The organism is Pseudomonas fulva NBRC 16637 = DSM 17717, from assembly GCF_000730565.1.
GTDB classification, from domain to species: domain Bacteria; phylum Pseudomonadota; class Gammaproteobacteria; order Pseudomonadales; family Pseudomonadaceae; genus Aquipseudomonas; species Aquipseudomonas fulva.
On the sequence record NZ_BBIQ01000018.1, the window covers coordinates 57672 to 108934 of the forward strand.

Consider the following 51263-nt stretch of genomic DNA (forward strand, 5'->3'; position numbering starts at 1 on the left):
CTGATCGGCGGGGGCGCGATCAATGGCTGCAACTGGTCAAGCGGGTTCACGAGGCGCTGCCCATGCGCTGGGCACTCAGGTAATCGCGCAATTGCTCGATCATCTCGCTTTGCGTGGTCAGTGGCATCAGCAGCACCCTGAGCTTTTGCGCCATCAATTCCCAGCGCTCGATGCGCGCCTCGGCTTGGTGCCGGTAGGCCTGGCGCAGCCCTTCGTCCAGCGTGTCCAGCTCCAGCTGCGCGCCCCGTTGCGCAAACCTCAGCAAGCCGGCCGCTGGCAGAGCGTGGTCCAGCGGGTCCGATACCGGCATCAGCAACAGGTCGCAGTGTCGCGAGAGCATGGCCAGGTGTTGTTCGCACTGGGGCGTCAGCGAGCGCTCATCGCAAATCACGATGGCCAGACTGCCTGGCCTCAATACTTCACGCGCCCTGCGCAGCGCAAGGCCAAGGCTATCGGCCTGGGCGACGCCTTCGGTGTGCAGCGACTGGTTGACCTTGGCCAGACGATTGAGCAGTTGCAGCAGGCTTTGCTTGCTGCGCCTGGGTTTGATCTCGTGGGGATCGTTGTCACCGAACACCAGCCCCCCGATCCGGTCGTTGTGCCCCAGCGCGGCCCAGCCGAACAGGGCCGCCGCCTGAGCCGCCAGTACCGACTTGAACACCAGCCCGGAGCCGAAGAACAGCCGCTGGCTCTGCTCCACGAGAATGAAGATCGGCCGCTCGCGTTCTTCGTGAAATAGCTTGGTGTGAGGCTCCTGGGTGCGGGCAGTGACCCGCCAGTCGATGTTGCGCACATCGTCACCGGCCTGGTACACCCGAACCTGATCGAAGTCCACACCCCGGCCCCGCAGCTTGGAATGGTGCAGGCCCACCAGCGGGCTACGTTGGCCGGGGTTGGAGAACAGCTGGATTTCGCGCACGCGGTGGCGCATGTCGATGAGTTCGGCAAGGGTGATACGAATGCCGGGCTCGATCAGCGGGGTGCTGGACATGGGGTCAGGCAACGGCCACGACGTCGAGGATACGCTGCACGACCCGGTCCTGGTCGACCCCCGCCGCCTCGGCTTCGAACGACAGGATGATGCGGTGGCGCAACACGTCGAACAGTACCGCCTGAATGTCCTCGGGGCTGACGAAATCGCGCCCGGCAAGCCACGCATGGGCCCGTGCGCAGCGGTCCAGGGAAATCGAGCCGCGCGGGCTGGCGCCATAGGCAATCCAGTCGGCCAGTTCGTTGTCGAATTTGGCCGGCGTACGCGTGGCCATGACCAGTTGCACCAGGTACTCCTCCACCGCGTCTGCCATGTACAGGCCGAGGATTTCCTTGCGAGCTGCGAAGATCGCCTGCTGGCTGACCCGCCGCTCGGGCTTGGTCTCACCGCCCAGCGCCTCGCCGCGAGCCTGGGCCAGGATGCGGCGCTCCACGGCAGCGTCGGGGAAGCCGATCTTGACATGCATCAGGAAACGGTCGAGTTGCGCCTCGGGCAGGGGATAGGTGCCTTCCTGCTCGATCGGGTTCTGCGTGGCCATGACCAAGAACAGCGGCGACAGGTCGTAGGTGCTTCGCCCCACACTGACCTGGCGCTCGGCCATGGCTTCGAGCAGCGCCGATTGCACCTTCGCCGGCGCCCGGTTGATTTCGTCCGCCAGCACCAGGTTATGAAAGATCGGCCCCTGCTGGAACACGAAGCTCCCGGTCTCGGGCCGATAGATCTCGGTGCCGGTGATGTCGGCGGGCAGCAGGTCGGGGGTGAACTGGATACGGTGAAATTGCGCCTCGATGCCCTCGGCCAGTTCCTTGATGGCCTTGGTCTTTGCCAGGCCCGGCGCACCTTCCACCAGCATGTGGCCATCGGCCAACAGCACGATCAGCAGCCGCTCGACCAGCTTTTCCTGGCCAAGGATCTGGGAAGAGAGAAAGGTGCGCAGCGCGATCAGCGCCTCACGGTGTTCCATCGGCGACGGTTCCTGATAGAGGACCAGGCGGCTGATGGCAGCGGCCCGGCAAGGGTTGATACTTTAATCCATCCGAGGGGGTGGCGACCAATGGCGGCTTGGAAATTTATCTGAAGGGCGGCCTATCAGAAGATCAGCGCGGTCCTCGGGATAAGTGCCGTAGCGTTGAAATCCTGGGTTTGCTGCGCTGCCCATCACAGCCCATCGCGGCCAGTCCGGCGCCCCGGCCAAGCCGTTCCAAGTCCCGCGTAACCCTGAGCCCTGCGCTCTATCGATCACAGCGATAACCACTATCGAGCGGCCGGCCTCTCGCCTGGCGGCCCGTGCTCTTTATACTCGCGGCCTGATTTAGCCTCTCGTGCGCCTCGTTTAGGCGCCATGTCATGGAATTGTGCACAATGCCAAGCGTCAGTCCGGCCCCTCGTGGTCTGCCCGAACACCAACAGCAAAGCCTGCTCCAGCAGTGGCTGGCCATTCTCTCCGTGGCCGTGGGCGCGTTCGCCTTGGTGACCAGCGAGTTTCTTCCAGTCGGCGTGCTGAACGACGTCGCCAACGATCTGGGCATCAGTGCAGGCCTTGCCGGGCTGATGGTCACCTTGCCCGGCATCATGGCAGCCCTGGCGGCGCCGACCATTTCTGTCGGTGTCGGCAACCTGGACCGGCGCTACCTGCTGATCGGCCTGACCTTGATCATGATCCTGGCCAACGCCATCGTCGCGTTTGCCGGTAATTTTCACCTGTTGCTGCTGGGGCGCGGGCTGCTGGGGGTGAGTATCGGTGGCTTCTGGGCGACCGCTATTGCCTTGAGCAGCCGCCTGGCGCCCGATGGCGTCGGGGTGGCCAAGGCCAACTCGATCATCATGGCCGGCGTTACCCTGGCCACGGTCATCGGTGTGCCGGTGGGTACCTGGCTCAGCGGGCTGATGGGCTGGCGGATGACGTTCCTGGTCACTGCCGTGGTAGGGGTGCCGGTACTGTTGGCGCAGGTCATGCTCCTGCCCCGGTTGATGCCGGAGAAGGCCATTCGCATCAGCGACCTGCCGGCGTTGTTCATCAATCCACAGGCGCGCGTGGGCCTGATTGCCGTGTTGCTGATCGGGCTGGCGCATTTTGCCGCCTACACCTACGTGGCCCCTTTCTTCAAGCAAAACGCCGGCTTCGATGGCCCAACCATTGGCTCATTGCTGCTGCTCTACGGGGTGGCGGGGTTCATGGGCAATATCTTCGCAGGCTTTGCGGCCAACCGCAGCGTGCGGCATACCTTGCTGCTGGTGGCGCTGCTGATTGCCGTGAGCACGGCGCTGTTCCCGCACTTTGCCACTGGCATGACAGGCGCTGCGATGCTGATCGCGTTATGGGGCTTTGCCTTCGGGGCGTTTCCTGCCTGCGCGAACATCTGGATGTTCGTGGTCGCGCCCAAGGATGTGGAGCGGGGCATGCCGCTGTTCGTGGCCATGTTCCAGGTCATCATCGCCGTAGGGTCGTTCTTTGGTGGGCAGGTGGTCGATCACCTGGGCACCGGCGTGCTGCTGAGCATGGCCACGGCACTGGTAGGTTGCGGTTTCGTGACGGTGCTGGTGCTCGGGCGCAGTGTCAGTAATGCACTGGTCAGCCAGCCGGGTTGAGGGCGCTGAGCCACTCGCGTCCGTGCGGCACTGGGAGGATTGGAATGAACGCGGCGTACCGACTGTCGGTCGCATGTTCACACCCTCCAAGAAGGAAACCTGCAATGAAAGCGATGACTCGACTGTTCACTGGCCTGGCCCTGGTTGGCGCGATGGGCGCTTCTGTTGCCTGGGCCGATCAGCCCGGCGCCGACTGGAAAGTGAACAAGGATCAGGCCGAAGCTGCCCTCAAAGGCGCCGGCTACACCCAGATCACCAAGATCGAAGCCGATGACGGTCATTGGGAAGGCGAGGGGATGAAAGCTGACGGCAAGCAGTACGAGTTCAAGGTCGACCCGCGAGATGGCCGTATCGTCAAGGATGAACTGGATAACTGAGTTCAGCCTGCATTGAAGCCCATCAGGCCCACGCACCCGCGTGGGCCTGATGCATTCGGTCAGCGGCGCAGCAGACGCGACACCACCATGGCCAGCGCGGCACCGATGGCCACGGCAGCAAACGGCTTTTCCTTGACGAAGGACGAGACGCAGTTCACGGCATCGCCGTAAGTCTTGGTCACCTGGCCAGCAGCCTGACGGCCTTCACCTTCGGCTTCTAGGGCCGGATCGTCGATCAGACGGCCTACAGCGCTCTGGGCTTTACCCGCAATGTTCTCTGCTACACCTTCGATCTGTTCGCGTTTCATGGTTCGGTCATCCTTTCGCTAACGGGATTGGTTAAATAGCAAAAGGTTAGGGCGTTAGCGCCGCCGATTGGTTCCAACCAAAGCGGCGCCAGATACTACCGCGCCGTGCACCTGCTGCGGTTACGTGCCCTCACGCACGTGCCGTTCCAAGATCCTGGGCCCGCTGCCTTCCTCGCCCAGTACATCCTGTGGGTTGCGTAGCGGGCATTGCTCCAGCGACAGGCAGCCGCAGCCGATGCAGTTGTCCAGGTTGTCGCGCAACGCCTGGAGCAGGCGAATGCGCTGGTTCAGGTCTTCTCGCCACGCACTGGACATTTCGCCCCACTGGGCTGCCGTGAGCTTGCTGTTGGGCGGGTAGCGCCCCAGCGCCTGCTTGATTTCATCCAGGGCAATACCGGTGCGCTGGGCCACCTTGATGATCGCCAGGGTGCGCAGCACCAGCGACGGATAGCGGCGTTGGTTGCCAGCCGTGCGCGTGCTGGCGATCAAACCCTTGCTTTCGTAGAAATGCAGTGCCGATACCGCGATACCGCTGCGGCGAGCCACCTCACCTACGGTAAGCATCCGTGTCGATTCTGCTGCCATGCGAGTGGATCTCCAATGGGTGTACTGGGGGGCGTCAGAACGCTGGGGGGACAGCCGCGGCGCTTGCGGGCATGCGGTCGCGACGTAACTGGTTGACCAGGCTGTAGCGATCAGCGGGGTAGAGGTTTTCGCAGACCGCCATCAGGTCGCCGTTTTCCTCGCGGTAGTGGCGCACCACGCACAGCGCCGGTGCCCCCGGCTCGGCACTTAATACACGGGCCTGGTCAAGGGTCAGTGACTGTGCCTGAGCGTGCTGGTCGATCACGGCGATCACCCGCTCGTAGTGCTGCTCGATCAGGCGGGCGATCAACTGCTCGGGATGTGCCTGGGCCAGTTCGATCACCTGCGCGTAGTCGGATTGGGCATAGACGGCGCTTGCACACACCACCAAGGGGTGGCCCGCAGAGGTACTGTGCAACGCCTCGATGCAGAAGTACTGTTCCCCTGGCACCAGCCCCAGTCGCTCGGCCTCGTCAGGGGCAGCCACGAATTGGCGAACAGCGCGAATCTGACGCACGGGTGCCTGAAGATGATGCGAGAGCTCTGCCAGGCTCGCTATCGACTGCCGGTAGCCGATCTGAGGGTGGCGCGCCTCGACGCGTGTCCCAATGCGCTTGCGCCGCGACACCAGGCCCAGGCTCTGCAACTGCTCGACCGCCGCGCGAACCGTATGCCGGCTCACACCGTAGAGCGCGCACAGTTCGATTTCAGTGGGCAACAAGCCCCCGACCGGATAGCGGCTGCTGGCGATTGCCTCGATCAAGTCCTTGGCCACAGTGGCATAGCGGGCTTGGTGCATGGGTAGAACCTGTCTGGACGTTGTACAAAGGCGCCAGTGTACCAGCCGTTCGTCGCTCCCGAGCCAAGCGCCCGCCATCGCCTCATTACCCCTTGTGCGACCTCAGCAGCAATGCTGCCACCGCACAGCCGAGCAACGCCAGGCAAGCCAGGTAGAAGGCATCGCTGTAGGCCATCAGGTAGGCTTCGCGGCGGATGGAGCCCGACAACCCTTCGAGCCACTGCTGCGAATGCCAGAGCCATGTCTGCACGGTCGGATCCAGGCGTGTGTGCAGTTGCGGCTCGAACACGGTCACATGCTCATGGATGCGCGCACTGTGCAGGCGTTCGCGCGTGGCCACCAGTTGGGTCAGGCCAGCCGTGCCGATGGCGCCACCCAGGTTGCGCAGCATCGAGAACACCGCCGAGGCCGACCCGGCCTCGCGCTTGTCCAGCCCGGCCACTGCCAGCACGGACAACGCAACCATGATGAACGGCTGGCCGATACCCCGTACCACGGTGGAGGGGATGATCACATTGTCGGCACTGTCGGCCGTCAGGCTGGCGCCCATCCAGCAGCCCAGCGCCATGATCAGGAACCCGCTGGCCACCATGAACTTGGCGCTGGTCCACCGCATCAGGCGCGGCATCAAGGGCGCCAGCAGCAACTGCACGAGCCCGTAGGCGATCAACGCCACACCTACGTCCCGTGCACTGAAGCCTTGCAGTTGCGAGAGGTAGTTGGGTACCAGAAACACCAGCCCGAAGGTGGCCGCCCCGAAGATGAACATCGCCAGGCTGGCCACGCCGAAGTTGTAACGGCCCAGCAACCGCAGATTGATGAACGCGCGCGGGCCGAACAGCTGGGTCGTCACGAACAGCACCAGGGCCAATGCTGACACCACGGTCATGCCCGTAATGAACGAAGACCCGAACCAGTCCAACCGGCCGCCTTCTTCCAGCACGATCTGCAGCCCGCCCAGGCCAATCACCATGGCGGCGATGCCGAGCCAGTCACCGTGGCGCAGCAACTGCAACTTCATCGGCCTGGCCTCGATGGACCAGGCAATGGCGCACAGCAGGGCAATACCAGGAAACAGCTGCAGGTAGAAGATCCAGCGCCAGGAGTACGCATCGGTCAACCAGCCGCCGATCGAAGGGCCCGCTGCCTGCGCCACGCTGTTGGCCAGGCTGAACAACGCCATGCCCATGGCCATTCGGCTGGCCGGCAGTTCGGTGATGATCAGCTGGAACGACAGCGGGATCAGCACGGCGCCGGCGGCGCCCTGGATTACCCGGATCACGATCATGGTTTCAAGGTTCGGCGCCCACGAACAGGCCACCGACGCGATCAGGAAGACCAGCGAGCCCGTCCACATCACCCGGCGCAGGGAGAACACCTCCACCAGCCAGGCCGTCAGGGGGATCATCACGATCTCTGCCACCAGGTAGGCGGTGGATATCCATGACCCTTCCTCGAAGCTGGCGCCCAGCGAGCCGCGTATCTCGGGCAGTGCGGCACTGGTGACGTGCACGTTCATGCCGGCCATGAAACAGCCGAACAGCCCGCCCAGCACAGCCACCCAGGCGCGCAGGGATACCGGTTGTTCAGCGCGCATCGGCAGGCTCCGGCGTGCGCGTGTCGACGGTGGTCACCACCGACATGCCGGGCAGTATCTGCGGCCCGTTTACGGGCAGGTCGAGCAGGATGCGCACCGCAAAACGCTGGACGATCTTGGTGAAGTTGCCTGTGGCATTGTCCGACGGCAGCAACGCGAAAACATTGCCCGAGGCCGGCGAGAAGCTTGCTACGTGACCTTCGAATGCCTGGCCAGGGAAACTGTCCACCTGTACCTGTACAGGCTGCCCTGGGCGCATCCGAGCCAACTGGGTTTCCTTGTAGTTGGCGACGACATAGGCCTGCGCGACCGGCACCACTGCCAACAACGGCTGGCCCGGCACCACGTATTGCCCTGCACGCACGTGGCGCTTGCCCACCACGCCTGCCACCGGTGCGCGCAGCACGGTGTCCTGGGCGTCCTGTTCGGCCAGTCGGCGTTCGGCCCTGGCGCTTTCGAAGGCGGCCAGGTGCTGCTGCAGGTCAGCCTTGGCCTGGGCAGCGCCGGCCTTGGCCATCCGTTGCTGCGCCTGTTGTTCCCGCCATGCTGCCTTCGCCCCTTGCTCGACAGCCTTGGCCTGGTTGGCAGCGGCCAGCGCCTGCTCCAGCCGTTGGGTCGTGGCTGCCTCGTCGCGTACCAGGCCTTGGTAGCGTTGCAGGTCCAGCTGGCTGCGACGACGTTCGGCGCTGGCACTGTGCACGGCGGCCTCGGCCTTGAGGGTGGCCTGCGCCTGCTGCTCGATGCGCTGCACGGCCAGCTCGCGGCGAGCCCGCGCCGCGTCTATGGCCGCCTGCGCCTGATGTTCGGCAGCGCGCGCGCGATCCCTGCGGGCCTGGTAATCGCGATCCTGCAACCGGACCAGCACAGCGCCGGCTTCAACCGGCTGGTCGTCTTCGACCTCCACCGTTGCCACATAGCCCGCCACGCGCGAACTCAATGCAACCCAATCGGCGCGGATGTAGGCGTCGTCGGTACTTTCCAGGTAGCGCCCGGTGGAGAACCAGTAGCCAGCGAGCGCCAGTAGCGCCAGCACGCCCAGGCATGCGGCTGCGCTATAGAGCAACCGCCGTCGTGTGCGAAGGGTCGCCTGCTCGGCAGTCGGGGTTGAGGGGTGCGTTTGTGCAGCAGCGTTCATGGTGGGGTTCCATTGTCCAGTGGAGGCGGTTGCGCTTTGCAAGCGTCGGCGGAGCCTTGGGCGTGGCGGCTTCACCACCCGCCGCCCAGTGCGCGGAACAGGTCGATCTGGGCACTGGCCACCTTGCCGCGCGCCTCGAGGAGCTGGTCATGCAGGGCGATCAGCTCGCGTTCGCTGTCAAGCAGGGCCAGCCCGTCCTGGGTGCCCGCACGGTAGCTGGCCTGTGCCAGGGCGAAGCCGCGCTGGCTGTGCTCGAGCGCAGCCTGCAGCGAAGACAGGTGCTGCTGCTCGCCGGCATGGCGGGCCAAAGCCTGGCGCACATCCTTCAGGGCCTTGAGCGCCACGCTGCGGTAGTGAGCGCGCTGGGCCTGCTGCAAAGCCTGGGCCTTGCCCAACCGGGCGCGGTTGGCTTTCAGGTTGGGAAATTCCCAGCTGATCAATGGGCCGACGCCAAAGGTGATGGCGCGGCTAGCCCCCAGGCCACTGATGTGACGGTCAGCGCTAGCCAGTTGGGCGCCAAAAAGAACCTTGGGGTACAGGTCGGCGCGCACGATGTCCGTTTCCAGGCCGGCGGCTTCCAACGCTCGTTCAGCCTGGCGTACGTCGGGGCGCCGTTCGAGCAGGTGCCAGCCATCGCCTGTGGGCAGCGTTGCCGTGAGCGAAGGGATGGCAGCGCAGGGGTGTGTGCGATCAACCGTGGCGTCACCGGCCAGGGTGCTCAGCTCGAACAGCGCCACCTGGCGCCGCGCCTCGAAAACAGGTATCCGGGCGCGCACCTGTTCACGCAGGCCGAGCAGCCGCTCGCCGTCCAGCGCCGTGGCGATGCCGGCCTGACGCTGGCGGTCGCTCAACAGCAGGCTGCGATCAAGGGTGCGCAGGGCTTGCCTGGCCTGGCTCAGGCGGGCGGTGTAGACGCATTGTTCGATGTAGGCACGGCTGGTCTGGGCGGCCACCAGCAGTCTCACGGCATCGTGCGCGGCGTTCGCAGCCTGCGCTTGCGCCTTGGCGCGATCGATTTGGGCTTGCACCTGCCCCCACACGTCCACCTGATACGCCAGCGCCACGCCCGGATTGAAGTGCCAGGAGGCGGAAGCATGGCTGTCACGGGCCTGGGCCAGGGTCTGATCGTCACTGTCCCTGCCGTAGGTTGCAGCAATACCCAGCGAGGTAGCAGGCAGGCGCTGCGCCTCAAACTCGCCGATGCCAGCCAGCAGTGCCCGCACGTTGGCTTCGGCCTGGGCCAGGTCCTGGTTGTTGGCCAATGCGCGCTCCACCCAGCGTCCGAGTTGCGGGTCCTGGTACAACTGCCACCAGCGCTCGGGCAAAGGCTGCGCGCTAACCCCGGCCTGGGTCTCGGCCAAAGGGTTGACCCGCATGGCCGCAGGGGGCTGTTCGGAGGCGACAGGGTGCGTGCAACCTGCCAGCAGGCCGAACGTCAGCACAGCGCAAAGCTGTACGGGGGAGGGGATCATCAACGAAGTGGGCATCATGAACATCGCTTGTCAGTCATGATGCAACGTTAGCGAGACCGGTCAGGTCAAGGCTGCCGCAAGCGGGACAACCGTGCGCGCCAGCGGGACAATTCGGACCGCTTCAGCGGGGGCGTGCGCTCCCGTCCTGCCAGTCGCTGGGCGCGTATCCCAGAATACGCCTGAACATGGCTGCAAAGGCGCTTGGGCTCTGGTAGCCGTGTTCGAGCGCCACGGTGATGATCGGACGGCCTGCCGCCAGGCACTGCTGGCTCAGCATCACCCGCGCCCGAGCGCGCCACTGGCCGTGGGACATGCCCAACTCGCGCTGAAACAGCCGGGCCACATTGCGCGTGCTCATGTTCAGCGCAGTGGCGCACTCTTCAAGCGAATGCGCCTCGGCGGGTGACCGCAGCATGCGCTCGCACCAGGCCCTCAGGCGCGCGTGCGTCGGCATTGCAACGAACGTGTCGATGCGCCTTGCATGGGCGAGCTCGCCGAGAATGAGCGCCCGTACGTGCTCGCCCTCCCGGACACCGAGCATTCGCGAGGCTGCCAGGATCAATTCACGCAGCAACCCCGTCACCACGATCACCTGGCAGTGGCCGACATGGGGCGTCAGCAGCAGGGAGCGCATGCTGACGACGCCTTCCATGACAATGGCATGGCTGACGCCGGCCGGCACCCACAACGCATTACCCCCATGGATCACCCAGCTTCCCGAATCGGTACTCACATGCACAATGCCACTGGCCGCGTAGATCAGTTGGTCGTGGGCGTGGCAGTGGCTGGCGACGTGATCGCCGGGGGCGTAATCCATTTCGAGTGTCTGCATGTGGGGGATCCATCGTTGGAATGGATCCAATTGTAAAGGGGGATCGTGTGTGGAGGTTGCAAAGGGTGGGGTAGTGTGCGGTTTGAATGTGACTGAATTGCTTGATTCTAGGAAAAGATAAGAATTTATTGCGAGCTATTTGGTTTTCACAGTTCACATTCTATTAACGAGCGAAGTGTGTGGGGAGCACTGGGTGGTCTATCCCCGCAATGCCGGCTCGCCATGGCGGTCGGCATGCAGGGAATTGGAAGTTACAAGCCGGCCTCAAGCGCGAGTAGCGCGTCAATGGTCTGCCGACGGCGGATCAAGCGTACGGCTTGGCCTTCGATCATCACCTCTGGCAGCAAAGGCCGGCTGTTGTAGTTGGACGACATGGAGGCGCCGTAGGCACCGGCATCGTGAATCACCAGCAAGTCGCCAACCACGGCCTGGGGCAAGTCCTGAGGGCAGAGCGCCTGTTCATCCTGAGTGAACACGTCCCCCGATTCGCACAGTGGGCCGGCGACCACGGTCGGTTGCCGCGGGCGGTCTACGAGGTGGCCGTCGGCATCGAGCAGGGTCATGGCATGGTAGGCCCCGTACATCGCAGGACGCATCAGGTCGTTGAAGCCAGCATCGACCAGCACGAATGTGTTGCGGCCCACCTGCTTGACGGCACGGACTTCGGTCACCAGATAGCCCGACTCGGCTACCAGAAAACGCCCTGGCTCGATCTCCATGCGCACCGGGTGGCCGAGCACGGCTTCGATTTCCTGCCGTGCCACTGCCCAGGTTTGCGCATAGCGCTGCAGGTCCACCGGCGTGTCGGTATCGCGGTATGGCGTCGAGAGCCCACCGCCGATCGAGAACGCTTCGATGTCGGTGTCCAGGCGCACGATCAGCTCGATCATGGCACGAGCCACCTGTTCCAGATGGGAGTAGTCAACGCCAGAGCCGATATGCATGTGCACGCCTACCAGGTGCAGGCGATGGGCCCGGATGCAGGCGAGCGCCTGCGGCAGGTCCTCGTGCCAGATGCCATGCTTGCTGTTCTCGCCCCCGGTATTGGTCTTGCGGCTATGGCCATGGCCGAACCCTGGGTTGATGCGCAGCCAGACACGGTGCCCTGGCGAGTGCTCGCCCAACTGGCGCAGCATGTCGATGGAGCCTGCGTTGACTTCGATCTTTTCCGCGACCGCGCGCGCCAGGGTGGCGCGGTCCAGCACGTCGCAAGTCAGCACCACCCCCGCAGGCTCGCCCGCCACACTGGCGCCGGCTGCAAAGGCGCGTTCCATTTCCCCGAGCGACACCGCATCGAGCACCAGCCCGTGCTGGCGCATCAAGCGCAATACCTGCAGGTTGGGGTTGGCCTTCTGGGCGAAGCGTACGGTGTCGAATGGCTTGAGCTGTTCTATCCGGCTGATGATGGTGGCGGCGTCGTAGGCCCACAGGGGTGAACCGTGCTGGCGAACGGCGTCGGCAAGCACAGCGTAAGGATGGTTCATGATCGAAGGACTCGGGACAGGGGGAAGTAGCGAGCATGGCCCATAGACTCGATTCAGAAAAATAGCTATTTTTGCGCCACCCATTCAGACCTGATATGACCTGTGAATACCATCGGTGCTGCCATGAAACTCTCCGCCCGCCACATCGAAGTGTTCCGCGCCATCATGGTCTCGGGCAGCGTGACGGGCGCGGCGCGTCTGCTGTTCACCTCGCAGCCGACTATCAGCCGTGAGCTGGCGCGGCTAGAGCACGTGACCGGCCTGCATCTGTTCGAACGCACGGCCGGTCGCTTGGAAGCCACCGCCCAGGCGTTGCTGCTGATCGATGAAGTAGAGCGGGCGTATGTAGGCCTTGAGCGCATCGACCGTTTTGCCCAGGCCATTCGCAATTTTCAGCAGGGCCAGTTGGCCGTCACCTGCCTGCCGTTGTTTTCGCAGACGCTACTGCCCAAGGTCTGCCAGCGTTTCCACAAACAGCACCCTGGGGTGAGCGTGAGCATCGTGGCCCAGGAGTCACCACTGCTGGAAGAGTCCCTGGCCACCCAGCAGCACGACCTGGGCCTGACGGAGGTCGCGCAGATACCCCGCGGGGCGAGCGGGGAATTGCTGTTCAGCGCCAACATGGTCTGCGTGCTGCCTGAGCACCATCCGTTGCAGGCCAGGTCACGGCTGAGCCTGGCGGACTTCCATGAGATCGATTTCATCAACCTGGCCAGCCTGGACACCTATCGCCAGCGTCTGGACCACCAGTTTCGCGCGGCCGGGGTGAACCGTCGCACGGTCATCGAGACCACCAGCGCCGCCTCGGTGTGCGCCATGGTCAGGCAGGGCCTGGGCGTCGCCATCATCAACCCCCTGAGCGGGCTGGAGGCGGCCCAGAGTGGTTTGCCCATCAGGCCGCTGGAGATCTCGATCGCCTACCAGGTGATGCTGGTCAGGCCAGACCACCGGCCGGCCTCGGCGGCGGTCGAGCCGTTCTGTCAGACACTGCGCGAGCAGGCGCAGGCGATGCAGCGCGCACTGGCCTAGCCCCTGCGGCCTGTGGCAAGCCTGCGCAGTGATCGGTGGATTAGAGTTCGCAGATGAACGTGCCGGTGCCGCTCAGGATGTTTTCCAAGGTTTGCCTGATCTCGTCCAGATCGCTCAGCGTGCTGGTCAGGTTGATCTGAAGCACCTCATCACCGCGCAAGGCGTCCCGGTCACCTGCCGCCACTTCGATCAACAGGCCAGTTGCGCTCAAGGTCACTTTCAAGCCGTCCAGGGTCGAGGGCTCATCATCCAGGGTCAGGTCGACCGTGTCTTCGTCGGGGTAGCGGGTCAGCAGGAACATCTGGCCTTTGTCGCTGTGGCAGCACAGGGTGGCCATGTTGTCCTCCTCTTCATCGCAGGGGGTGGCGAACAGCACGGCGGTGTCGATTTGCATGGCGGGCTCGGATCAAAGGAAACGGAAGGGAATTCTGACAGTCTTGCTTACATGCATAAACGTAAAGTTACCGCCCCTTGAACGAAATTGTCGCAGCGCTGCAAGCCTTGATGACCGGTCAGTCGTTAAGCTTCGCCCAGTCCTGGGCGTGCATGCGCACGCTCAACGCCTGGTTTTCATCGTTCGCCCTGCCTGCAATCGTCTATCGTTGATCCCGGCACGGCGCACGCAGCGACGCTTCAACTATTACAAAGCCCAAGCGGAGTACCACAGATGGCGTTCTTCACCGCGGCCAGCAAAGCCGACTTCCAGCATCAACTGCAAGCGGCCCTGGCGCAGCACATCAGCGAACAGTCCCTGCCACAAGTGGCGCTGTTCGCCGAACAGTTCTTCGGCATCATCTCTCTGGACGAACTCACCCAGCGCAGGCTTTCCGACCTGGCCGGCTGCACCCTGTCGGCCTGGCGCATCGTCGAGCGTTTCGACCCCGAGCACCCGCAGGTGCGCGTGTACAACCCCGATTACGAACGCAACGGTTGGCAGTCGACCCACACGGTCGTCGAGGTGCTGCACCATGACCTGCCGTTTCTGGTGGACTCGGTCCGCACCGAGCTGAACCGCCGTGGCTACAGCATTCATACGCTGCAGACCACGGTATTGAGCGTGCGCCGCAACGCCAAGGGCGAATTGCTGGAGCTGCTGCCCAAGGGTACCCACGGTGAAGGGGTTGGGCACGAGTCGCTGATGTACCTGGAGATCGATCGCTGCGCCAACGCTGCGGAGCTGAGCGTGCTGGCTCGGGAAATCGAGCAGGTGCTGGCCGAGGTCCGCGTGGCGGTCGATGATTTCGAGCCGATGAAGGACAAGCTGCGTGAAGTCGTGGCGCTGGTCGAGCAGACCCCGTACGGGCCGGCCCAGCACGAAAAGGGCGAGGTCAAGGCGTTCCTGGAGTGGTTGCTGGACAACCACTTCACCTTCCTGGGATACGAAGAGTTCACCGTCCAGGCCGATCAGGCCGGTGGCCAGATGGTTTACGACGCGCAGTCGTTCCTTGGGCTGCCGCGTCGCCTGCGCGTTGGCTTGACCCCCGAAGAGCTGCGCATCGAAGACTACGCCGTGGCCTACCTGGCCGAGCCGCTGCTGCTCTCCTTCGCCAAGGCTGCGCTGCCAAGCCGGGTACACCGCCCGGGCTACCCTGACTACGTGTCCATCCGTCAGCTCGATGCCTCGGGTAACGTGCTCAAGGAACACCGCTTCATGGGCCTTTACACCTCCACGGTGTATGGCGAAAGCGTGCACGCCATCCCCTACATCCGGGTCAAGGTCGCCGAAGTGGAGCGCCGTTCCGGCTTCGATACCAAGGCTCACCTGGGCAAGGAACTGGCGCAGGTGCTCGAGGTGCTGCCGCGCGACGATCTGTTCCAGACGCCGGTCGATGAGCTGTTCAGCACGGTCATGTCCATCGTGCAGATCCAGGAGCGCAACAAGATTCGCGTCTTCCTGCGCAAAGACCCGTACGGGCGCTTCTGCTATTGCCTGGCCTATGTACCGCGTGAAATCTATTCCACCGAGGTTCGGCAGAAAATCCAGCAGGTGTTGATGGAACGCCTGAAGGCCAGCGATTGCGAGTTCTGGACCTTCTTCTCCGAGTCGGTACTGGCCCGTGTGCAGCTGATCCTGCGCGTGGACCCGAAGAACCGTATCGACATCGACCCGCAGCAGCTCGAGCGTGAAGTCATCCAGGCCTGCCGTTCCTGGCAGGACGATTTCTCGGCGCTGGTCGTGGAGAACTTCGGCGAAGCCCAAGGCACCAACATCCTGGCCGATTTCCCCAAAGGCTTCCCGGCTGGCTACCGCGAGCGCTTCGCCGCCCATTCGGCGGTGGTGGACCTGCAGCATGTGCTGGCCCTGTCGGAAAGCAAGCCACTGGCCATGAGTTTCTACCAGCCGCTCACGCGGGTTGGCGAGCGCACCCTGCACTGCAAGCTGTACCACGCCGACACCCCTCTGGCGCTGTCGGACGTACTGCCGATTCTGGAAAACCTCGGCCTGCGCGTGCTGGGAGAGTTCCCCTATCGACTGCGCCACGCCAATGGCCGCGAATACTGGATTCACGACTTCGCCTTCACCTACAGCGAAGGCCTGAGCCTGAACATCCAGGAGCTCAATGACACCTTCCAGGATGCATTCATCCACATCGTCGGCGGCGATGCCGAAAACGATGCCTTCAACCGCCTGGTGCTGACCGCGGGCCTGCCGTGGCGCGACGTGGCATTGCTGCGTGCCTATGCACGCTACCTGAAACAAATCCGTCTGGGCTTCGACCTGGGCTACATTGCCAGCACGCTAAACAACCACACCGACATCGCGCGCGAGCTTACCCGCCTGTTCAAGACGCGTTTCTACCTGGCCCGCAAGCTGACCCAGGACGACCTCGAGGATAAGCAGCAGCGCCTTGAGCAAGCGATCCTCAATGCGCTGGACGAGGTGCAGGTGCTCAACGAGGACCGCATCCTGCGTCGCTACCTGGACCTGATCAAGGCCACCCTGCGCACCAACTTCTATCAGCTCGATGCCAACGGCCAAAACAAGTCGTATTTCAGCTTCAAGTTCAACCCCAAGCTTGTGCCCGAACTGCCCAAGCCGGTGCCCAAGTTCGAGATCTTCGTCTATTCCCCTCGGGTCGAGGGTGTGCACCTGCGCTTTGGCAACGTTGCGCGCGGCGGCCTGCGCTGGTCGGACCGCGAGGAAGACTATCGCACTGAGGTGCTGGGCCTGGTCAAGGCGCAGCAGGTGAAGAACTCGGTAATCGTACCTGTCGGCGCCAAGGGTGGTTTCCTGCCACGTCGTCTGCCACTGGGTGGCACGCGTGACGAGATCGCGGCAGAGGGCGTGGCGTGCTACCGCATCTTCATCTCGGGGTTGCTCGACATTACCGACAACCTCAAGGACGGTGGCGTCGTGCCGCCGGTCGGCGTGGTGCGTCACGACGATGACGACCCGTACCTGGTCGTGGCGGCCGATAAAGGCACCGCCACGTTCTCGGACATCGCCAACGGCATCGCCATCGACTATGGCTTCTGGCTGGGTGACGCCTTCGCATCGGGTGGCTCGGCAGGCTACGACCACAAGAAAATGGGCATCACCGCCCGCGGTGCCTGGGTCGGCGTGCAGCGTCACTTCCGTGAGCGCGGCATCAACGTGCAGGAAGATCCGATCACGGTGATCGGTGTGGGCGACATGGCCGGCGACGTCTTCGGTAATGGCTTGTTGATGTCCGACAAGCTGCAACTGGTAGCGGCCTTCAACCACCTGCATATCTTCATCGACCCCAACCCCGAGCCGGCGTCCAGCTTTGCCGAGCGCAAGCGCTTGTTCGACTTGCCGCGTTCGGCGTGGACCGACTACGACACCAGCATCATGTCCGAAGGCGGTGGCATTTTCCCGCGTAGCGCCAAGAGCATCGCCATCACGGCGCAGATGAAGGAACGCTTCGCCATCGAGGCCGACCGCCTGACGCCCACCGAGCTGCTCAATGCACTGCTCAAGGCACCCGTTGACCTGCTCTGGAACGGTGGCATCGGCACCTACGTCAAGGCCAGTGGCGAAAGCCACGCCGACGTTGGCGACAAGGCCAACGACGCCTTGCGTGTCAACGGCAACGAGCTGCGCTGCAAGGTGGTAGGCGAGGGCGGCAACCTGGGCATGACCCAGCTTGGCCGGGTGGAATTCGGCCTGCACGGCGGCGCCACCAACACCGACTTCATCGACAACGCTGGCGGCGTGGATTGCTCCGACCACGAGGTCAACATCAAGATTCTGCTCAACGAGGTTGTGCAGGGTGGTGACATGACCGAGAAGCAGCGCAACCAGCTGCTCGGTAGCATGACCGAGGAAGTGTCCGGCCTGGTGCTGGGCAACAACTACAAGCAGACCCAGGCGCTGTCGCTGGCAGCGCGTCGCGTGCGCGAGCGCATTGCCGAGTACAAGCGCCTGATGGCCGACCTCGAGGCCCGTGGCAAGCTTGACCGGGCCATCGAGTTCCTGCCTTCCGAGGAACAGCTGGCCGAGCGCCTCGCCGCCGGCCAGGGCCTGACCCGTGCAGAGCTCTCGGTACTGATCTCCTACAGCAAGATCGACTTGAAGGAGCAGTTGCTCAAGTCCCAGGTGCCGGACGACGATTACCTGACCCGTGACATGGAAACCGCGTTCCCGCCGTCGCTGGTCAGCAAGTTCGCCGACTCCATGCGCCGCCACCGCCTCAAGCGCGAGATCGTCAGCACCCAGATCGCCAACGACCTGGTCAACAACATGGGCATCACCTTCGTGCAGCGGTTGAAGGAATCGACCGGCATGAGCCCTGCCAACGTGGCCGGGGCTTACGTGATCGTGCGCGACATCTTCCACCTGCCGCACTGGTTCCGTCAGATCGAGGCGCTGGATTACCAGGTCCCCGCCGAGATCCAGCTGACCCTGATGGACGAACTGATGCGCCTGGGTCGTCGAGCCACGCGCTGGTTCCTGCGTAGCCGTCGCAATGAGCAAGACGCTGGCCGTGATTGCGCCCACTTTGGGCCGAAGATCGCCCAGCTTGGGCTCAAGCTCGACGAACTGCTCGAAGGCCCGACCCGCGAACGCTGGATGGTGCGCTACCAGAGCTTCGTCGATGCGGGGGTGCAGGAGCTGTTGGCACGCATGGTGGCCGGTACCAGCCATCTGTACACCTTGCTGCCGATCATCGAGGCGGCTGATGTGACCGGTCACGAGCCGGCGCAGGTGGCTAAGGCGTTCTTCGCCGTGGGCAGCGCGCTTGACCTGACCTGGTACTTGCAGGAAATCAGCAATCTGCCGGTGGAGAACAACTGGCAGGCCCTGGCCCGGGAAGCCTTCCGCGACGACATCGACCTGCAACAACGCGCCATCACCATCTCGGTATTGCAGATGGCCGATGCACCGCAGGACATGGATGCCCGCGTCGCGCTGTGGGCCGAGCAGCATCGGGTGATGGTGGAGCGCTGGCGCGCCATGCTCGATGACCTGCGCAGCGCCTCGGGCCATGACTACGCGATGTATGCAGTGGCCAACCGCGAACTGGTCGATCTGGCCATGAGCGGGCAGGCGACTGTAATGCCGTCCTGAGTCATTGCTGAAATGAAAAAGCCCCGGCCGTAATGCCGGGGCTTTTTTGTGGGTGAGGTGTTGGGCGATTGGTTATGGAATGACGGTCAACGGGGCGCTCAGCGGCCCCAGTGATCTGTGATGCAGAACTCAAGTACCGAGGCCGCTGATGCCCGCCGCCGGCACCGAGCAGCACCCATAAGCCAACGATAGAGACAGGCGTTGCTCACGATGTCTGCGCTCAAACCCTACGACATCACCAGACCAAGCCCGCCACTGCCTTACTTGAACCGCCGCTCCACACCCTTCTCCACCAGGATCTTGGCCGATATTTCTTCCACCGAAAAATGCGTGGAATTGATGTTGGGAATGTTCTCGCGGCGGAACAGGCTCTCGACTTCTCGCACCTCGAATTCGCACTGGGCGAAGCTCGAGTAACGGCTATTGGGCTTGCGCTCGTGGCGAATGGCGGTCAGCCGGTCGGGGTCGATGGTCAGGCCGAACAGCTTGCTGTGGTGCTTTTTCAGCACCGCCGGCAGTTGCAGGCGCTCCATGTCGTCTTCGGTCAGCGGGTAGTTGGCCGCGCGGATGCCGAACTGCATGGCCATGTACAGGCACGTCGGGGTTTTGCCGCAACGGGACACACCCACCAGGATCAGGTCGGCCTTGTCGTAGTAATGGGTGCGAGCGCCGTCATCGTTGTCCAGGGCGAAGTTCACCGCCTCGATGCGCTCCATGTAGTTGGAATTGCCACCAATGGAGTGGGATTTGCCCACCGAATACGAGGAATGGGCGGTCAACTCCTGCTCCAGCGGGGACAGGAACGAGGAGAAGATGTCGATCATGAACCCGTTGGAGGTGGCGAGGATCTCGCGGATGTCCTGGTTGACGATGGTGTCGAAGATGATCGGCCGCATGCCGTCGCGCTCGGCCGCCGCATTGATCTGCTGAACCATGTTGCGCGCTTTTTCGGGGGAGTCGATGTAGGGCCGGGTGAATTTGCTGAAAGGAATGCTCTCGAACTGCGCGAGCAGGCTCTGGCCCAGGGTCTCGGCAGTGATGCCGGTGCCGTCGGAGATGAAGAACGCGGTTCGTTTCATTTGCGATCGGGGCCTTAGTGATGATGACGTTTCTTGATTATGATAAGTTCGCTTTGCCGAATGCGGCTGTCGGCATTCTCACTTATTTTCCAGGTACAGGCCACATGCGTCCGGCCCAGTCAAGAAGACAGGCGGGCGCCGTTGAGCTTTTCCAATACAGCTAGTGGAGAGATCACCTTGGTAGAGTACGTAGTTTCCCTCGAAAAGCTCGGCGTCCATGATGTGGAGCATGTGGGGGGCAAGAACGCATCCCTGGGCGAGATGATCAGCAATCTTGCCGGTGCCGGCGTGTCCGTGCCGGGCGGCTTTGCCACTACGGCTCAGGCGTACCGTGATTTCCTCGAGCAAAGTGGGCTCAACGACCGCATCCATGCGGCGCTCGATGCCCTGGACGTGGACGATGTCAACGCCCTGGCCAAGACCGGCGCGCAGATTCGCCAGTGGGTGATGGAAGCCGAATTCCCGGCGCGTCTGGATGCCGAGATCCGTACCGCCTTCGCCGAAATGGCCAATGGCAACGACAACATGGCCGTGGCCGTGCGCTCCTCGGCCACCGCCGAAGACCTGCCAGACGCCTCGTTCGCCGGCCAGCAGGAAACCTTCCTCAACATCCGCGGCGTGGACAACGTGATCCGTGCTGCGAAGGAAGTGTTCGCCTCGCTGTTCAATGACCGTGCCATCTCCTACCGTGTGCACCAGGGCTTCGACCACAAGCTGGTCGCACTCTCGGCTGGCGTGCAGCGCATGGTCCGTTCCGAAACCGGCACCGCCGGCGTGATGTTCACGCTGGACACCGAGTCGGGATTCCGTGACGTCGTGTTCATCACCGGTGCCTACGGCCTGGGTGAAACCGTGGTCCAGGGCGCGGTCAACCCTGACGAGTTCTACGTACACAAGCACACCCTGCAGGCTGGCCGTCCGGCCATCCTGCGCCGCAACCTGGGCAGCAAGGCGATCAAGATGGTCTATGGCGAAGAAGCCAAGGCCGGTCGTTCGGTCAAGACGGTCGAAGTCGATCGCGCCGAGCGTGCCCGCTTCTGCCTGACCGACGACGAGGTCGTTGAGCTGGCCAAGCAGGCGATGATCATCGAGCAGCATTATCAGCGCCCGATGGACATCGAGTGGGCCAAGGACGGTGACGACGGCAAGCTGTACATCGTCCAGGCCCGCCCTGAGACCGTGAAGAGCCGCGCCAGCGCCAACGTCATGGAACGTTACCTGCTGAAAGAGAAGGGCACCGTGCTGGTCGAAGGCCGCGCCATCGGCCAGCGCATCGGCGCCGGCAAGGTCCGCGTGATCAACGACGTGTCCGAGATGGACAAGGTCCAGCCAGGCGACGTGCTGGTCTCCGACATGACCGACCCGGACTGGGAACCGGTCATGAAGCGTGCCAGTGCCATCGTCACCAACCGTGGCGGGCGTACCTGCCATGCGGCCATCATTGCCCGTGAACTGGGTATTCCGGCGGTCGTCGGTTGCGGCAACGCTACCCAGATTCTCAAAGATGGGCAGGGCGTGACCGTCTCCTGCGCCGAAGGCGATACCGGCTTCATCTTCGAGGGTGAACTGGGCTTCGACATCAAGCAGAACTCAGTGGATGCCATGCCTGAGCTGCCGTTCAAGATCATGATGAACGTCGGCAACCCGGACCGCGCCTTCGACTTCGCCCAGCTGCCCAACGCCGGTGTAGGCCTGGCCCGCCTGGAGTTCATCATCAACCGCATGATCGGCGTGCACCCCAAGGCATTGCTCAACTACGCCGGCCTGCCGGCCGACCTGAAGGACAGCGTCGACAAGCGCATCGCCGGTTATGACGACCCGGTCGGTTTCTATGTGGAGAAGCTGGTCGAAGGCATCAGCACCCTGGCAGCGGCGTTTTATCCCAAGAAAGTGATCGTTCGCCTGTCGGACTTCAAGTCCAACGAGTACGCCAACCTGATCGGCGGCAAGCTGTACGAGCCCGAAGAAGAAAACCCGATGCTGGGCTTCCGTGGGGCCTCGCGCTACATCAGCGAGGCGTTCCGCGATTGCTTCGAACTCGAGTGCCGCGCACTCAAGCGCGTGCGCAACGAAATGGGCCTGACCAACGTCGAGATCATGGTGCCGTTCGTACGTACCCTCGGTGAGGCCAGCCAAGTGGTCGACCTGCTGGCTGAAAATGGCCTGGCCCGTGGCGACAACGGCCTGCGCGTCATCATGATGTGCGAACTGCCGTCCAACGCCATCCTGGCCGACGAGTTCCTCGAATACTTCGACGGTTTCTCCATCGGATCGAACGACCTGACCCAGCTGACGTTGGGTCTGGACCGTGATTCGGGCATCATTGCCCACCTGTTCGATGAGCGAAATCCTGCGGTCAAGAAGCTGCTGGCCAACGCCATCGCGGCGTGCAACAAGGCCGGCAAGTACATCGGCATTTGCGGTCAGGGCCCTTCGGATCACCCAGACCTGGCCAAATGGCTGATGGAGCAGGGCATCGACAGCGTATCGCTGAACCCGGACTCGGTGCTCGAAACCTGGTTCTACCTGGCCGAAGGCCAAAGCGCGACCTGATACCGCAAAACGCGAGGGGCGTCTGGCGTCCCTCGCCTGGTTTTTTCCAGGGCGAGTTCCAGCGATGGATTTCGCCCTTTTTTGTGCGACAAGCAACCGACCTATGCAAAGCAGCAGTACATTATTTCCCGTCGCCTTGCTCAGTGCCGAGCGTCGCGGCGACCTCAGTGAAGACGTCTATCGCATCAAGGCCGGCTTGGGTCCCGATCCCAGCGTGGAGCTGGCCGTGACCCGGCTGGGCTTGGCTGACCAGAACACCGCCCAGGGTATTCCGGTCATCTTGCTGCATGGCAGCTTTTCCAATCGGCGTTTCTGGTATTCACCCAAGGGCGGTGGCCTTGGGGCCTACCTGGCCCGGGCCGGCTTCGATGTATGGATCCCCGAGATGCGTGGTCACGGGCTGTCGCCGCGCAATCGGGATTGGGCACAGAACACGGTGGCCGCCTACGCGCGCGACGACGTACCGGCCATCGGTGCCTTCGTGCATGAGAAAGCGGGCAGGGCGCCCCTGTGGATTGGGCATTCGTTGGGCGGCACTACCTTGGCGGTCGCCCTGGGGAGCGGCGCGTTGGCTGCGCAGCATGTGTCGGGTGTGGCGCTATTCGGTTCCCAGGTAAGCCGCAGCTACTGGCCGTTGAAAGTGCCTCCGGTGGTGTGGGGCATGCGCTGGCTGCTGCGCCGCTGGGGGCATTTGTCTGGCTCGCGCTTTGGGCGCGGGCCAGAGGATGAACCCGTCGGCCTTGCCTTGGAACACATGCGCTGGCACGGATTGTTCGGGCGTTTTGGCGACAAGCAGGGCGACTGGTGGGCAGGCCTTGCTCAAGTCGACGTGCCGACCCTGGCCGTCGCAGCCACGGCCGACCAGCAGAGCCCGCCGTGGGCCTGCCGCACGTTGTTCGAGCAACTCGGTGGCGCGCACAAGCAGTTCCTCTGCCTTGGGCCTGCGGCGGGCTTCGATGCCTTTGGCCATGCGGACATGCTTGCAAGCCAGGCTGCCCACGTGCAGGTATGGCCGCTGGTAGAACGCTGGCTGCGTGAGCCCAGGTTGCCGGTGCATGCGTCCATTGAGGCCTTGGCGCTCGTGCCCGCGCTATGAAAGGCGCTGACCGTGCGGTCTCGGGTGACTGCGGTGTGCTCCAAGGTGTAGCCTTGGCCCTCAATCGCTTTCGTTGTGACTGACAGGAGCTTGCCATGCAGCATTACGTAACGCCCGACCTGTGTGACGCCTATCCGGACCTCGTGCAGGTGCTGGAGCCGATGTTCAGCAACTTTGGTGGCCGCGATTCGTTCGGTGGCCAGATCGTCACCATCAAGTGCTTCGAGGACAACTCGCTCGTGCGTGAGCAGGTCGAACTCGATGGCCGGGGCAAGGTGTTGGTGGTCGACGGCGGCGGCTCGCTGCGTCGCGCCCTGTTGGGCGACATGCTTGCCGAAAAAGCGGCGAAAAACGGCTGGGAAGGCCTGGTGATCTACGGCTGCGTGCGCGACGTCGACGCACTGATCCAGACCAACGTGGGTGTGCAGGCGCTGGCCAGCCACCCGCTCAAAACCGACAAGCGTGGCATTGGCGACCTCAACGTCGTGGTGAGTTTCGCGGGCGTGACCTTCAGGCCCGGTGAATACGTGTACGCCGACAACAACGGCGTACTGGTCTCGCCAAGCCCGTTGCAGATGCCGGAGTGACGCGCCGCTGGCGCTGATGGAGCTTTGATGTTCGAGGAAGACAACGCGCAGTGGGGGCTGGTGCATGCCCTGGTGCTCGATGGCAAGGGCGGGGCACGCGCCATCGCCCGAACCGAGCTGGCCGATTTGCAACTGCAACCTGAGCAAAGCCTCTGGTTGCACTGGGACCGCAGCCACCCCCAAACCCGGTCATGGCTGCTGAGCGAGAGTGGCCTTAGTGAATTCGCCTGCGAGCTGTTGCTGGAAGAGAACACTCGGCCGCGCTTGCTGCCGATGGCCGACGAGCAATTGTTGCTGTTTCTGCGTGGGGTCAACCTCAACCCTGGTGCCGAGCCTGAGGACATGGTTTCGGTGCGAATCTTCGCCCAGGCCCAGCGCGTGATTTCGCTGCGCTTGCGCCCGCTCCGGGCCAGCGACGAAGTCCTGCTGCAACTGGAGCAGGGCAGGGGGCCGAAGACAGCTTCCGAGTTGCTGTTGCTGATGGGCGAACTGCTGACCGAGAAAGTCCAGGGTTTGGTCAGCGATCTGTCCGAATTGGTCGACCTCGAAGAAGAAAAGGTAGAGGTTGACGAGCGACACCTGCCTGATCAGGGCAGCTTGCAGCAGATCCGCCGCCGCGCGGCTGGCCTGCGACGCTTCCTGGCCCCGCAGCGCGACATCTATGCACATCTTTCACGCAGCAAGTGGAGCTGGTTTGCCGAGGTCGATGCCGATTACTGGAACGAGCTGAACAACAGCCTGATCCGCTATCTCGAAGAGCTCGAACTGACCCGCGAACGTGCGGCATTGGTGCTTGAGAGCGAAGACCGCCGCCGCAGCGAACGGATGAACCGCACCATGTACCGGTTTGGCATCATCACCTGCATCTTTCTGCCAATGAGCTTCATCACCGGGCTGTTGGGCATCAACGTGGGTGGCATTCCTGGGGCGCAGAACCCTTACGGGTTTCTCATGGCGTGCCTGGTGGTGGTGGGGCTGGCAGCAGGGCAATGGTGGTTGTTCCGGCGCTTGCAGTGGGTATAGCCGCCAGCGCGCCAGCAGCCTGGTCGACACAAGGTGTGACCCGTCGCCAGGCCGTCTCGTCTCTTGCTGATACTACGCGAGGTGCCCATGCACGATCCGTTCGAACAATCCCTGCGTGACCTGCTCAAGGCATCCCCGTCCGGCAATGACCGCCATGACCAGGATGATGCCGCCTGCCTGGGTCGCGTGCTCAAGACCGCCAACCGTCAGGTTGGCGCCGGTGATCTGTTCAGCTTGCTTGGCCGTTGGAGCCAGGCGCTGATGATCGCCATCAACAATGGCTCGGCGCACGTCGCGCCGGTGCGCAGACATTCTTCCCGCAACGCTGCCGCTGGCAGCAAAGCTGATAAGGCCGACTGAATATGGAACTCGATCTCTGGACCCAGAGCCTGGTCACCGCCATGACCGCCCTATGGACCAAGGTGGCGAACTTCATCCCCAACTTGTTCGGCGCGTTGGTGGTGGTGCTGCTGGGCTTTGTGGTAGCCAAGCTGCTCGATACCTTGCTCTCCAAACTGCTGGCCAAGCTTGGCCTTGATCGCCTGATGGCCGGTACGGGTCTGACCAAGATGCTGGGCCGGGTTGGCATTCAGGTACCGATTTCTACCCTGATCGGCAAGATCGTCTACTGGTTCGTGCTGCTGATCTTCCTCGTATCGGCCGCCGAGTCGCTGGGCCTGGAGCGCGTCTCGGCCACGCTCGACATGCTGGCCTTGTACCTGCCCAAGGTGTTCGGTGCAGCGTTGATATTGCTCGCGGGCGTGCTCCTGGCGCAGGTGGCCAACGGCCTGGTGCGCGGCGCTGCCGAAGGCGTGGGGCTTGAGTACGCCGCGGGGCTTGGACGCATCGTTCAGGGCCTTGTCATCATCATCAGCATCTCAGTGGCTATCAGCCAGCTGGAGGTCAAGACCGACCTGCTCAACCATGTGATCGTTATCGGCCTGATTACCGTTGGTCTGGCCGTTGCGCTGGCCATGGGCCTGGGTAGCCGCGAGATCGCGGGTCAGATCCTGGCGGGCATCTACGTCCGCGAGCTGTTCCAGGTGGGCCAGCAGGTGCGCATTGGCGAGGTAGAAGGGCATATCGAGGAAATCGGCACGGTCAAGACGGTGATCCTCACCGACGATGACGAGCTGGTTTCCCTGTCCAACCGAGAATTGCTTGAGCAGCGGGTCAATAGCCGCTGACCGCACAAAGCTGTTAATGTATGCCGCCGCAAAAACCGACCCTCCTGGGCGTTTGCGGCGACATTGACCTGACTGTCGGCCAGATTCGTTTTGAATAAAGTCCCCACGCCGCCCATGCGCTACGACCCCCGCGAACTCACCGACGAAGAGTTGGTGGCGCGCTCGCATGAGGAGCTGTATCACGTGACCCGCGCGTATGAGGAGCTCATGCGTCGCTATCAGCGAACCCTGTTCAACGTATGTGCACGTTATTTGGGGAACGACCGGGACGCGGATGATGTCTGTCAGGAAGTCATGTTGAAAGTGCTCTATGGTCTCAAGAATTTCGAGGGAAAATCCAAATTCAAGACCTGGCTTTACAGCATCACCTACAATGAATGCATCACCCAGTACCGCAAGGAGCGCCGCAAGCGCAGGTTGATGGATGCCTTGAGCCTGGACCCTGTTGAAGAGGCGTCCGAGGACAAGGCCCCAAAGGCCGAAGAAAAGGGCGGGCTGGACAAGTGGCTGGTCCATGTGAACCCGATCGATCGGGAAATCCTGGTGCTGCGATTCGTCGCCGAGCTGGAGTTCCAGGAGATCGCGGATATCATGCACATGGGGCTCAGCGCGACGAAAATGCGATACAAGCGTGCGCTTGACAAGCTTCGGGAGAAATTTGCCGGTCTGGATGAAACTTAACGACCAGCAAATATCTCTAACGAACCGGCGAGTTCTGCTAGACTCGCCGACGAGTTGTCCCCCCGGTTTTGGTGGGACTGCTTAACTATCACCAGATGGGGATTTAACGGATGAAACTGAAAAACACCTTGGGCTTGGCCATTGGTTCGCTCGTAGCCGCCACCTCGATTGGCGCTATGGCACAAGGCCAAGGCGCCGTCGAAACTGAAATCTTCTACAAGAAAGAATTCTTCGACAGCCAGCGCGACTTCAAAAACGACGGTAACCTGTTCGGCGGCTCCATCGGTTACTTCCTGACCGACGACGTTGAACTGCGTCTGGGCTACGACGAAGTCCACAACGCTCGTGGCGACGACGGCAAGAACATCAAGGGCTCCAACACCGCCCTGGACGCCGTTTACCACTTCAACAACCCGTACGACGCCATCCGTCCGTACGTTTCCGCTGGTTTCTCGCACCAGTCGATCGGCCAGACCGGCCGTGGTGGTCGTAACCACTCCACCTTCGCCAACGTTGGCGCTGGCGCCAAGTGGTACATCACTGACATGTTCTACGCCCGTGCCGGCGTAGAAGCTCAGTACAACATCGACCAGGGCGACACCGAGTGGGCTCCAAGCGTTGGTGTTGGTCTGAACTTCGGCGGTAGCCCGAAGAACCAGGCTGCTCCTGCACCTGCTCCAGTTGCTGAAGTCTGCTCCGACTCCGACAACGACGGCGTTTGCGACAACGTCGACAAGTGCCCAGACACCCCGGCCAACGTCACTGTTGACGCCGACGGCTGCCCGGCTGTTGCCGAAGTCGTTCGCGTTGAGCTGGACGTCAAGTTCGACTTCGACAAGTCGGTCGTCAAGCCTAACAGCTACGGCGACATCAAGAACCTGGCTGACTTCATGAAGCAGTACCCACAGACCACCACCGTGGTTGAAGGTCACACTGACTCCGTAGGTCCAGACGCTTACAACCAGAAGCTGTCCGAGCGTCGTGCCAACGCTGTCAAGCAGGTCCTGACCCAGCAGTACGGCGTAGAATCCAGCCGTGTTGACTCGGTTGGCTACGGCGAAACCCGTCCGGTTGCCGACAACGCCACCGAAGAAGGCCGTGCTATCAACCGTCGCGTTGAAGCTCAGGTAGAAGCCCAGGCCAAGTAATTGGTTTGAAGCTTCATGAAAAACCCGGCCTCGGCCGGGTTTTTCTTTGCCTGCATGACAGCATGTGATGTCTAGCAGGCAAGCACTGGTGTAAGGCCCAGCCAAGGCAGTGCTTGCCTGCTAGACATTTGTCTGTACGTTCATCTGCCCAGGCAGCCCTCCGCAGAAAACCTGCAGGCCAACATCGGGCTGTCCTGTGCCGTTGGTGATAGCTATAATCGCCCCCTCACTCACCCCGAGTCTTGCCTGCCCATGTATACCCTGGCCCGCCAGCTGCTGTTCAAACTGTCACCGGAAACTTCTCATGATCTATCGCTGGACCTGATCGGTGCCGGCGGCCGGCTTGGCTTGAACGGCAAGCTGTGCAAGCGCCCGGCCTCATTGCCTGTCAAGGTCATGGGCCTGGATTTCGCCAACCCGGTAGGTCTGGCGGCTGGCTTGGACAAGAACGGTACGGCCATCGACGGCTTCGCCCAGCTGGGCTTCGGTTTCGTCGAGATCGGCACTGTCACGCCTCGCCCGCAACCTGGCAACCCCAAACCTCGACTGTTCCGCTTGCCAGAGGCAACTGCCATCATCAACCGCATGGGTTTCAATAACCTTGGGGTTGATCATCTGCTGGGCCGTGTACGCGCTGCCCGTTACAAGGGCGTGCTGGGTATCAATATTGGCAAGAACTTCGACACGCCAGTCGAGCGCGCGGTGGACGATTACCTGATCTGCCTGGACAAGGTCTACAGCGCGGCCAGCTACGTCACTGTCAATGTCAGCTCACCCAACACACCGGGGCTGCGCAGCCTGCAGTTCGGGGATTCGCTCAAGCAATTGCTCGATGCCTTGGCGGAACGTCGGGCACAGCTGAGCGCCCGTCATGGCCGGCATGTGCCCTTGGCCATCAAGATTGCCCCTGACATGAGCGATGAAGAAACGGCGCTGGTGGCCGCTGCGCTTGTCGAGTCAGGCATGGACGCGGTCATCGCGACCAATACCACGCTCGGGCGCGAAGGCGTGGAGGCCCTGCCGTATGGCGGTGAAGCAGGCGGGCTCTCAGGTGCCCCCGTACGCCAGAAGAGCACACGTATCGTTCAAGTGTTGGCCGGTGAGATGGGCGGCAAGCTGCCAATCATTGCCGCAGGGGGCATCACGGAAGGAAAACATGCGGCCGAGAAGATCGCCGCCGGTGCGAGCCTGGTGCAGATCTACTCGGGCTTCATCTATAAAGGGCCGGCGCTCATTCGAGAAGCCGTGGACGCCATCGCCGCCATGCCCAAGCGGTAAGCTTGCCCGCAAAAAAAGGGCCCCATGAAGGGGCCCTTGGGCCTCAGCCCGCCGCCCTGGTGGGGCGTGCCTGGTAAATCGCGTGAATGTCCTCTATCAGCCTACGGCGTGATTTTCGTTGAGCCTGTGGATACCGGCGGTGCCAGTCATACCGTCCCAGTTGTCACCACGGCCCTCCCGCCAGCCGTTGATCCAGGCTTGACGAACAGATGGCAGGGTAAAGGGGCAAAGCTCCCGGGATTTGCCGGTGACTCCATATTGGTAGCCACGTGAAAATGCTCTTTCCAACGGATCACGCTTAAGTCTTCTCATAGGGTGTTGCCCTCACTTGTTGACTGTAATGTCCCGTCGGCCTCATGGAGGCCGGGCAGAATCGTTCTGCCGGTATGGGCTCGCTGCCGGCGTCGCGAGCCTGAAGTGCCGCTTCGTTGCGATGCGGCCTGTGCTCAGTTCTAACCAATGCAGGTGACGGTGGGAATGATCGATTTGTCATAAGCACGTAACCTTTCCAAGGGTCAGGGGATAAGTAAATAAATGCGACTCATCCTTATTCCCGCCGCAGCCCCGCAGGATCGGGGGTTAGCCGAAGTTTGACGCCATTTTGCCATCGCCTCTGTGAGGCATTTGAAATACCTCGAAATGCGACGAAGGGTCACCTAGGCCCCGGTATCGCGAGAATGTATGTACTGCTCGATGATCTAAGCTGTTTGTGCCGTCAGGCATGGATGGGTAAGTCGGGCGGCCCGGTCATCGCTCTTGCGTAAGGGGAGCGTGGCCACTTGCACACCTGTCGGAAAAGGGTGCAGGTAAACAGGGCGTCGCGATGCGTCGCAGCGCCAGTCTAATAGCCCTACTGTGCTGGATAACTCATGTCGGACCGTTTCGAACTCTACCTCACTTGTCCCAAAGGCCTTGAAAGCCTGCTTGCAGAAGAGGCCCGCAGCCTTGGCCTGGATGAGGTGCGTGAACACACCTCGGCTATTCGCGGGGCTGCCGACATGGAGACAGCCTACCGTCTGTGCCTGTGGTCCAGGTTGGCAAACCGCGTATTGCTGGTGCTCAAGCGGTTTTCCATGAAAAACGCCGACGACCTGTATGACGGTGTCAATGCCGTGGAGTGGGCTGACCACTTGGCCGCTGATGGCACCCTGGCCGTTGAGTTCAGCGGTCATGGGTCAGGGATCGACAATACTCATTTCGGCGCTCTCAAGGTCAAGGACGCCATTGTCGACAAACTGCGCAACCGTGAAGGCCTACGCCCGTCGGTGGAGAAGATCGACCCGGATGTGCGCGTGCACCTGCGCCTTGACCGGGGTGAGGCGATCCTGTCGCTGGACCTCTCCGGTCACAGCCTTCATCAGCGTGGTTATCGCCTGCAGCAAGGTGCAGCACCGCTCAAGGAAAACCTCGCTGCCGCCGTGTTGATTCGTTCCGGCTGGCCACGCATCGCTGCCCAGGGCGGCGCACTGGCCGACCCCATGTGTGGTGTCGGCACATTCCTGGTCGAGGCGGCAATGATCGCCGCGGACATCGCCCCCAACCTCAAGCGTGAGCGTTGGGGCTTCACGGCGTGGCTGGGCCATGTGCCTGCGCTCTGGCGCAAGGTGCATGATCAGGCGCAGGCGCGGGCTGAAGCTGGCCTGGCCAAACCTGCGTTGTGGATCCGCGGCTATGAAGCCGATCCTCGCTTGATACAACCAGGGCGTAACAACGTCGAACGCGCAGGCCTGAGCGATTGGGTGAAGATCTATCAGGGTGAAGTGAGTACATTCGAGCCGCGCCCGGACCAGAACCAGAAAGGCTTGGTCATCAGCAACCCACCCTACGGGGAGCGTCTGGGTGACGAAGCCAGCCTGCTTTACCTTTACCAGAACCTTGGCGAACGCCTGCGTCAGGCATGCATGGGTTGGGAAGCCGCCGTCTTTACGGGCGCTGCGCAACTGGGCAAGCGCATGGGCCTGCGCAGCCACAAGCAGTACGCATTCTGGAACGGTGCACTGCCCTGCAAGTTGTTGCTGTTCAAGGTCCAGCCGGACCAGTTCGTGACCGGCGAGCGCCGGACCGAACCGGCTGAAGCCCTGCAAGCCCACCAGCCAGCGCAGGTGGCCAGCCAGCCTGCTCGCCTGTCCGAGGGTGCGCAGATGTTCGCCAACCGCCTGCAGAAAAACCTTCGGCAGCTGGGCAAGTGGGCTCGCCGCGAACAGGTCAGCTGCTATCGACTGTACGATGCGGATATGCCCGAGTATGCCCTGGCTGTAGACATGTATCAGGACTGGGTGCACGTGCAGGAATACGCCGCGCCGCGTTCGATCGATCCCGACAAGGCACAAGCGCGCCTGCTCGACGCGCTGGCGGCGATCCCCCAGGCCCTTGGTATTTCGCCACAACGCGTGGTGCTCAAGCGCCGGGAGCGTCAAAGCGGAACCCGCCAGTACGAGCGCCAGGCCACGGAAGGTCGCTTTCAGGAAGTGTCGGAAGCGGGGGTCAAGCTGCTGGTCAACCTGACCGACTACCTCGATACCGGCCTGTTCCTGGACCATCGGCCGATGCGCTTACGCATTCAGCGTGAGGCGGCCGGCAAGCGCTTCCTGAACCTGTTCTGCTATACCGCGACGGCTACCGTGCATGCAGCCAAGGGCGGGGCGCGCAGCACCACCAGCGTCGACCTGTCGAAAACCTACCTGGACTGGGCGCGGCGCAACCTGGCGCTCAACGGCTTTTCAGAGCGCAATCGTCTGGAACAAGGGGATGTCATGACGTGGTTGGAGGCCGAGCGTGAAAGCTACGACCTGATCTTCATCGATCCGCCCACGTTCTCCAACTCCAAGCGCATGGAAGGTGTGTTCGACGTTCAGCGCGACCACGTTCAGTTGCTGGACTTGGCGATGGCGCGGCTGGCCCCGGGTGGTGTGCTGTATTTCTCCAACAACTTCCGCAAGTTCCAGCTCGACGAGCACCTGTCTGCTCGTTACGCCGTGGAAGAGATCACCGCCCAGACGCTTGACCCGGACTTCGCCCGCAACAACCGCATCCATCGCGCCTGGAAGCTGCAGTTGCGGTGATGCGCCGACGCCTGTGCCCTTGCGGGGGCACAGGCCATGCAGGTCACTTGGCGGCTGTACTGGCGTTTGCGCTGGGCTGGCGGTAGAGGTCCAGCAGCACCTGGTCCAGCACCTGCGAGGCGCCCCACGGTTTGGGGTCGTTGAGGATAGCGGCCACTGCCCAGGTATGGCCGTTGCTGTCACGGCTGAAACCCGCGATTGCCCGTACGGTGTTGAGCGTGCCGGTCTTGATGTGGCCCTCACCGGTCATGGCGGTGCGCTTGAGCCGTTTGCGCATGGTCCCATCCATACCCACCAGCGGCAGCGAGCTCATGAACTCGGCCGCGTAGGGGCTTTTCCAGGCCGCTTGCAGCATGGCTGCCATCTCACGCGTGCTCACGCGTTCGGCGCGGGACAGCCCTGAGCCGTTTTCCATCACCAGGTGCGGCGCGGTGATGCCTTTCTTGGCCAGCCACTGACGCACGACACGCTGCGCGGCACGGGCGTCATCGCCATCGGCATCGGTACGGAACTGGGCACCCAGGCTCAGGAACAACTGCTGAGCCATGGTGTTGTTGCTGTACTTGTTGATGTCACGGATGATTTCCACTAGGTCCGGCGAGAAAGCGCGCGCCAGCAACCGTGCGCTTTTAGGCACGTTTTCGATGCGGTCGGTACCTTGGATGGTACCCCCCAGCTCGTTCCAGATGGCACGCACCGCGCCGGCGGCATAGGTCGGATGATCGAGCAGCGAGAGGTAGGTTTGGGAGTTGCAGCCATCGCCCAACTGACCACTGACGGTCACGGTGATGCCGTCGGGCTGTGGCACGGGGTTGTAGCGTACGTCGCCGGCGCAATTCTTGCTGTTGACAGCCTTGACCTGGTTGTCGATGCGAATGCTGGCAATCGGCGGCTCCACGGCAACGCTGACCCTGCCGCCGTCGTTACGCGCCACGAAGCGCAAGGCCTTGAGATTGACCAGCAACGCGTCAGGCTTCACCAGGAACGGCTTGTTCTGATCACCCCCGTCGTCATTGAATTGCGGCAGGTTGGGCTGCACGAAATGGCTGCGGTCGAGCACCAGGTCACCTGTGATGGTGCGCACGCCGTTGGCGCGAAGGTCACGCATCAGCAACCACAGCTTTTCCATGTTCAGCTTCGGATCGCCCCCACCCTTGAGGTAGAGGTTGCCGTTAAGTACACCGTTGCTGAGCGTACCGTCGGTGAAGAACTCGGTTTTCCACTGGTAGGTCGGCCCCAGCAGCTCCAGGGCGGCATAGGTGGTGACCAGTTTCATCGTCGAGGCAGGGTTGACGGACACGTCGGCGTTGAACACCGTGGCTGTACCGGGGCCATCCAAGGGCAGCATCACCAATGACAATGCCGTGTCTTGCAGCTTATTGGCCTTGAGTGCCTGTTGCACCTTGGGTGGAAGGTTTGTATTGACCGCAGCTGCCTGGCTGGTCAGGGCCAAAGGCAGCAACAGGCCGGCGAGTACGATGGGGCGGAGCGTTTTGATCATGATAAACAGATACCCTGCAACGAGGAGAAAGGGCATTGGGGCTATAAATGGATGATGGCCCCAGAACGAATGCACACGCATTATGCCCCAAGCCCCCCGGGGTTGCGCCAGTTCGATGCACATGGGTTTCACATCAGGCCGCCGCGGCGAGTGTGTGTTAAGCAACGCAGCTTTTGCGCAGACCCGAAAGAAAAAAGGCCACCCCTGGGGGTGGCCTTCTGCGAACGAACCCGACAGAGCATTACTCTGCCTTGTTGATCGGCTTTTCCGGGTACCAGGCGTCGAGCAGCGGGCTGACTTCAACCTTGGTCAATTCGCTGCGGCCTTTGAGCCAGCTTTCAACGGCAGCGCGCTGCTCTTCGGTAACCGAGCCACGCTTGACCGAGCACACCAGACCGTAATCGTCACCGCCGACATAGTCGAGGCCGTTGGCATCCATGGCTTCGGCAAGGAACGCGTCGAGGAATGCATCGATTGCCTGGTCATCCAGATCCTCTTTGAATTCCAGGTTCAGCTCGAAGCCCAATTCCTGAAACTCGTCGACACACAGCTTCTTGCGCAGACGACGGGAGCGGTTTGTGGCCATGAAACAATCCTCTTAGGTAATAACGCCGCGCAGTCTATCAGTTAACACGCCCGGTTGCCCGCCTGCGTGCACGTGGTTGTCGACAGGTCCAGCGTCAGCGCTCGGTGCACGCGCCGCATGTGCCGGGCTAGGGCTTGCCGTCGCAGTCGCACTTGGGCAGGTGTGAGTTCGTCACAATCGAGGGCGATGCACGCTCGCATCAGCGCTGCCGCCTCTAGCATGCGTGCTGCGCTCAGGACTTTATGCGCATGAGCGGCGATTGCCTGCTGATCTTTATCAGGCTGCAGCTCCATCAAAAGCGTGAAGTCTGTCTCCAGGCTTTGTAGCAGCGTCTGGAGAAATCGCCTATGGTCAGCCGGGTCATGCCCGACCACCGCGCTGAGCCCATTAAGGCAATACGGCTTGCACCGGTTCTTTTTCCGACGCTGCATGTTCACTGCTGCAAGGCGTTGACTCAGGGTGCTGAGGCTGATGGGCTTGAGCAGGCAATCATCCATGCCCGAGCTCAGGCATTTGCGCCGTACCTCGGGTTGTGCGTTGGCGGTATAGCCCAGGATCGTGCAGCGCCTTCGTCCTGTCCGCTGCTCTTCGGTGCGTACCGCCGTCGCCAACTGGTAGCCGTTCATGTGGGGCATGTTGCAATCGAGCACCAGCACGTCGAAGTCGCCTGCACGCCAGGCCATCAGGCCTTCGCGACCGTCCGTGGCCGTGGCGTGCTGCAGCCCGAGGTAACCGAGCTGCTGTGCCATCAGTTGCAGGTTGGCAGGGTGATCATCGATCACCAGTACGTTGAGGTGGGGGTCAGGTGCCTGCAAACGCTCGACTGCCGGTGTCGATCGCACTACAGGATCAGCTTGTTGCAACGGCATCTTCACCCGGACCTGGGTGCCCAGGCCTTCCAGGCTTTTGATGCTGAGGTCGGCGCCCATCATTTCGCAGAGTGTACGGCAAATGGTAAGGCCCAGGCCCGTACCGGCGCGTGCCCCCTGACTGTGCGGGTTCGCCTGAACGAAAGGATTGAACAGCCGTTGTACGTCGTCCGGGTGGATACCGATGCCGCTGTCACGCACCTCCATGTCCAGCAGCGAGCTGGCGCTGTCTGTGTCTTGTACAAGCCTGGCGTGGATGCGTACCTGGCCGTGCTCGGTGAACTTGATGGCATTGCTCACCAGATTGGACAGCACCTGCTTGAAGCGCAAGGGGTCTAGCAGCACATGGCAACGTGCCGCTGGCTCGATGATGACTTCCAGCGCCAACCCTTTCTGCCGGGCCTGGCCCTCGAAGATACGCCCCACCGACTCGAGCAATGCAGCCAGATCCACCACCTCGGGGACCAGGGTGAGGTGCCCTGACTCTATGCGCACGATGTCCAGTATGTCGCCAATCAAGCCAAGCAGGTCCTTGGCCGAATGGTGAGCCAGCTGAAGGGCGCCGCGATCGACCTGGCCCTGCTCGGCACGCTTGACGGCGAGTTCGAGCATGCCGATGACTGCGTTCATGGGCGTGCGGATTTCATGGCTGATGGTGGCCAGGAAGGTACTCTTGGCTCGGTTGGCGTCATCGGCCTGCTGCTTGGCCTGGCGCAACTCGTTGACCAACTGGCGGCGGTCGCTGATGTCGATCCATCCGCCAATGATGCCCTGGACCTCGCCCAGCGAATCCCGGTAGGGCAGGATCCAGTGGTAGATGGTGATTTCCCGGCCCTTGATGTGCAAGGGCCTGTCCATGATCAAGGGCGACCCGGCCGCCATCACCTTGCGATAGTCGTCCTGGATCTGTCGGGTCTGCTCGCGGTCGGCAAACAGGCTGCTCTCCAGTTGCTTGCCCAGGACCTCCTCGGCACTGGCCTGCACCGCTTCGAGGTAGCTGTAGTTACAGCTCTGCAGGCAACCCTCTCGATCACGAACGTACATCGGGTGTGGCGTACCGTTGAGCAATGCACGCATGAATGCCACCTGATCGTTCAGGGCGCGCTCCGCTTGCTGGCGTTGATGGATCTGCAAACGCAGACGGGCGTTCCACAGCAATGCCAGCAACAGCAATACCGCTGCACCCAGGGCTACAAGTACCGTCAAGCGGCGAAAGCCCTCGCCCTGGGTATCTTCGAACAGGGTGTAGCCTCGCCAGCGGTTGTTGATCACCCCCAGCTCTTCAGGTGAAATGCTCGAAAGCGCCTTGTCCAGAATCGAAATGAGGGTTTTGGAAGGTGTGCTGGTGGCCATGGCATAACTGGCAGGCTCACTGCCCACTGTGGTGCGGATGATCAGGTCAGGATTGCTGGCCAACGCGTGGTTGGCGTCGATCAGCGTTGTGATGACGGCGTCCACTGCTCCGCTGTTGAGCAGGGCCATGGAATAGTACGAGCTTTCCGTTTCGATCCAGCCGAATTGCGGGTGATAGCGCGAGAGCATGGTGTCCAGGGCGCTGTAGCGTGTGATTGCGATCCGCTTGCCGCGCAGTTCGTCCAGCGAAGTGGCTGCCGCGTTGCCCTTGCGATTGACCAGCACATAAGTGCTGTCCAGATACGTCTGGCTGATCTGCAGATCGTTCTGGTCGATGCTGCCGCTTGCCAAGGCGGCGATGACATCGGCGCGGCCGTCCTTGACCCGTGCGATCATGTCCGCGATGCCACTGGCCCGTTGCACCTCGAAGCGCAAGCCCGTACGCAGGCTGATCAGCTCAAGCAGGTCGGCGGTGATGCCACGAAAATAACCCGAGTTGTCGAAGTAGGACAATGGCGCTGCCGTACCGTCGACAACGACACGCATGACCGGATGTCGCTGCAACCACTGCGCTTCGGTACGCGTCAGTCGAAGCTTGCGATCGGTCAGAAGCAGATCGCTGCCTGCGCTCCAGCGTTTGAATATGCTCGACCGCAGGGCGGAGGACTGACTGTCGAGTGTCGCATTGACCAGCGCGAGCAGCACCGTGTCTTGTTCGCGCAGGGCGAAGCCGAAGCCAAACGCTTCATGGTTGCCAAAGCTGGCCATGCGCAGTCTTGGAAGGTGCCCGCGGTTGAGTTGGTAGTGGGTGGAGATCGTATCGCCGATGAAGACGTCCGCCTGGCCGAACGCCACCGCATTCAGGGCTTCGCTGGATGACCCGAAGGCCAGGACCTTGGCATCGGGATAGACGCTGAGTATCTCTTTCCTTGGCAGGTAGTGATACAGCATGCCTAGGCGCATGCCTGACAGGCCAGTATCCAGCGCCCGGTGTTCGTCTTCGCGGGTGACCAGCACGGGTTGGTCGATAGCGTAGGCATGCGACAGCACCACGCCTTCATAGTTGGCGTCATAGCCGTTGGCACTGCCCAGCAGATCGATGTCGCCTTGTTTAAGCGCTTGCAGCGCCGTTTGGCGGCTTGAATAGCGCAGCACGCGGACCGGCAGATCAAGCGCCTTGCCCAATAGGCTGGCGTACTCTGCGGTGAGCCCTTGATAGTCTCGCCCGCCACTGCTGATGTCGAAAGGTGGATAATCCGGAGCAGATGTTCCAATCACCAGTTCGTGACGGGCATTCAACCATTGCTGCTGTTCTGGGGTAATTGCAGGTATGGCGGGTCGCGCAGTGGAGCGGGCGACCAAGGACAACTGGGACGCGCCTTGCTGCCCGGCGTTAGCCAGGTTGCCCAGCAGCATGGCGACCAGGAGCAGGAGGGCGATAGAACGTGCCATGGAGCCCTCAGACCAGTGCGTTGCGCTTGGCCATGTCGATCAGGTCGACCAGCGTGCTGGCTTCGAGTTTGTGCATGAGGCGTTTCTTGTAAGTGCTGACCGTCTTGCTGCTTAGAAACATGCCCTTTGCAATCTCCTTGTTGGTCCGCCCTTGTGCAAAAAGTTGAAGAACCATCAGTTCCCGATCATTGACAGTGCTTAGAAGTTGCAAGTCGTTGTCAACAGGTAGATGAGGCTGCATGGCCTGGCTGGGAAAGTAATTGTACCCAGCCAATACCGCCTTTACCGCGCTGAGCAGTTCGCTCAGGTCTTCCTGCTTGCAGACATAGCCCGCCGCCCCTGATTGCATGCAGCGCACGGCGAACAGCGCCGGCGACTGCGCGGTCAGCACAAGGATTTTCTGTGGCATTGCCAGGGATTGAAACCTTGCCAACACTTCCAGGCCATCGAGCTTGGGGATGCTGATATCCAGGATGATCAAGTCTGGGTTGGTTTCGCGGATCATCTGCATGGCGTCCACGCCGTTGTCCGATTCGCCAGCGATTGTGTAATTCTGATTTTCCAGAAGCATGCGCACTGCCAGCCGGATCACCGGATGGTCGTCGACGATGAATATGGAGTACATGTTTTACTTCCCTGCTATCAATGAGGGTGACAGTTGGCACCTTAACCCAGTTGAAAGCGGCAAGTAATGCGAGGGCGGCTCAATAACCGTATATAGGAAATGGCCTACAAACTTAACCAAAACTACTTACGTACAATTGCATTAATAGCTAAAGTCAAACCTTGTTTGTTAACTGATGTTTAGGGTTTCAACTCAGTGTCCAGCGTTGGTTGAATCTGAAGTAAGGTTTTCCCTACTGGACCGTTTGAAGGCGAAGGTCGGCGACTTTCCAGGCGTGTTTAGGCAGGACCGGAACGACCTGTCATCTCCCGTGCCATTTCGGTGGCGTAACTGTCCGTCATCCCGGCTATGAAATCGATCATGCGCAGGAAGGCCTGATAAAGCGAACCATGGGGGTCGGGGGCATTGTTGCCGAGCAGATCCAACACCCTGCGGCTCTTGAACGAGGGCGTGCGGCCACCCTGTTGTTCCAATGCGGCGCCACAGAAGGTGTTCAACAGGATCTCCAGCGTGGTGTAGGCACCGATCTCGTGAAGCGTTTTGCGCTTGTCCTGGAAAATCTTGTTCCGCGCCATCGCCTTGGCGTGCAGTACACAGCGTTTGGCGGGGCCGTGCATGTGCTCGACAAGATCGCCGGTCAACTGGCCGGCAAGCAGTGCATCTTGCTGTTCCACGAAGGCATGTGCCGCCGCATTGGTCAGATGTTCGATCGCCTTGCCGCGCAGGATCGCCAACTTACGACGCCTTGAGTCACCTGGGCCGAGCTGCCTGTAGGTTTCTGGCAGGTCGTTGCCCACCAGATCGAGTAGCAGCGCTTCGACTTCAGCGTACTGTAGAAGCTCCATCTCCAAGCCATCTTCCAGGTCGATCAGGCCATAGCAGATGTCATCGGCAGCCTCCATCAAATACACCAGGGGATGACGTGCCCAGCGCTGATCATCTACCTGGGGCAGGCCCAGACGACTCGCAATCTGCTCCAACAGAGGCAATTCGCTTTGGTAACACCCGAACTTGTGCTTTTTGTAGCCCAGGGCATCGGCATGACGAGCGCTCCAGGGGTACTTGAGATAGGTTCCGAGGGTGGCATAGGTCAAGCGGGTGCCCCCATCGAACTGGTGGTACTCCAGCTGCGTCAGTACCCGAAAGCCTTGGGCATTGCCTTCGAAATTGAGGAAGTCAGCCCGTTCATCGTCGCGCATGTCGTCCAGCCAACCACGATTGGCGGCCTGCTGAAACCAATGACGGATGGCATCTTCGCCGGAGTGTCCGAAGGGGGGATTGCCGATGTCATGGGCAAGGCAGGCTGACTGCACCACCATGCCCAGATCACTCGGTTCACACCAGTCGGGTAGGCTCGTACGTAGCGTTTCCCCAACGCGCATGCCAAGCGAGCGGCCTACGCAACTCACCTCCAGCGAATGCGTCAGGCGCGTGTGGATATGATCGTTGCTGGTGACAGGATGAACTTGTGTCTTGCGCCCCAGGCGACGAAAAGCGCCGGAGAAAATGATGCGGTCATGGTCTTTGTGAAAAGGGCTGCGCCCCAATTCTTCAGCACTGTATAGCGCTTTGCCCAGGCGTTCGCGGGTAAGCAGGGTATGCCAATCCAAGGCGCAGTCTCCTGAAGGGGTAGATCCGAGCATACGCCGTGTCATGGGTTCCTGTGCGCGATGAACCCCTGACGCGGCGTGAGGTGTGGGTTACCGGCGCCGACGGTTGCTCTGCATGAACAGCTTCACCAGGGGAATCAAACTGGCACCCAGGCGCACAAGGCGGGGAAGGCCACCACTTCGAACACCCTTGCCAGTCAAAAAGCCCATGGCCACTACCGCCCCTATGCCCCACAGTGGCGCATGCTTGATGCCGAGCCCGGCATGCAGCGAGCTTCCCATGCCGCGTATGCGCCGTACAGGTTCGAGCAGTTGGCCGGTTTCATGGCGGATTTCCTGGCGGTGCATTTCCATGCGCAAGCGCAGCAGCGCCTTGCGCAGTTCCCGCGGGTTACGTGTATTGGGCAAGTCAGGCAGGTTCATGGCAGAAGGCGCTCCCGATCTTTGGCCAGTTCCTCAAGCGTGGAGTGGAAGGGCGAGGACTCGTCGAACACCGCGCTCTTGAGGCGCAGGCCACAATACAGCGCTGCCAGTCCATAAAACACGCACAGACCAATGATGCCGGCCAGGCGGTAGGTGTCCCAGAGCAAAACCAGCACCAACCCGGAAAGCGCTGTCAACAGCAGCAGCGCGAAAACCAGTGCCAGACCTGCGAACAGCAACAGGCGTAGTGTGCGTCCTTTCTGCTCCTGCAGTTCGATGCCGAACAGTTCTATATGGCTGTGTAGCAGCCCCAGAACAGCTGCACCGAGCCGTTTGCCGGTGGCGCCGGTGCCGATGGCGTCATTGTCCATGAAAACCCCTCAACGACGGTTCGCCAGCAGGCCGATCACCAGGCCCACGCCGGCTGCGATCCCAATGGCGTGCCAGGGTTTCTCCTGGACATACTGCTCGGCGCTGCCCAGTGCTTCCTGGCTGCGTTCGCGCAACGATTCCTGTGTGACTTCCAGCGTTTCGCGTGCCTGCGCCAGGCGCTCGTGCATCTGTTCGCGCAGCGCTTGCGCCTGGTCACCTGCCAAGTTGGCGGTATCGGCCAGCAGCTTCTCCGTGTCGCGGACCAGTGCCTGGAAGTCAGCCATCAGTACATCTTGTGCATGCTTTGCCGAATTGCTGGCCATGTGTCTCTCCCTGTCGGTTGATGTTGGTACTTCGAGTGACGTGGCTGCTGGAAGGTTCAAGTCACCACACTGGTACAGGCTTTGCTTAAGTTTTGCATCGTTGCAGGGCATCTGTTGAATGCACTGCGCCGCTTCGGGGCGTGTACCCACCGCCATGCCTAAACATTAACCCAAAATGCCCAGACTGCCAGATACGGCGTCCATCCATTCGTGGCAAGCGCCCAGCCCGCCTTGCCTGGCACCGAATCGGTGCAGGGTGAGCCTCGACTGAGCGTTAATGGTGCCGACAGGTGCTTTTGCTTCATGGATATGACATCAAGCGCGATGCAGTCTCAGGTCAACGGTGCTAACACGTTGTTCATTCTGGTAGGCGCCATTCTGGTGCTCGCCATGCACGCCGGCTTCGCGTTTCTTGAAGTCGGCACCGTGCGCTACAAGAATCAAGTCAACGCACTGTCGAAGATTCTGAGCGATTTTGCCGTGTCGGCAATTGCCTATTTCTTCATCGGTTATTGGGTAGCCTACGGGGTCGAGTTTTTTCAGCCTGCTGCCACGCTGGCTATCGATAACGGCTACAGCCTGGTCAAATGCTTTTTCCTCCTGACGTTTGCAGCGGCTATACCGGCGATCATCTCGGGCGGGATCGCGGAGCGAGCGCGCTTTGCACCGCAACTGTGCGCCACGGCGTTGATCGTGGCATTGGTGTATCCGTTTTTCGAGGGGATGGTGTGGAATGGCAACTTCGGTGTCCAAGGGTGGTTGCATGAGCACTTTGGAGCGCCGTTCCATGATTTTGCCGGCTCGGTAGTGGTGCATGCCATGGGCGGCTGGCTGGCACTGGCTGCGGTCCTGCTGCTGGGCCCCAGGCGCGGGCGTTACCGTGAAGGGCGATTGGTCGCGTTCGCGCCATCGAGTATCCCTTTTCTGGCCTTGGGCTCCTGGATACTGATCATCGGCTGGTTCGGCTTCAACGTGATGAGTGCGCAAACCTTGCAGGGCATCAGCGGCCTGGTCGCTATCAATTCTTTGATGGCCATGGTCGGCGGCACCTTGGCCGCCTTGCTGGTCGGTCGCAACGACCCGGGTTTCCTGCACAACGGCCCGCTGGCCGGGCTGGTCGCCATTTGTGCAGGCTCCGACCTCATGCATCCCGTGGGCGCGCTGACTACGGGTCTGGTGGCGGGAGCGTTGTTCGTATGGGCATTCACCGCTGCGCAGAATCGCTGGAAGATCGACGATGTCCTGGGTGTCTGGCCCCTGCATGGGTTGTGTGGGGTGTGGGGCGGTATCGCCTGCGGCGTTTTTGGTCAGGTCTGGATGGGTGGCTTGGGTGGGGTCAGCGTCTGGAGTCAACTATTGGGAACGTTGACCGGGGTAGGGGTGGCACTGATCGGCGGCCTGGCGGTCTACGGCGCGATCCGCAAGGTGCTGGGGTTGCGACTCAGTCACGAACAGGAGTTCGAAGGGGCTGACCTGTCCTTGCATCGCATAGGCGCCACAAGCCAGGACTGACAGGCTAGAGGTGCAGGCATCGGCAGTGCGGCCTAGAATAATGACCTGCGAAAGCCATTGGGGATGCGTGTCATGTTGCCAGAATGCCAGCTGTTCAGCACCTTGGGATGCCACCTGTGCGAGGTGGCGGAGGCCGTGCTGATGCCTTTCGTCGACCATGGGTTACTGGTCGAGTTGGTCGACATCGCCGAGAGCGAAGCGCTATTTGAACGCTACGGTCTCGTCATCCCCGTCCTGCGCCGCTGCGATAACGAGGCTGAATTAGCCTGGCCGTTCGATGCCGATCAAGTAGCGGCCTTCCTGAGGTAATCAACCCTCTATAGGAGCCGTGACCCTGCTCCATTGCAGCGGGCGCCTGTCCGATGATCGCGTCCAGGCACCTACCAAGCCTCTGGTGCCGACCTCGCCAATCGCCATCGGACCTCTATGCCATGTTGCTCACTCCACATTTTACGCTCGATGAAATGATCATTTCTCGGGTCGCCGCTCGGGAAGGTTTGGACAACACCCCACCGCAACCGGTCATCGACAACCTTCGAATGCTCTGCACCACCCTTGAGCAGGTGCGCAGATTGCTCGCGGCGCCGATCATCATCAGCAGCGGCTATCGCAGCGAGCACCTCAATCGGCTAGTGGGTGGCGCCGCCAGTAGTCAGCACCTGCAAGGGCTTGCCGCTGATTTTACGGTCAGCGGGCTATCCCCCAGGGACACGGCGCGCCGGATAAGCACAAGCCCGATCGCATTCGATCAGCTCATACTGGAATTCGACAAATGGGTGCATCTGTCCGTGACCCATGGCGTACCACGCCGACAGGTACTCACCTTGCGCGGGGGGGACGGTTACCTGCCTGGGCTGGTATGACATCGATTGACGGCAACGGAAGGATATTCGTATGCTGTACATAAATACAGTATTAGGGTGAGCCCATGCTCAACGTCGAGCAATTGAAGTACAGCGTCAACCGGATGCCCGTCGACAGGGTGGCCGACGCTGTCCTGGAGCTTCGGTTTGAAGGCCTGGTCACCGATGATCGCACGCCTTTCGGCAAGGTGCATTTCAATACCTGCTTCGCCGAGGTCGAGGCGCTGTTTCAGCGGGCTGGCTATCACCGAGGGCTGGATGTGGTGGGTTATGAAGGGCTGGTGTATGCGCTGTACGACCCCAGCCGCTGGGAGCCTGTTCAGGTGCTGCGCTGGCTCAAGGCGCGCAGCGAGTCGCTGGCCCAGGCTGGCTGATCGGCGGGGCTTGAAGGATAATACGCCGCCAAGCCAGGTTCCGAGCCCAACGATGACCTCATTCGACCCCGCCCGACTGCAAGCCAGCACGGTATGTCTGCCCCCAGGTCAATGGGCTACGGTGCTCGATTGCCTGTGCGATCACTTCAAGGCCATCGACCGTAGCCAGTGGGTGGACCGTTTTGCCCGGGGGCGTGTGCTGAGCGCCGACGGCCAGGCCATTTCGGCAAATCATCCCTATAAGCGCGGCCTGCGCCTGCACTATTTTCGCGAGGTGCCGAACGAGCGGGTGATTCCCGTGCAGGAAGCGATACTGCATGTGGACGACCACCTGGTGGTGGCTGACAAACCCCATTTTCTGCCGGTAACGCCGGGGGGTGAGTACGTGGAGCAGACCTTGCTACGCCGTCTCATTCATCGTCTGGACAATCCGCACCTGGTGCCCCTGCACCGTATCGATCGGCACACCGCCGGGCTGGTACTGTTTTCAGCCAACCCTGAGTCACGCAGCGCTTACCAACGCTTGTTTCCAGAGCGGCGGATCGATAAACGCTACCAGGCCATTGCTGCCCCCCTCGAGCAACACGTGTTTCCATTGGTGCACCGCAGCCGCCTGGAACACGCAGAGCCGTTCTTTCGCATGCATGAGGTGCAGGGGCCGACCAACAGCGAGACGCACGCCCGCGTATTGGAAAAGAACGGGGAGCAGTGGCGGTATGAGCTCTCGCCCATCACGGGCAAGACGCACCAGCTGCGGGTGCACATGGCTGCGCTGGGGGCGGGCATCAGCAATGATCCGTTCTATCCGTCATTGCTCGAGGGTCAGGATGACTATCAACGGCCGCTGAAACTGTTGGCGCAAAGTCTGCGCTTCGATGACCCGTTGACCGGGCAAACTCGCCATTTCGAAACCCAACTGCGGCTTGATTGGTAGCGTTGGTCAATACGAGGGGCCGGCGATGCCGACCCCTCGCAGGCTGTCAGGTCTAGCGGTTGAAACGCTCTACCAGTGAATATTGACTACCCGCCGTGCTGTTGAGGGCCTCGCTCAACACCGCCGAATGCTGTGCCTGTTCGGCCGTCTGGTCGGCCAGGTCGGCAATGGTACTGATGTTGCGGCTGATCTCGTCGGCTACCGCAGTCTGCTCCTCGGTCGCAGCGGCAATTTGCGTGGCCATGTCGGTGATGTTCGCCACAGCTTCACTGATGCCCACTAGCGCCTCGTCAGCCTGCATCACCCGATCGACACCCTCCTGGGCCTGGCGGTGACCACTTTCCATGGTCGTCACGGCGTTGCTGGCGGTTTGCTGGAGCTTGGCGATCAGGCCGTGAATCTGCCCGGTCGACTCAGCCGTGCGCTGGGCCAGCTGCCGCACTTCGTCGGCAACCACGGCAAAGCCCCGGCCCATTTCGCCTGCCCGTGCCGCTTCGATGGCGGCGTTCAACGCCAGCAGGTTGGTCTGGTCGGCAATGCCTTTGATGACATCGACCACACCGCCGATCTCGTCACTGTCCTTGGCCAATTGCGTCACGGTCTGCCCAGTTTCTCCAACGGCCGCCGACAGGCGTTCGATGGCTGCGCGCGTCTCTCCGGCAATTTGACGGCCCTGGCCAGTCAAGCGATTGGCCTGCTGGGTCGCATCGGCGGTGCGTTGCACATGGTTGGCCACCTCCTGGGTGGTAGCAGCCATCTGGTTCACTGCGGCAGCGACCTGCTCGGTTTCCACGCGCTGGCGTTCCAGGCCTGATGAACTCATATGCGCCAGCTCGTCGGACTGACGGGCCTGATCGCTCAGATGCTCGGCGCTATCCTGCAACCGTGTCAGGCAGGTCTTCATCCGGGCATCCTGGCTGAGCATGGCCATTTCCAGGCGCGCCTGCACGCCGCGGCTGTCGGTATACATCTGCGCAATCAGCGGATCGGACGTGGTCTGCTCGGCCAGGCGCAACAAGCGCTTGAGCCCACGTTGTTGCCAGGTCAGCCCAAGCAGGCCCAGGGGGACAGATAACGCTGCTGCCAAGGCAAAGCCCCATGAGTGTCCAAGCCAGTTGCCGATCAGGAAGCCGATCTGGCTGATCAGGATGAAGGGCAACCAGTCCTGCAAGATGGGGAGCCACCGGTCACGCCGCGGTACTGCCGGTTTACCTTGGTTGATACGCAGGTATAGGGCCTCGGCACGACGAATCTGCTCAGCGGTGGGCTTGACGCGCACCGACTCGAAGCCGACGACTTGGTTGTTGTCGAAAATCGGTGTGACATACGCGTTGACCCAATAGTGGTCACCCGACTTGCAGCGGTTCTTGACGATGCCCATCCAGGGCTGGCCCTGCTTGAGGGTCTGCCACATGTGAGCAAACACGGCGGGCGGCACATCAGGATGACGGACCAGGTTGTGCGCTGCGCCCATCAATTCGTCGCGGGTGAAACCACTGATTTCGATGAAGGCATCGTTGCAGTAAGTGATCACACCTTTGGCATTGGTGGTGGAAATCAACCGCTGCTTGGCAGGGAAAGTCCGTTCTCTCTGGGTAATGGGCTGGTTGTTGCGCATGGCTAGGATGTCCGCAGGGCTTTGGATTGGTATCGGCACGGTGCGCGGATTATTGAGGGGATATTTACAGGGGTTGATCCATGGCAGTGCATGGCAGGTACGGGTGAGCTACTGGCAGTTGCTCGCCGTTGGTTCGCACGGGGTTCTACATGAGTACCTTGAGGTGGCATGGGCTAGCAATGCCCGCTTGGGAAGAGGGTGCCAGCCTGCGCGCAGACTGGCACCCTCGCGGGGCCTACGCGGCGATCAACTGACGCAACACATAGTGCAGGATCCCACCCGTCTTGAAGTACTCGACTTCATTGAGGGTGTCGATCCGGCAGAGCACTTCGACCTGCTCCTTCGTGCCGTCTTCGCGGGTGATGGTCAGTGCCAGGCTCATGCCCGGCACAATGGCCGTCCCCTCCAAGCCAGTGATATCGATCTGCTCTCTGCCTGTCAGGCCAAGCTGTTTACGATCCTGGCCTGCCTTGAACTGCAACGGCAGCACGCCCATGCCAACCAGGTTGGAGCGGTGAATACGCTCGAAACTTTCGGCCAGCACTGCTTTAACGCCAAGCAAGTTCGTGCCCTTGGCAGCCCAGTCGCGGCTGGACCCTGTGCCGTATTCCTGGCCGGCGATCACGACCAGGGGCGTGCCTTGCTCCTGATAGCGCATGGCGGCGTCGTAGATCGACAGCTTCTCGCCGCTTGGCACATGCACGGTATTGCCGCCTTCTTCGCCTGCAAGCATCTCGTTGCGGATGCGAATATTGGCGAACGTACCGCGCATCATGACTTCATGGTTGCCGCGCCGTGACCCGTAGGAATTGAAATCGCGAGGCTCCACGCCCTTTTCGCGCAGGTAACGACCCGCAGGGCTATCGGCCTTGATGTTGCCGGCCGGAGAGATGTGGTCGGTCGTCACCGAGTCGCCCAGCAGGGCCAGGATGCGGGCGCTGTGGATATCGGTGATCCGCGGCGCCGGTCCTTCGATGCCTTCGAAGAAAGGCGGGTGTTGAATGTAGGTCGAGTCCGGTTGCCACACGTACGTGGCAGCCTGTGGCACTTCGATAGCCTGCCATTGCTCGTCGCCTGCGAACACTTCGGCATATTCCTTGTGGAACATGGCTGTGCTCACCTTGGCCACAGCCTCGGCCACCTCTTGCTGGCTAGGCCATATATCCTTCAGATAGACCGGCTGCCCCTGCTTGTCAGTGCCCAGTGGGTCGTGTGTCAGGTCGACTTTCACGCTGCCAGCCAGTGCATAAGCCACGACCAGGGGCGGTGAGGCGAGCCAATTGGTTTTGACCAGTGGATGCACGCGGCCTTCGAAGTTGCGGTTGCCGGACAATACCGAGGCGACGGTCAAGTCGGCGCTGCTGATGGCGTTTTCGATAGGCTCGTCCAGCGGACCTGAGTTGCCGATGCAGGTGGTGCAGCCATAACCGACCAGGTCGAACCCGAGCTCATCGAGGTAGGGCGTGAGACCGGCCGCGTCGAAGTATTCGGTGACTACCTTGGACCCCGGTGCCAGCGAGCTTTTAACCCATGGCTTGCGCTGCAAACCTTTCTCGAGGGCTTTTTTGGCCACAAGCCCAGCCGCCATCATCACACTGGGATTGGAGGTGTTGGTGCAGGAGGTGATGGCCGCAATGACCACGGCCCCGTCGCGCAGCGTATGGGTCTGGCCTTGATGGCTGTAGTCGGCTTCGCCCGCCTGATCGGCATTGCCCACGGCAACGCCCCCTCCGCCCTCGCTCTCGAGCCTGCCGACTTCCTTGGCGGCAGGTTTGGGTTGCAGCTCGACGAACTGCTCGAAGGCCTGCTTGACCTGGGCCAACGCAACCCGGTCTTGTGGGCGCTTGGGGCCCGCCAGGCTGGATTCGACGTCATTCATGTCCAGCGCCAGCGTGTCACTGAAGGTAGGCTCCTGGCCAGGTAGGCGCCACAACCCCTGGGCCTTGCAATAGGCCTCGACCAGTTGCACGGTCGCTTCAGGGCGACCCGACAGGCGCAGGTAATCCAGCGTTACTTGATCGACCGGGAAGAAACCGCAGGTCGCACCGTACTCTGGCGCCATGTTGGCGAGGGTAGCGCGGTCGGCCAAGGGCAGCTCGGCCAGACCGTCGCCATAGAACTCCACGAACTTACCGACCACGCCTTTCTTGCGCAGCATCTGGGTGACCGTCAGGACAAGGTCGGTGGCAGTGATGCCTTCGCGCAGCTTGCCCGTGAGCTTGAAGCCTATGACCTGTGGGATCAGCATCGACACCGGCTGGCCTAGCATGGCAGCCTCCGCCTCGATGCCGCCCACGCCCCAGCCCAGCACGCCCAGGCCATTGATCATGGTGGTGTGGGAGTCGGTGCCGACCAGGGTGTCCGGGAAGGCATAGGTGCGGCCGTCGGCTTCGCGGGTCCACACGGTCCGCCCCAGGTATTCGAGGTTCACCTGGTGGCAGATGCCAGTTCCAGGCGGTACCACACTGAAATTGTCGAAGGCACTCTGGCCCCAACGCAGGAACGCATAGCGCTCACCATTGCGCTGCATCTCGATGTCGACGTTCTCGCCGAAGGCCTGCGGTGTACCGTATCGATCAACCATCACGGAGTGGTCGATCACCAGGTCCACGGGCGATAGCGGGTTGATGCGCTGGGGGTCGCCGCCCGCTTTGGCCATGGCCGCGCGCATGGCGGCGAGGTCCACCACCGCAGGCACACCGGTGAAGTCTTGCATCAGTACCCGCGCGGGGCGGTACTGGATTTCACGGTCTGAGCGCTTTTCAACGAGCCACTGGGCCAATGCTTGCAGGTCTTCACCGGTGACGGTCTTGCCGTCCTCCCAGCGCAGCAGGTTCTCCAGCAGCACCTTCAGCGACATGGGCAATTGCTGCAGGTCGCCGAGCTGTCGAGCAGCTTTCGGCAAGCTGAAATAGTGATAGGTCTTGTCACCGACATTGAGCGACGTGAGGGTATTCAGGCTATCGAGCGAGGGCATTGCCAACTCCTTCTGAGCCGGTGCCCGGCAACGTCTCGAAGGGCTGCCGGTAGCACCGCTGTGTACAGGCCCGCACGGCACGGGTCCGACTGAATGGTCAGGTTAGTCCTGTTTGCCTGACCTGACCCTTTTCTGGACCAGCGGGGCATGTCCCAGGTTCCGATCTTCCTTTATCATCGCCGCCCTGCCGGCGCCTGTGTCGCGCCAGCCGTAGTGGAGTAAGAGATGGAAACCCTGTTCATGCATTGCCGGCCCGGCTTCGAGGGTGAGGTGTGCGCCGAAATCAGTGAACATGCCGCTCGCCTGGGAATTGCCGGCTATGCCAAAGGCAAGCCTGGCAGCGCCAGCGCCGAGTTCGTCTGCAGCGAGCAAGGCGGTGCCGATCGGTTGATGCACGCGGTGCGGTTCAATCAGCTGATTTTCCCAAGGCAGTGGGCGCGTGGCGCGTTCATCGAGCTGCCCGAGAGCGATCGCATCAGCGTATTGTTGGCGCACTTGGCGGACCAGCCGGTGTTCGGCAGCCTGTGGCTGGAGGTGCTCGACAGCAACGAGGGCAAGGAGTTGTCGACGTTCTGCCGCAAGTTCGAAGCGCCGTTGCGCAAGGCGCTGGAAAAGGCCGGTCGCCTGGTGGACGACTCGAGTCGCCCGCGTCTGTTGCTGACGTTCATCAGTGGCCGCCGGGTGTTCGTCGGTCAGGCTCTGGCTGACAACAGTGCATTATGGCCGATGGGCATTCCCCGCTTGAAATTCCCGCGTGAAGCGCCCAGTCGCTCGACCTTGAAGCTAGAGGAGGCCTGGCATCAGTTCATCCCACGCGAGCAATGGGAGCAGCGGTTGGGCGATGACATGACCGGTGTCGACCTGGGTGCGTCGCCGGGTGGGTGGACGTACCAGCTGGTACGGCGCGGTATGCTGGTAACGGCCATCGACAATGGCCCGATGGCCGAGAGCCTGATGGACACGGGGCTGGTCCAGCATTTGATGGCCGATGGCTTTACGTGGCAGCCCAAGCACCCGGTGGATTGGATGGTGTGCGACATCGTCGAGAAACCGGCCCGGACGACGGCGTTGATCGAGACGTGGTTGGGGGAGGGGTTGTGCCGCGAGGCGGTGGTGAACCTGAAGCTGCCGATGAAGCAGCGGTATGCTGAGGTGCGGCGGTTGCTCGATCGCATGGAGGCGACGTTCAAGGCCCGGAAGGTGAGGGTGCAGATTGCGTGCAAGCAGCTGTATCACGATCGGGAGGAGGTGACGTGTCATTTGCGGCGGGTTGATTTGAAGGGGCGGTGAGGGTCTGGCTGGCCTGGGAGGTTGAGTCAGTTGTAGCCTGTACTGCCTTCAACTAAATTGACATTAGGCTGGATAGCAGGCCGACTCGTGCCGTTGCCGTTGCCGTTGCCGTTGCCGTTGCCGTTGCCGTTGCCGTTGCCGTTGCCGTTGCCGTTG

The 51263-nt window shown here is 61.8% G+C and carries 45 protein-coding genes (1 of these 45 only partly in view); 21 read left to right on the forward strand and 24 right to left on the reverse strand.

Features of this window, described 5'->3' with window-relative positions; all coding sequences use genetic code 11:
• The 3 genes in view from PFU01S_RS17035 to PFU01S_RS17045 are tightly spaced (at most 4 nt apart) and all read right to left on the reverse strand, a layout consistent with a single transcriptional unit that may run on beyond the window.
• A protein-coding gene (locus PFU01S_RS17035; protein ID WP_027916524.1) for a DUF4381 domain-containing protein crosses the window boundary here: on the reverse strand, positions 1–50 show its 5' portion. 445 nt of this gene lie to the left of the window's left edge; the window shows 50 of its 495 coding nt (coding positions 1–50); the start codon lies at positions 48–50; the stop codon falls past the left edge of the window.
• Positions 47–991: a DUF58 domain-containing protein gene (locus PFU01S_RS17040; RefSeq protein WP_027916525.1), complete on the reverse strand. Its 945-nt coding sequence runs from the start codon at positions 989–991 to the stop codon at positions 47–49. Before PFU01S_RS17040 ends, PFU01S_RS17035 begins: the two co-directional genes overlap by 4 nt.
• A 4-nt stretch (positions 992–995) precedes the next feature.
• On the reverse strand, positions 996–1955 hold the full coding sequence (locus PFU01S_RS17045) for an AAA family ATPase (RefSeq protein ID WP_023533720.1): 960 nt from the start codon (positions 1953–1955) through the stop codon (positions 996–998).
• Positions 1956–2353: 398 nt separating this feature from the next.
• Between PFU01S_RS17045 and PFU01S_RS17050 the strand changes: the two genes are divergently transcribed.
• Positions 2354–3580 carry an MFS transporter gene (locus tag PFU01S_RS17050; RefSeq protein ID WP_028688153.1) on the forward strand — a complete coding sequence of 409 codons (1227 nt, stop codon included), beginning with the start codon at positions 2354–2356 and terminating at the stop codon, positions 3578–3580.
• Between the two features lie 104 nt (positions 3581–3684).
• Entirely contained in the window at positions 3685–3957 is a 273-nt protein-coding gene (locus tag PFU01S_RS17055) for a PepSY domain-containing protein (RefSeq protein ID WP_027916528.1), read from the forward strand.
• A 59-nt stretch (positions 3958–4016) separates the two neighbouring features.
• Here PFU01S_RS17055 and PFU01S_RS17060 read toward each other — a convergent pair whose 3' ends face one another.
• The 8 genes from PFU01S_RS17060 to lysA form a co-directional block, all read right to left on the reverse strand.
• Positions 4017–4265, reverse strand: a complete 249-nt coding sequence (locus PFU01S_RS17060; RefSeq protein ID WP_023533700.1) for a CsbD family protein — start codon at positions 4263–4265, stop codon at positions 4017–4019.
• A 120-nt stretch (positions 4266–4385) separates the two neighbouring features.
• Positions 4386–4850 (reverse strand): redox-sensitive transcriptional activator SoxR, encoded by a 465-nt coding sequence (soxR, locus tag PFU01S_RS17065; RefSeq protein WP_033695215.1) that lies wholly within the window; start codon positions 4848–4850, stop codon positions 4386–4388.
• Positions 4851–4884: 34 nt separating this feature from the next.
• Entirely contained in the window at positions 4885–5649 is a 765-nt protein-coding gene (locus tag PFU01S_RS17070; protein ID WP_027916530.1) for a GntR family transcriptional regulator, read from the reverse strand.
• Positions 5650–5734: 85 nt separating this feature from the next.
• On the reverse strand, positions 5735–7246 hold the full coding sequence (locus tag PFU01S_RS17075; RefSeq protein WP_028688154.1) for an MDR family MFS transporter: 1512 nt from the start codon (positions 7244–7246) through the stop codon (positions 5735–5737).
• Entirely contained in the window at positions 7236–8381 is a 1146-nt protein-coding gene (locus PFU01S_RS17080) for an HlyD family secretion protein (protein WP_028688155.1), read from the reverse strand. Before PFU01S_RS17080 ends, PFU01S_RS17075 begins: the two co-directional genes overlap by 11 nt.
• Before the next feature lie 71 nt (positions 8382–8452).
• Positions 8453–9868 carry an efflux transporter outer membrane subunit gene (locus PFU01S_RS17085; RefSeq protein WP_028688156.1) on the reverse strand — a complete coding sequence of 472 codons (1416 nt, stop codon included), beginning with the start codon at positions 9866–9868 and terminating at the stop codon, positions 8453–8455.
• Between the two features lie 106 nt (positions 9869–9974).
• On the reverse strand, positions 9975–10685 hold the full coding sequence (locus PFU01S_RS17090) for an AraC family transcriptional regulator (RefSeq protein ID WP_027916534.1): 711 nt from the start codon (positions 10683–10685) through the stop codon (positions 9975–9977).
• Between the two features lie 251 nt (positions 10686–10936).
• Entirely contained in the window at positions 10937–12169 is a 1233-nt protein-coding gene (gene lysA, locus PFU01S_RS17095; RefSeq protein WP_028688157.1) for a diaminopimelate decarboxylase, read from the reverse strand.
• A 123-nt stretch (positions 12170–12292) separates the two neighbouring features.
• Here lysA and PFU01S_RS17100 point away from each other — a divergent pair, with 123 nt between their 5' ends.
• On the forward strand, positions 12293–13198 hold the full coding sequence (locus PFU01S_RS17100) for a LysR family transcriptional regulator (RefSeq protein ID WP_027916536.1): 906 nt from the start codon (positions 12293–12295) through the stop codon (positions 13196–13198).
• A gap of 40 nt (positions 13199–13238) precedes the next feature.
• On the opposite strand, the gene PFU01S_RS17105 is transcribed toward PFU01S_RS17100, so the two are convergent.
• A complete protein-coding gene (locus PFU01S_RS17105) occupies positions 13239–13592 on the reverse strand; it encodes a hypothetical protein (protein ID WP_027916537.1) in 354 nt (117 codons plus the stop codon).
• Positions 13593–13669: 77 nt separating this feature from the next.
• On the opposite strand from PFU01S_RS17105, the gene PFU01S_RS22730 reads away from it, so the two are divergent.
• Entirely contained in the window at positions 13670–13804 is a 135-nt protein-coding gene (locus PFU01S_RS22730; protein WP_255212324.1) for a hypothetical protein, read from the forward strand.
• Between the two features lie 61 nt (positions 13805–13865).
• Entirely contained in the window at positions 13866–18731 is a 4866-nt protein-coding gene (locus tag PFU01S_RS17110) for an NAD-glutamate dehydrogenase (RefSeq protein WP_028688158.1), read from the forward strand.
• 260 nt (positions 18732–18991) lie between these two features.
• Here PFU01S_RS17110 and ppsR read toward each other — a convergent pair whose 3' ends face one another.
• The gene (ppsR, locus tag PFU01S_RS17115; protein WP_027916539.1) at positions 18992–19810 is read right to left on the reverse strand and encodes a posphoenolpyruvate synthetase regulatory kinase/phosphorylase PpsR; all 819 of its coding nucleotides are present in this window, start codon (positions 19808–19810) and stop codon (positions 18992–18994) included.
• 177 nt (positions 19811–19987) lie between these two features.
• Here ppsR and ppsA point away from each other — a divergent pair, with 177 nt between their 5' ends.
• The 9 genes from ppsA (at position 19988) to PFU01S_RS17160 (ending at position 29363) form a co-directional block, all read left to right on the forward strand.
• Positions 19988–22363: a phosphoenolpyruvate synthase gene (gene ppsA / locus PFU01S_RS17120; protein WP_028688159.1), complete on the forward strand. Its 2376-nt coding sequence runs from the start codon at positions 19988–19990 to the stop codon at positions 22361–22363.
• A 103-nt stretch (positions 22364–22466) separates the two neighbouring features.
• A complete protein-coding gene (locus PFU01S_RS17125) occupies positions 22467–23459 on the forward strand; it encodes an alpha/beta fold hydrolase (RefSeq protein WP_128610645.1) in 993 nt (330 codons plus the stop codon).
• Positions 23460–23554: 95 nt separating this feature from the next.
• A complete protein-coding gene (rraA, locus tag PFU01S_RS17130; RefSeq protein ID WP_023533704.1) occupies positions 23555–24046 on the forward strand; it encodes a ribonuclease E activity regulator RraA in 492 nt (163 codons plus the stop codon).
• 27 nt (positions 24047–24073) lie between these two features.
• Positions 24074–25069 (forward strand): divalent cation transporter CmaX, encoded by a 996-nt coding sequence (cmaX, locus tag PFU01S_RS17135; RefSeq protein WP_027916542.1) that lies wholly within the window; start codon positions 24074–24076, stop codon positions 25067–25069.
• An 87-nt stretch (positions 25070–25156) separates the two neighbouring features.
• Positions 25157–25429: a hypothetical protein gene (locus tag PFU01S_RS17140; protein WP_023533663.1), complete on the forward strand. Its 273-nt coding sequence runs from the start codon at positions 25157–25159 to the stop codon at positions 25427–25429.
• Between the two features lie 2 nt (positions 25430–25431).
• Positions 25432–26256, forward strand: coding sequence for a mechanosensitive ion channel family protein (locus PFU01S_RS17145; RefSeq protein WP_027916543.1), 825 nt, complete (start codon positions 25432–25434; stop codon positions 26254–26256).
• 114 nt (positions 26257–26370) lie between these two features.
• Entirely contained in the window at positions 26371–26937 is a 567-nt protein-coding gene (gene sigX / locus PFU01S_RS17150; protein WP_023533721.1) for an RNA polymerase sigma factor SigX, read from the forward strand.
• Between the two features lie 110 nt (positions 26938–27047).
• On the forward strand, positions 27048–28085 hold the full coding sequence (locus PFU01S_RS17155) for an OmpA family protein (protein WP_023533705.1): 1038 nt from the start codon (positions 27048–27050) through the stop codon (positions 28083–28085).
• 252 nt (positions 28086–28337) lie between these two features.
• Positions 28338–29363 (forward strand): quinone-dependent dihydroorotate dehydrogenase, encoded by a 1026-nt coding sequence (locus tag PFU01S_RS17160; RefSeq protein ID WP_027916545.1) that lies wholly within the window; start codon positions 28338–28340, stop codon positions 29361–29363.
• A 96-nt stretch (positions 29364–29459) separates the two neighbouring features.
• On the opposite strand, the gene rmf is transcribed toward PFU01S_RS17160, so the two are convergent.
• A complete protein-coding gene (gene rmf, locus PFU01S_RS21900; protein ID WP_023533691.1) occupies positions 29460–29675 on the reverse strand; it encodes a ribosome modulation factor in 216 nt (71 codons plus the stop codon).
• A 557-nt stretch (positions 29676–30232) separates the two neighbouring features.
• Here rmf and rlmKL point away from each other — a divergent pair.
• A complete protein-coding gene (gene rlmKL / locus PFU01S_RS17165) occupies positions 30233–32425 on the forward strand; it encodes a bifunctional 23S rRNA (guanine(2069)-N(7))-methyltransferase RlmK/23S rRNA (guanine(2445)-N(2))-methyltransferase RlmL (RefSeq protein ID WP_027916546.1) in 2193 nt (730 codons plus the stop codon).
• A gap of 43 nt (positions 32426–32468) precedes the next feature.
• Here rlmKL and dacB read toward each other — a convergent pair whose 3' ends face one another.
• The 8 genes from dacB to PFU01S_RS17205 form a co-directional block, all read right to left on the reverse strand.
• Positions 32469–33926, reverse strand: coding sequence for a D-alanyl-D-alanine carboxypeptidase/D-alanyl-D-alanine endopeptidase (dacB, locus tag PFU01S_RS17170; protein ID WP_027916547.1), 1458 nt, complete (start codon positions 33924–33926; stop codon positions 32469–32471).
• 241 nt (positions 33927–34167) lie between these two features.
• Positions 34168–34512, reverse strand: coding sequence for a YggL family protein (locus tag PFU01S_RS17175; RefSeq protein ID WP_023533709.1), 345 nt, complete (start codon positions 34510–34512; stop codon positions 34168–34170).
• 41 nt (positions 34513–34553) lie between these two features.
• On the reverse strand, positions 34554–38186 hold the full coding sequence (locus PFU01S_RS17180) for an ATP-binding protein (RefSeq protein WP_028688161.1): 3633 nt from the start codon (positions 38184–38186) through the stop codon (positions 34554–34556).
• 7 nt (positions 38187–38193) lie between these two features.
• Entirely contained in the window at positions 38194–38811 is a 618-nt protein-coding gene (locus tag PFU01S_RS17185) for a response regulator transcription factor (RefSeq protein ID WP_027916549.1), read from the reverse strand.
• Positions 38812–39089: 278 nt separating this feature from the next.
• Entirely contained in the window at positions 39090–40421 is a 1332-nt protein-coding gene (locus PFU01S_RS17190; RefSeq protein ID WP_027916550.1) for a deoxyguanosinetriphosphate triphosphohydrolase, read from the reverse strand.
• A gap of 90 nt (positions 40422–40511) precedes the next feature.
• A complete protein-coding gene (locus tag PFU01S_RS17195) occupies positions 40512–40844 on the reverse strand; it encodes a hypothetical protein (protein ID WP_027916551.1) in 333 nt (110 codons plus the stop codon).
• On the reverse strand, positions 40841–41215 hold the full coding sequence (locus PFU01S_RS17200; RefSeq protein ID WP_023533670.1) for a phage holin family protein: 375 nt from the start codon (positions 41213–41215) through the stop codon (positions 40841–40843). Before PFU01S_RS17200 ends, PFU01S_RS17195 begins: the two co-directional genes overlap by 4 nt.
• 9 nt (positions 41216–41224) lie before the next feature.
• Positions 41225–41539, reverse strand: a complete 315-nt coding sequence (locus tag PFU01S_RS17205; protein ID WP_027916552.1) for an ElaB/YgaM/YqjD family protein — start codon at positions 41537–41539, stop codon at positions 41225–41227.
• 303 nt (positions 41540–41842) lie between these two features.
• Here PFU01S_RS17205 and PFU01S_RS17210 point away from each other — a divergent pair, with 303 nt between their 5' ends.
• From PFU01S_RS17210 to PFU01S_RS17230, 5 genes are all read left to right on the forward strand, one after another.
• Positions 41843–43051, forward strand: coding sequence for an ammonium transporter (locus tag PFU01S_RS17210; RefSeq protein ID WP_028688162.1), 1209 nt, complete (start codon positions 41843–41845; stop codon positions 43049–43051).
• A 72-nt stretch (positions 43052–43123) separates the two neighbouring features.
• Positions 43124–43360: a glutaredoxin family protein gene (locus PFU01S_RS17215; protein WP_027916554.1), complete on the forward strand. Its 237-nt coding sequence runs from the start codon at positions 43124–43126 to the stop codon at positions 43358–43360.
• 122 nt (positions 43361–43482) lie between these two features.
• Positions 43483–43914, forward strand: a complete 432-nt coding sequence (locus PFU01S_RS17220) for a D-Ala-D-Ala carboxypeptidase family metallohydrolase (RefSeq protein WP_027916555.1) — start codon at positions 43483–43485, stop codon at positions 43912–43914.
• A 65-nt stretch (positions 43915–43979) separates the two neighbouring features.
• Positions 43980–44288 (forward strand): hypothetical protein, encoded by a 309-nt coding sequence (locus PFU01S_RS17225; protein WP_027916556.1) that lies wholly within the window; start codon positions 43980–43982, stop codon positions 44286–44288.
• Between the two features lie 52 nt (positions 44289–44340).
• Positions 44341–45222: a pseudouridine synthase gene (locus PFU01S_RS17230; protein WP_028688163.1), complete on the forward strand. Its 882-nt coding sequence runs from the start codon at positions 44341–44343 to the stop codon at positions 45220–45222.
• A gap of 52 nt (positions 45223–45274) precedes the next feature.
• Here PFU01S_RS17230 and PFU01S_RS17235 read toward each other — a convergent pair whose 3' ends face one another.
• Together PFU01S_RS17235 and acnA are read right to left on the reverse strand one after the other, a co-directional pair.
• Complete coding sequence (locus PFU01S_RS17235) at positions 45275–46840, reverse strand: methyl-accepting chemotaxis protein (RefSeq protein WP_027916558.1); 1566 nt, start codon at positions 46838–46840, stop codon at positions 45275–45277.
• 235 nt (positions 46841–47075) lie between these two features.
• The gene (acnA, locus tag PFU01S_RS17240) at positions 47076–49817 is read right to left on the reverse strand and encodes an aconitate hydratase AcnA (protein ID WP_028688164.1); all 2742 of its coding nucleotides are present in this window, start codon (positions 49815–49817) and stop codon (positions 47076–47078) included.
• A gap of 225 nt (positions 49818–50042) precedes the next feature.
• Here acnA and rlmM point away from each other — a divergent pair, with 225 nt between their 5' ends.
• Positions 50043–51107, forward strand: a complete 1065-nt coding sequence (gene rlmM, locus PFU01S_RS17245; protein WP_027916560.1) for a 23S rRNA (cytidine(2498)-2'-O)-methyltransferase RlmM — start codon at positions 50043–50045, stop codon at positions 51105–51107.
• Positions 51108–51263 lie beyond the last annotated feature (156 nt).

What these genes read in the sequence shown, in the direction of transcription:
- PFU01S_RS17040 (WP_027916525.1), bottom strand. Translation starts at nt 991, where the DNA reads ATGTCCAGCACCCCGCTGATCGAGCCCGGCATTCGTATCACCCTTGCC.
- PFU01S_RS17045 (WP_023533720.1), bottom strand. Translation starts at nt 1,955, where the DNA reads ATGGAACACCGTGAGGCGCTGATCGCGCTGCGCACCTTTCTCTCTTCC.
- PFU01S_RS17050 (WP_028688153.1), top strand. Translation starts at nt 2,354, where the DNA reads ATGCCAAGCGTCAGTCCGGCCCCTCGTGGTCTGCCCGAACACCAACAG.
- PFU01S_RS17055 (WP_027916528.1), top strand. Translation starts at nt 3,685, where the DNA reads ATGAAAGCGATGACTCGACTGTTCACTGGCCTGGCCCTGGTTGGCGCG.
- PFU01S_RS17060 (WP_023533700.1), bottom strand. Translation starts at nt 4,265, where the DNA reads ATGAAACGCGAACAGATCGAAGGTGTAGCAGAGAACATTGCGGGTAAA.
- soxR (WP_033695215.1), bottom strand. Translation starts at nt 4,850, where the DNA reads ATGGCAGCAGAATCGACACGGATGCTTACCGTAGGTGAGGTGGCTCGC.
- PFU01S_RS17070 (WP_027916530.1), bottom strand. Translation starts at nt 5,649, where the DNA reads ATGCACCAAGCCCGCTATGCCACTGTGGCCAAGGACTTGATCGAGGCA.
- PFU01S_RS17075 (WP_028688154.1), bottom strand. Translation starts at nt 7,246, where the DNA reads ATGCGCGCTGAACAACCGGTATCCCTGCGCGCCTGGGTGGCTGTGCTG.
- PFU01S_RS17080 (WP_028688155.1), bottom strand. Translation starts at nt 8,381, where the DNA reads ATGAACGCTGCTGCACAAACGCACCCCTCAACCCCGACTGCCGAGCAG.
- PFU01S_RS17085 (WP_028688156.1), bottom strand. Translation starts at nt 9,868, where the DNA reads ATGCCCACTTCGTTGATGATCCCCTCCCCCGTACAGCTTTGCGCTGTG.
- PFU01S_RS17090 (WP_027916534.1), bottom strand. Translation starts at nt 10,685, where the DNA reads ATGCAGACACTCGAAATGGATTACGCCCCCGGCGATCACGTCGCCAGC.
- lysA (WP_028688157.1), bottom strand. Translation starts at nt 12,169, where the DNA reads ATGAACCATCCTTACGCTGTGCTTGCCGACGCCGTTCGCCAGCACGGT.
- PFU01S_RS17100 (WP_027916536.1), top strand. Translation starts at nt 12,293, where the DNA reads ATGAAACTCTCCGCCCGCCACATCGAAGTGTTCCGCGCCATCATGGTC.
- PFU01S_RS17105 (WP_027916537.1), bottom strand. Translation starts at nt 13,592, where the DNA reads ATGCAAATCGACACCGCCGTGCTGTTCGCCACCCCCTGCGATGAAGAG.
- PFU01S_RS17110 (WP_028688158.1), top strand. Translation starts at nt 13,866, where the DNA reads ATGGCGTTCTTCACCGCGGCCAGCAAAGCCGACTTCCAGCATCAACTG.
- ppsR (WP_027916539.1), bottom strand. Translation starts at nt 19,810, where the DNA reads ATGAAACGAACCGCGTTCTTCATCTCCGACGGCACCGGCATCACTGCC.
- PFU01S_RS17125 (WP_128610645.1), top strand. Translation starts at nt 22,467, where the DNA reads ATGCAAAGCAGCAGTACATTATTTCCCGTCGCCTTGCTCAGTGCCGAG.
- rraA (WP_023533704.1), top strand. Translation starts at nt 23,555, where the DNA reads ATGCAGCATTACGTAACGCCCGACCTGTGTGACGCCTATCCGGACCTC.
- cmaX (WP_027916542.1), top strand. Translation starts at nt 24,074, where the DNA reads ATGTTCGAGGAAGACAACGCGCAGTGGGGGCTGGTGCATGCCCTGGTG.
- PFU01S_RS17140 (WP_023533663.1), top strand. Translation starts at nt 25,157, where the DNA reads ATGCACGATCCGTTCGAACAATCCCTGCGTGACCTGCTCAAGGCATCC.
- PFU01S_RS17145 (WP_027916543.1), top strand. Translation starts at nt 25,432, where the DNA reads ATGGAACTCGATCTCTGGACCCAGAGCCTGGTCACCGCCATGACCGCC.
- sigX (WP_023533721.1), top strand. Translation starts at nt 26,371, where the DNA reads ATGCGCTACGACCCCCGCGAACTCACCGACGAAGAGTTGGTGGCGCGC.
- PFU01S_RS17155 (WP_023533705.1), top strand. Translation starts at nt 27,048, where the DNA reads ATGAAACTGAAAAACACCTTGGGCTTGGCCATTGGTTCGCTCGTAGCC.
- PFU01S_RS17160 (WP_027916545.1), top strand. Translation starts at nt 28,338, where the DNA reads ATGTATACCCTGGCCCGCCAGCTGCTGTTCAAACTGTCACCGGAAACT.
- rmf (WP_023533691.1), bottom strand. Translation starts at nt 29,675, where the DNA reads ATGAGAAGACTTAAGCGTGATCCGTTGGAAAGAGCATTTTCACGTGGC.
- rlmKL (WP_027916546.1), top strand. Translation starts at nt 30,233, where the DNA reads ATGTCGGACCGTTTCGAACTCTACCTCACTTGTCCCAAAGGCCTTGAA.
- dacB (WP_027916547.1), bottom strand. Translation starts at nt 33,926, where the DNA reads ATGATCAAAACGCTCCGCCCCATCGTACTCGCCGGCCTGTTGCTGCCT.
- PFU01S_RS17175 (WP_023533709.1), bottom strand. Translation starts at nt 34,512, where the DNA reads ATGGCCACAAACCGCTCCCGTCGTCTGCGCAAGAAGCTGTGTGTCGAC.
- PFU01S_RS17180 (WP_028688161.1), bottom strand. Translation starts at nt 38,186, where the DNA reads ATGGCACGTTCTATCGCCCTCCTGCTCCTGGTCGCCATGCTGCTGGGC.
- PFU01S_RS17185 (WP_027916549.1), bottom strand. Translation starts at nt 38,811, where the DNA reads ATGTACTCCATATTCATCGTCGACGACCATCCGGTGATCCGGCTGGCA.
- PFU01S_RS17195 (WP_027916551.1), bottom strand. Translation starts at nt 40,844, where the DNA reads ATGAACCTGCCTGACTTGCCCAATACACGTAACCCGCGGGAACTGCGC.
- PFU01S_RS17200 (WP_023533670.1), bottom strand. Translation starts at nt 41,215, where the DNA reads ATGGACAATGACGCCATCGGCACCGGCGCCACCGGCAAACGGCTCGGT.
- PFU01S_RS17205 (WP_027916552.1), bottom strand. Translation starts at nt 41,539, where the DNA reads ATGGCCAGCAATTCGGCAAAGCATGCACAAGATGTACTGATGGCTGAC.
- PFU01S_RS17210 (WP_028688162.1), top strand. Translation starts at nt 41,843, where the DNA reads ATGGATATGACATCAAGCGCGATGCAGTCTCAGGTCAACGGTGCTAAC.
- PFU01S_RS17215 (WP_027916554.1), top strand. Translation starts at nt 43,124, where the DNA reads ATGTTGCCAGAATGCCAGCTGTTCAGCACCTTGGGATGCCACCTGTGC.
- PFU01S_RS17220 (WP_027916555.1), top strand. Translation starts at nt 43,483, where the DNA reads ATGTTGCTCACTCCACATTTTACGCTCGATGAAATGATCATTTCTCGG.
- PFU01S_RS17225 (WP_027916556.1), top strand. Translation starts at nt 43,980, where the DNA reads ATGCTCAACGTCGAGCAATTGAAGTACAGCGTCAACCGGATGCCCGTC.
- PFU01S_RS17230 (WP_028688163.1), top strand. Translation starts at nt 44,341, where the DNA reads ATGACCTCATTCGACCCCGCCCGACTGCAAGCCAGCACGGTATGTCTG.
- PFU01S_RS17235 (WP_027916558.1), bottom strand. Translation starts at nt 46,840, where the DNA reads ATGCGCAACAACCAGCCCATTACCCAGAGAGAACGGACTTTCCCTGCC.
- acnA (WP_028688164.1), bottom strand. Translation starts at nt 49,817, where the DNA reads ATGCCCTCGCTCGATAGCCTGAATACCCTCACGTCGCTCAATGTCGGT.
- rlmM (WP_027916560.1), top strand. Translation starts at nt 50,043, where the DNA reads ATGGAAACCCTGTTCATGCATTGCCGGCCCGGCTTCGAGGGTGAGGTG.